53 protein-coding genes and 3 tRNA genes (1 of these 56 cut by a window edge) are annotated in these 57,172 nt (G+C 59.5%); 17 read left to right on the top strand and 39 right to left on the bottom strand.

Features of this window, described 5'->3' with window-relative positions; translation table 11 throughout:
* Nucleotide 1: a 1-nt sliver of an HlyC/CorC family transporter gene (locus QMZ29_RS01240; RefSeq protein WP_016929024.1), read on the top strand. It extends 1,289 nt beyond the left edge of the window; only 1 of the gene's 1,290 nt is visible here; its start codon lies beyond the left edge, outside the window; only part of the stop codon is in view: it crosses the left edge, with 1 base visible at nt 1.
* A gap of 65 nt (nt 2-66) precedes the next feature.
* Here QMZ29_RS01240 and luxS read toward each other — a convergent pair whose 3' ends face one another.
* The 9 genes from luxS to alaS all read right to left on the bottom strand — a co-directional run bounded on the left by luxS (nt 67) and on the right by alaS (nt 7,237).
* The gene (gene luxS, locus QMZ29_RS01235) at nt 67-582 is read right to left on the bottom strand and encodes an S-ribosylhomocysteine lyase (protein WP_004932513.1); all 516 of its coding nucleotides are present in this window, start codon (nt 580-582) and stop codon (nt 67-69) included.
* A 166-nt stretch (nt 583-748) separates the two neighbouring features.
* Nucleotides 749-2,311: a glutamate--cysteine ligase gene (gene gshA / locus QMZ29_RS01230; protein WP_025301637.1), complete on the bottom strand. Its 1,563-nt coding sequence runs from the start codon at nt 2,309-2,311 to the stop codon at nt 749-751.
* Nucleotides 2,312-2,393: 82 nt separating this feature from the next.
* The gene (locus tag QMZ29_RS01225; RefSeq protein ID WP_025159656.1) at nt 2,394-2,822 is read right to left on the bottom strand and encodes a YqaA family protein; all 429 of its coding nucleotides are present in this window, start codon (nt 2,820-2,822) and stop codon (nt 2,394-2,396) included.
* Complete coding sequence (yqaB, locus tag QMZ29_RS01220) at nt 2,819-3,385, bottom strand: fructose-1-phosphate/6-phosphogluconate phosphatase (protein WP_025301636.1); 567 nt, start codon at nt 3,383-3,385, stop codon at nt 2,819-2,821. The genes QMZ29_RS01225 and yqaB overlap by 4 nt, the downstream gene beginning before the upstream one ends.
* A 172-nt stretch (nt 3,386-3,557) precedes the next feature.
* Nucleotides 3,558-3,634: transfer RNA gene (locus tag QMZ29_RS01215), tRNA-Arg, on the bottom strand.
* A gap of 54 nt (nt 3,635-3,688) precedes the next feature.
* Nucleotides 3,689-3,765, bottom strand: a tRNA-Arg gene (locus QMZ29_RS01210).
* Nucleotides 3,766-3,768: 3 nt separating this feature from the next.
* Nucleotides 3,769-3,861 (bottom strand) — tRNA-Ser (locus tag QMZ29_RS01205).
* Nucleotides 3,862-4,171: 310 nt separating this feature from the next.
* Nucleotides 4,172-4,357, bottom strand: a complete 186-nt coding sequence (gene csrA / locus QMZ29_RS01200) for a carbon storage regulator CsrA (protein ID WP_004091602.1) — start codon at nt 4,355-4,357, stop codon at nt 4,172-4,174.
* A 252-nt stretch (nt 4,358-4,609) separates the two neighbouring features.
* Entirely contained in the window at nt 4,610-7,237 is a 2,628-nt protein-coding gene (gene alaS / locus QMZ29_RS01195; protein ID WP_049207215.1) for an alanine--tRNA ligase, read from the bottom strand.
* On the opposite strand from alaS, the gene QMZ29_RS01190 reads away from it, so the two are divergent.
* Nucleotides 7,187-7,330 carry a hypothetical protein gene (locus QMZ29_RS01190; RefSeq protein ID WP_162180460.1) on the top strand — a complete coding sequence of 48 codons (144 nt, stop codon included), beginning with the start codon at nt 7,187-7,189 and terminating at the stop codon, nt 7,328-7,330. The genes alaS and QMZ29_RS01190 overlap by 51 nt on opposite strands.
* Before the next feature lie 40 nt (nt 7,331-7,370).
* On the opposite strand, the gene recX is transcribed toward QMZ29_RS01190, so the two are convergent.
* From recX to pncC, 3 genes are all read right to left on the bottom strand, one after another.
* The gene (gene recX, locus QMZ29_RS01185; protein WP_049272556.1) at nt 7,371-7,883 is read right to left on the bottom strand and encodes a recombination regulator RecX; all 513 of its coding nucleotides are present in this window, start codon (nt 7,881-7,883) and stop codon (nt 7,371-7,373) included.
* A 60-nt stretch (nt 7,884-7,943) separates the two neighbouring features.
* Complete coding sequence (gene recA / locus QMZ29_RS01180) at nt 7,944-9,008, bottom strand: recombinase RecA (protein WP_004932541.1); 1,065 nt, start codon at nt 9,006-9,008, stop codon at nt 7,944-7,946.
* 111 nt (nt 9,009-9,119) lie between these two features.
* A complete protein-coding gene (pncC, locus tag QMZ29_RS01175; RefSeq protein WP_261427504.1) occupies nt 9,120-9,608 on the bottom strand; it encodes a nicotinamide-nucleotide amidase in 489 nt (162 codons plus the stop codon).
* A gap of 243 nt (nt 9,609-9,851) precedes the next feature.
* Between pncC and QMZ29_RS01170 the strand changes: the two genes are divergently transcribed.
* Nucleotides 9,852-11,231 carry an MFS transporter gene (locus tag QMZ29_RS01170; protein ID WP_043135805.1) on the top strand — a complete coding sequence of 460 codons (1,380 nt, stop codon included), beginning with the start codon at nt 9,852-9,854 and terminating at the stop codon, nt 11,229-11,231.
* A gap of 9 nt (nt 11,232-11,240) precedes the next feature.
* Here the strand turns inward: QMZ29_RS01170 and chbG are convergent, their stop codons facing one another.
* The 6 genes from chbG to QMZ29_RS01140 all read right to left on the bottom strand — a co-directional run bounded on the left by chbG (nt 11,241) and on the right by QMZ29_RS01140 (nt 17,449).
* Nucleotides 11,241-12,002: a chitin disaccharide deacetylase gene (gene chbG, locus QMZ29_RS01165; RefSeq protein ID WP_261427506.1), complete on the bottom strand. Its 762-nt coding sequence runs from the start codon at nt 12,000-12,002 to the stop codon at nt 11,241-11,243.
* A 148-nt stretch (nt 12,003-12,150) separates the two neighbouring features.
* Complete coding sequence (chbR, locus tag QMZ29_RS01160) at nt 12,151-12,999, bottom strand: transcriptional regulator ChbR (protein WP_043135810.1); 849 nt, start codon at nt 12,997-12,999, stop codon at nt 12,151-12,153.
* 15 nt (nt 13,000-13,014) lie between these two features.
* Nucleotides 13,015-14,400, bottom strand: coding sequence for a 6-phospho-beta-glucosidase GmuD (gene gmuD, locus QMZ29_RS01155; protein WP_025301629.1), 1,386 nt, complete (start codon nt 14,398-14,400; stop codon nt 13,015-13,017).
* A gap of 43 nt (nt 14,401-14,443) precedes the next feature.
* The gene (gene chbC, locus QMZ29_RS01150; RefSeq protein WP_173889507.1) at nt 14,444-15,805 is read right to left on the bottom strand and encodes a PTS N,N'-diacetylchitobiose transporter subunit IIC; all 1,362 of its coding nucleotides are present in this window, start codon (nt 15,803-15,805) and stop codon (nt 14,444-14,446) included.
* 12 nt (nt 15,806-15,817) lie between these two features.
* Nucleotides 15,818-16,135, bottom strand: a complete 318-nt coding sequence (locus tag QMZ29_RS01145) for a PTS sugar transporter subunit IIB (RefSeq protein WP_004932561.1) — start codon at nt 16,133-16,135, stop codon at nt 15,818-15,820.
* Nucleotides 16,136-16,555: 420 nt separating this feature from the next.
* A complete protein-coding gene (locus tag QMZ29_RS01140; protein ID WP_261427510.1) occupies nt 16,556-17,449 on the bottom strand; it encodes a LysR family transcriptional regulator in 894 nt (297 codons plus the stop codon).
* Nucleotides 17,450-17,555: 106 nt separating this feature from the next.
* Between QMZ29_RS01140 and QMZ29_RS01135 the strand changes: the two genes are divergently transcribed.
* The 4 genes from QMZ29_RS01135 (at nt 17,556) to mutS (ending at nt 23,230) form a co-directional block, all read left to right on the top strand.
* Entirely contained in the window at nt 17,556-18,356 is an 801-nt protein-coding gene (locus QMZ29_RS01135; RefSeq protein WP_049294839.1) for an SDR family NAD(P)-dependent oxidoreductase, read from the top strand.
* 12 nt (nt 18,357-18,368) lie between these two features.
* A complete protein-coding gene (locus QMZ29_RS01130) occupies nt 18,369-19,340 on the top strand; it encodes an aldo/keto reductase (protein WP_261427512.1) in 972 nt (323 codons plus the stop codon).
* A 30-nt stretch (nt 19,341-19,370) separates the two neighbouring features.
* Complete coding sequence (locus QMZ29_RS01125; RefSeq protein WP_261427514.1) at nt 19,371-20,363, top strand: Vgb family protein; 993 nt, start codon at nt 19,371-19,373, stop codon at nt 20,361-20,363.
* A 311-nt stretch (nt 20,364-20,674) separates the two neighbouring features.
* On the top strand, nt 20,675-23,230 hold the full coding sequence (gene mutS / locus QMZ29_RS01120; protein WP_261427516.1) for a DNA mismatch repair protein MutS: 2,556 nt from the start codon (nt 20,675-20,677) through the stop codon (nt 23,228-23,230).
* Between the two features lie 79 nt (nt 23,231-23,309).
* On the opposite strand, the gene rpoS is transcribed toward mutS, so the two are convergent.
* From rpoS to surE, 4 genes are all read right to left on the bottom strand, one after another.
* On the bottom strand, nt 23,310-24,308 hold the full coding sequence (gene rpoS, locus QMZ29_RS01115; RefSeq protein WP_004932578.1) for an RNA polymerase sigma factor RpoS: 999 nt from the start codon (nt 24,306-24,308) through the stop codon (nt 23,310-23,312).
* Nucleotides 24,309-24,362: 54 nt separating this feature from the next.
* Nucleotides 24,363-25,358, bottom strand: a complete 996-nt coding sequence (nlpD, locus tag QMZ29_RS01110; RefSeq protein WP_261427518.1) for a murein hydrolase activator NlpD — start codon at nt 25,356-25,358, stop codon at nt 24,363-24,365.
* A gap of 325 nt (nt 25,359-25,683) precedes the next feature.
* Nucleotides 25,684-26,310: a protein-L-isoaspartate(D-aspartate) O-methyltransferase gene (locus tag QMZ29_RS01105; protein ID WP_004932585.1), complete on the bottom strand. Its 627-nt coding sequence runs from the start codon at nt 26,308-26,310 to the stop codon at nt 25,684-25,686.
* On the bottom strand, nt 26,304-27,065 hold the full coding sequence (gene surE, locus QMZ29_RS01100) for a 5'/3'-nucleotidase SurE (RefSeq protein ID WP_261427520.1): 762 nt from the start codon (nt 27,063-27,065) through the stop codon (nt 26,304-26,306). The genes QMZ29_RS01105 and surE overlap by 7 nt, the downstream gene beginning before the upstream one ends.
* 438 nt (nt 27,066-27,503) lie before the next feature.
* Between surE and QMZ29_RS01095 the strand changes: the two genes are divergently transcribed.
* Nucleotides 27,504-29,237: a hypothetical protein gene (locus QMZ29_RS01095; RefSeq protein WP_261427521.1), complete on the top strand. Its 1,734-nt coding sequence runs from the start codon at nt 27,504-27,506 to the stop codon at nt 29,235-29,237.
* A gap of 70 nt (nt 29,238-29,307) precedes the next feature.
* On the opposite strand, the gene truD is transcribed toward QMZ29_RS01095, so the two are convergent.
* From truD to ftsB, 4 genes are read right to left on the bottom strand one after another with little or no spacing between them, the layout of a single operon-like run.
* A complete protein-coding gene (truD, locus tag QMZ29_RS01090; RefSeq protein WP_261427522.1) occupies nt 29,308-30,354 on the bottom strand; it encodes a tRNA pseudouridine(13) synthase TruD in 1,047 nt (348 codons plus the stop codon).
* A gap of 4 nt (nt 30,355-30,358) precedes the next feature.
* Nucleotides 30,359-30,832 (bottom strand): 2-C-methyl-D-erythritol 2,4-cyclodiphosphate synthase, encoded by a 474-nt coding sequence (gene ispF, locus QMZ29_RS01085; protein ID WP_004932594.1) that lies wholly within the window; start codon nt 30,830-30,832, stop codon nt 30,359-30,361.
* 10 nt (nt 30,833-30,842) lie between these two features.
* Nucleotides 30,843-31,550 (bottom strand): 2-C-methyl-D-erythritol 4-phosphate cytidylyltransferase, encoded by a 708-nt coding sequence (gene ispD, locus QMZ29_RS01080; RefSeq protein ID WP_049204753.1) that lies wholly within the window; start codon nt 31,548-31,550, stop codon nt 30,843-30,845.
* Between the two features lie 3 nt (nt 31,551-31,553).
* Nucleotides 31,554-31,874, bottom strand: coding sequence for a cell division protein FtsB (ftsB, locus tag QMZ29_RS01075; protein ID WP_021505314.1), 321 nt, complete (start codon nt 31,872-31,874; stop codon nt 31,554-31,556).
* 403 nt (nt 31,875-32,277) lie between these two features.
* Here ftsB and QMZ29_RS01070 point away from each other — a divergent pair, with 403 nt between their 5' ends.
* The 3 genes from QMZ29_RS01070 to QMZ29_RS01060 all read left to right on the top strand — a co-directional run bounded on the left by QMZ29_RS01070 (nt 32,278) and on the right by QMZ29_RS01060 (nt 34,588).
* Nucleotides 32,278-33,048: a basic amino acid ABC transporter substrate-binding protein gene (locus QMZ29_RS01070; RefSeq protein ID WP_025301618.1), complete on the top strand. Its 771-nt coding sequence runs from the start codon at nt 32,278-32,280 to the stop codon at nt 33,046-33,048.
* A gap of 114 nt (nt 33,049-33,162) precedes the next feature.
* Nucleotides 33,163-33,882, top strand: coding sequence for an amino acid ABC transporter permease (locus tag QMZ29_RS01065; protein WP_042706788.1), 720 nt, complete (start codon nt 33,163-33,165; stop codon nt 33,880-33,882).
* On the top strand, nt 33,866-34,588 hold the full coding sequence (locus QMZ29_RS01060; protein WP_043135839.1) for an amino acid ABC transporter ATP-binding protein: 723 nt from the start codon (nt 33,866-33,868) through the stop codon (nt 34,586-34,588). The genes QMZ29_RS01065 and QMZ29_RS01060 overlap by 17 nt, the downstream gene beginning before the upstream one ends.
* Nucleotides 34,589-34,640: 52 nt before the next feature.
* Here QMZ29_RS01060 and QMZ29_RS01055 read toward each other — a convergent pair whose 3' ends face one another.
* The 5 genes from QMZ29_RS01055 to cysG all read right to left on the bottom strand — a co-directional run bounded on the left by QMZ29_RS01055 (nt 34,641) and on the right by cysG (nt 39,480).
* Entirely contained in the window at nt 34,641-34,967 is a 327-nt protein-coding gene (locus QMZ29_RS01055) for a DUF3561 family protein (protein WP_025301616.1), read from the bottom strand.
* A gap of 84 nt (nt 34,968-35,051) precedes the next feature.
* Nucleotides 35,052-35,741, bottom strand: coding sequence for an adenylyl-sulfate kinase (gene cysC / locus QMZ29_RS01050; RefSeq protein WP_080271240.1), 690 nt, complete (start codon nt 35,739-35,741; stop codon nt 35,052-35,054).
* On the bottom strand, nt 35,680-37,107 hold the full coding sequence (gene cysN / locus QMZ29_RS01045) for a sulfate adenylyltransferase subunit CysN (RefSeq protein ID WP_261427528.1): 1,428 nt from the start codon (nt 37,105-37,107) through the stop codon (nt 35,680-35,682). Before cysN ends, cysC begins: the two co-directional genes overlap by 62 nt.
* Nucleotides 37,108-37,118: 11 nt before the next feature.
* Nucleotides 37,119-38,027: a sulfate adenylyltransferase subunit CysD gene (cysD, locus tag QMZ29_RS01040; protein ID WP_004932620.1), complete on the bottom strand. Its 909-nt coding sequence runs from the start codon at nt 38,025-38,027 to the stop codon at nt 37,119-37,121.
* A 22-nt stretch (nt 38,028-38,049) separates the two neighbouring features.
* Nucleotides 38,050-39,480 carry a siroheme synthase CysG gene (cysG, locus tag QMZ29_RS01035; protein WP_043135853.1) on the bottom strand — a complete coding sequence of 477 codons (1,431 nt, stop codon included), beginning with the start codon at nt 39,478-39,480 and terminating at the stop codon, nt 38,050-38,052.
* 261 nt (nt 39,481-39,741) lie between these two features.
* Between cysG and QMZ29_RS01030 the strand changes: the two genes are divergently transcribed.
* Nucleotides 39,742-40,812, top strand: coding sequence for an aminopeptidase (locus QMZ29_RS01030; RefSeq protein WP_025301612.1), 1,071 nt, complete (start codon nt 39,742-39,744; stop codon nt 40,810-40,812).
* A gap of 55 nt (nt 40,813-40,867) precedes the next feature.
* On the opposite strand, the gene QMZ29_RS01025 is transcribed toward QMZ29_RS01030, so the two are convergent.
* From QMZ29_RS01025 to cysJ, 3 genes are all read right to left on the bottom strand, one after another.
* Nucleotides 40,868-41,602: a phosphoadenylyl-sulfate reductase gene (locus tag QMZ29_RS01025; RefSeq protein ID WP_016929052.1), complete on the bottom strand. Its 735-nt coding sequence runs from the start codon at nt 41,600-41,602 to the stop codon at nt 40,868-40,870.
* A gap of 61 nt (nt 41,603-41,663) precedes the next feature.
* Nucleotides 41,664-43,379 (bottom strand): assimilatory sulfite reductase (NADPH) hemoprotein subunit, encoded by a 1,716-nt coding sequence (cysI, locus tag QMZ29_RS01020; protein WP_043135856.1) that lies wholly within the window; start codon nt 43,377-43,379, stop codon nt 41,664-41,666.
* A complete protein-coding gene (gene cysJ / locus QMZ29_RS01015; RefSeq protein WP_147823050.1) occupies nt 43,379-45,181 on the bottom strand; it encodes an NADPH-dependent assimilatory sulfite reductase flavoprotein subunit in 1,803 nt (600 codons plus the stop codon). The genes cysI and cysJ overlap by 1 nt, the downstream gene beginning before the upstream one ends.
* Nucleotides 45,182-45,617: 436 nt before the next feature.
* On the opposite strand from cysJ, the gene queD reads away from it, so the two are divergent.
* Entirely contained in the window at nt 45,618-45,977 is a 360-nt protein-coding gene (queD, locus tag QMZ29_RS01010; protein ID WP_025301608.1) for a 6-carboxytetrahydropterin synthase QueD, read from the top strand.
* A gap of 26 nt (nt 45,978-46,003) precedes the next feature.
* On the opposite strand, the gene QMZ29_RS01005 is transcribed toward queD, so the two are convergent.
* Both QMZ29_RS01005 and queE read right to left on the bottom strand, forming a co-directional pair.
* Nucleotides 46,004-46,513: a GNAT family N-acetyltransferase gene (locus QMZ29_RS01005; protein ID WP_197836115.1), complete on the bottom strand. Its 510-nt coding sequence runs from the start codon at nt 46,511-46,513 to the stop codon at nt 46,004-46,006.
* A 41-nt stretch (nt 46,514-46,554) separates the two neighbouring features.
* On the bottom strand, nt 46,555-47,226 hold the full coding sequence (gene queE, locus QMZ29_RS01000; protein WP_004932641.1) for a 7-carboxy-7-deazaguanine synthase QueE: 672 nt from the start codon (nt 47,224-47,226) through the stop codon (nt 46,555-46,557).
* A gap of 323 nt (nt 47,227-47,549) precedes the next feature.
* Between queE and QMZ29_RS00995 the strand changes: the two genes are divergently transcribed.
* From QMZ29_RS00995 to QMZ29_RS00980, 4 genes are all read left to right on the top strand, one after another.
* A complete protein-coding gene (locus QMZ29_RS00995; RefSeq protein ID WP_025301605.1) occupies nt 47,550-48,890 on the top strand; it encodes an MFS transporter in 1,341 nt (446 codons plus the stop codon).
* Nucleotides 48,891-49,265: 375 nt separating this feature from the next.
* Complete coding sequence (gene hutU, locus QMZ29_RS00990) at nt 49,266-50,957, top strand: urocanate hydratase (protein WP_025159649.1); 1,692 nt, start codon at nt 49,266-49,268, stop codon at nt 50,955-50,957.
* Nucleotides 50,954-52,489, top strand: coding sequence for a histidine ammonia-lyase (gene hutH / locus QMZ29_RS00985; protein WP_025301604.1), 1,536 nt, complete (start codon nt 50,954-50,956; stop codon nt 52,487-52,489). Before hutU ends, hutH begins: the two co-directional genes overlap by 4 nt.
* Nucleotides 52,490-52,591: 102 nt before the next feature.
* Nucleotides 52,592-53,986 carry an L-histidine transporter HutT gene (locus QMZ29_RS00980; RefSeq protein ID WP_025301603.1) on the top strand — a complete coding sequence of 465 codons (1,395 nt, stop codon included), beginning with the start codon at nt 52,592-52,594 and terminating at the stop codon, nt 53,984-53,986.
* Between the two features lie 37 nt (nt 53,987-54,023).
* Here the strand turns inward: QMZ29_RS00980 and QMZ29_RS00975 are convergent, their stop codons facing one another.
* Genes QMZ29_RS00975 through QMZ29_RS00965 form a run of 3 tightly spaced genes read right to left on the bottom strand, consistent with a single transcriptional unit; the run spans nt 54,024 to nt 56,842 of the window.
* A complete protein-coding gene (locus QMZ29_RS00975; protein WP_025301602.1) occupies nt 54,024-55,220 on the bottom strand; it encodes a methionine gamma-lyase in 1,197 nt (398 codons plus the stop codon).
* Between the two features lie 30 nt (nt 55,221-55,250).
* A complete protein-coding gene (locus tag QMZ29_RS00970) occupies nt 55,251-55,655 on the bottom strand; it encodes a hypothetical protein (RefSeq protein ID WP_080271238.1) in 405 nt (134 codons plus the stop codon).
* Entirely contained in the window at nt 55,652-56,842 is a 1,191-nt protein-coding gene (locus tag QMZ29_RS00965) for an NAD(P)/FAD-dependent oxidoreductase (RefSeq protein ID WP_025301600.1), read from the bottom strand. Before QMZ29_RS00965 ends, QMZ29_RS00970 begins: the two co-directional genes overlap by 4 nt.
* Nucleotides 56,843-57,172: the final 330 nt, after the last annotated feature.

The raw sequence follows: 57,172 nt of genomic DNA, 5'->3' as shown, positions 1-57,172 counted from the left end.
ACCGCCGGCCAGAACGTAAAAAAGACGCGAAATCGCGTCTTTTTTGTTTCTGCGGGAAACGTACGGTCAGATATGCAGCTCCTGCAGCTTCTCTTTCGGCAGCGCCAGCTCGTCGTTGTGGTTCACCACCACGCCGTTATCCAGAATGTGCTTGGCGATTTCCTGCGCTTCTTCCAGCGAGTGCATGTGGTAGGTACCACACTGGTACTCGTTCAGCTCAGGGATCTTGCGCTGGTCGGTCACTTTCAGCACGTCGGCCATCGCCGCTTTCCAGGCATCGGCAACGCGCTGCTCTTCCGGCACGCCGATCAGGCTCATGTAGAAACCGGTGCGGCAGCCCATTGGGGAGATGTCGATAATCTCCACGCCCTGGCCGTTCAGGTGGTCGCGCATAAAGCCGGCGAACAGGTGTTCCAGCGTGTGAATGCCGCGTTCGGGCATCACTTCCAGGTTCGGGCGGCAAAAGCGCAGATCAAACACCGTGATGGTATCGCCATGAGGCGTTTTCATGGTTTTTGCAACGCGGACAGCCGGAGCTGCCATACGGGTATGATCGACGGTAAAGCTATCCAGCAATGGCATTTCGCTACCTCCTCGTAAAAGAGCATTTATTTCGAAACTTTTTTTCCTAACCGGGAAACCTTTTCCAACCCTGCGAGTCTGAGTATGTGAAAGACGCGCATTTGTTATCATCATCCCTGTCATCAGAGATGCATATTTGGCCACATTGATGTGGCCTTTTTCTTTTTCAGCTTCCGCCGTTTTGCTTCAGGAACGCTTCAAAGCTTAGCGTATCATTGGCTTCTATGTCGCGTTGGCGCTGCCACGAGGCTTCCCGCTCTTTATCCAGCTCGGCCTCATTCAGGATTTCCAACGGTTCTTCCAGCAACGTCTGGCGATACTGCTCCGCCAGCTGCAGACCGACGCGCCCAGTGCCTTCCGCCTTCATCGCCTTCAGAATGCGCGCGGAGAAGGTCAGCTCAGGATCGTCAAATGCGGCGACCAGCTCATCACACACCTGCTGGTATTGACGGTTGCCGGCTTCGCCGTCCAACACTTCCGCGACCCGACGCAGATCGGCGAACAGCGCCTTGCCCACGTTTTCCAGCGGTTCATGGCTGGCGCCACAGCCGATGCCGATGGTCTGGCCCGGCTTGCGCCCTTCCAGAATCACCCGGTTCCAGTTCTTGCGCGTGCACAGCAGTTCATCGCTGCTCATCTCCGGCGCATCGGCCAGCGCGCACCACACCAGGAACAGATCCAGGAAACGCGCCTGCACCGCATCCACGCCGATCGGCGAGAACGGGTTGATATCCAGCGAACGCACTTCGATATATTCGATACCGCCGCGCAGCAGCGCGTCTGACGGCGTCTCGCCGCTTTTGGTCACGCGCTTCGGCCGGATCGGCGCATACAGCTCGTTTTCGATTTGCAGCACGTTACTGTTCAACTGCAGGTAGCGGTCACCCTCTTTCACGCCCAGCTTGGCGAACTCTTCGGAAGGCGTAACGATCGCCCGCTTCAGACCGGCCACATAGCTGTGCAGATCGTTGAAGGTGATGCCCAGATTACTCTGCGACTTGTTGGTGTAACCCAGGTCGCTCAGACGCAGCGAGGTGGCGTACGGCAGATAGCACATCCCCTGCTCGGTGCGTTCGAACGGCAGAGTGGTCTCGCGACCTTTGAGGAACGAAGAACAAATGGCCGGCGATGCGCCGAACAGATACGGGATCACCCAACCGAAACGGTAATAGTTGCGGATCAGGCGGAAATACCCCGCCGAGATCTGCTCTTTACCGCTTTCTGCGTCCTGCACGCCAGCCCAGGCCTGCCAAAACTCCAGCGGCAGCGAGAAGTTGTAGTGCACGCCGGAAATGGTCTGCATCAACGCGCCATAGCGATTCTTCAACCCTTCGCGGTACAGCGTCTTCATGCGGCCGATGTTCGACGAACCGAACTGCGCCAGCTCAATATCCTGCTCGGCTTCGATAAAGCACGGCATGCTGAGCGGCCACATGCGCTCATCGCCAATATTGCGCGCCACGTAGCGATGAATATCGCGCAGGAACGTCAGCAGGTGATCGATATTGTCATCAACCGGCGTAATGAACTCTAACAGCGCCTCGGCGAAATCCGTGGTGATCCAGTGGTGCGTCAATGCCGCCCCCAGCTTTTCCGGATGCCCGGTAGTCGCCAAGGTGCCGTTCGGCGTGACTCGCAGCGTTTCACGCTCGATGCCGCGACGAATGCCTTTTAATGCCTGAGGATGGGCTTCCAACCAAGAAAGCGCCTGTGATACGTCCGGGATCAAATTGACCTCCCGCTTCTAAAAACAATAACTCGTAAGCATACTGAATCCGCACCCGAGAGAATATTGAGTTATATTCACTTAGTTACTGCCACCAGGCGATGCCCTGTACCGTTATCATAGTCAAAACGATGTAACGCAGCGCCTTTCCGATACACAGAAACAGCGCGACAGAGCCCCAGGGCATGCGCAGCCAACCTGCCAACACGCACAACAAATCGCCCACCACCGGCACCCAACTGAGCAACAGCGCAGCCGGGCCGAAGCGTTGCAGCCACCCGAGCGCCGTTGCCAGCCCCCGCTGTGGTTTCAACGCCGGTAACAGGCGCCCGATAATGACATTGGTCAAGCCGCCCAGCGTGTTGCCCAGGGTCGCGGCCAGCACCAGCAATTCCGGCGAGACGCGACTCTGGGTCAGCAAGGCGACCAGAACGATTTCTGAATTTCCCGGCAGCAGCGTCGCACTGAGGAAGCTACTGCCAAATAACGATATTACGGCTAGCGTACTACTCACAGCGTGCGGACGTCTACCACAGCCATACCGGCACTTTTCGCCGCCTGAATGCCAAATTCGGCATCTTCAAACACCACGCATTTTTCCGGCGGCACGCCGATCAGTTCAGCACAGCGTAAGAAGGTATCCGGCTCCGGTTTATGGCGCTGTACGTCGTCCGCGCCGACGATCGCGTCGAAGCAGTCGAACAGGCCGAGATGACGCAGCAGCATTTCCGCCATGCGGTGCTCGCTGCCGGTACCGACCGCCATCGGACGGCGACCGTGATAGGACTTCACCACCTCGATCAGCGGCAACGGGCGCACGCTATCCAGCAGCATCGCTTCCACCGCGCGGGTTTTCTCCGCCGCCAGGTGATGGGGATCGAGGTCGGCCTGATGGCTGGCGATAATCGCCTGAGCGATGCGCCAGGTCGGCGAACCGCTCAGCGCCACCATGGCCGTTTCATCAAACGTCATGCCATAACGGGACAGCACTTCATGCCACGCTTTACGGTGCGTTGGCTCGGTGTCCAGAATCGTGCCGTCCATGTCGAAAATAAGACCCTGATAGCGGTCGTACATCGTTACTCCATGATCGTTGAGGAAAGAAAACTACTTTAGCGTAAAGCCGATGGGTTGTCGCTGACTGCGTCATAGCGGAATGTGCTGTGCCTAATCGTGCACAAAGGGGAAAGAGGGGGAGATAGATAAAGGCTGAAAAGCGAAAAACCCGCCGAGGCGGGTTTCTCTTAGATGGTGCATCCAGGAGGATTCGAACCTCCGACCGCTCGGTTCGTAGCCGAGTACTCTATCCAGCTGAGCTATGGATGCATGTCTATTTTTTTACTGCTTGCCTGCTTCGCTAACGAAACACGACAGAAAGAATGGTGCATCCAGGAGGATTCGAACCTCCGACCGCTCGGTTCGTAGCCGAGTACTCTATCCAGCTGAGCTATGGATGCAAATGGCGGTGAGGCGGGGATTCGAACCCCGGATGCAGCTTTTGACCGCATACTCCCTTAGCAGGGGAGCGCCTTCAGCCTCTCGGCCACCTCACCATACGCTTCTTTCGAATTGTGCCTAACTTGCTTTGGAGAAGCTCATCGGCACTGCGTGGCGCACATATTACTTTCTCCGACTTTTAAGTCAAACAATTTTTCCCAACTCATGCGCGTTTGCACAATTCACACCCAACATGGGCGATTTCACGGCAAAAAGGGCGTTTTATCAACAGGCAACCGCAGCGTCTGTGGCAACAAAGCAGGAAACTCACCGGGAAAATAATCACGAAAAAGAGAGGGGGGAACGAAAGAAGTGGGTAAAACGATGCAGTAGCGTCTCGTCTGGCAACGAGACGCTGCTTCGGAATCAGTAAGTCGTCTGCTGAGACTTCTCTGCCTGAATGCGCTGATAGATTTCTTCACGGTGAACCGAAACCTCTTTGGGGGCATTCACACCAATACGCACCTGGTTGCCTTTTACCCCTAGCACAGTGACCGTAACCTCATCGCCAATCATGAGGGTTTCACCAACTCGACGAGTCAGAATTAACATTCTTTGCTCCTTGAAAGATTAAAAGAGTCGGGTCTCTCAGTTTCCCCGTCATTATCCATCATATGTGGTGAAAACGTAAGCCGCGCAATCCACAATAAGTGTAAGCAGACTTGGTCCCACCTCAGATAATGGTAAGTTTAGCCGACCTGAAAAACTTTGTTCCCGCAATTGTAACTAAATTGTGTTAGCACAGTATGAAAACGCCATAATCAACAAAGTATTATGGCGTTTGTGCGTGCTATTTATTTATGTTCACAGCTTCGAGGCCACCCAGGCTTCTACGCTGTTTAACGCCGCTGGCAGGGCGTTGATATCCGTCCCCCCCGCCATCGCCATATCAGGGCGACCACCGCCCTTGCCGCCGACCTGCTGCGCCACGTTGCCGATCAACTCGCCGGCTTTCACGCGGTCAGTCAGATCCTTGGTCACGCCCGCGACCAGGCTGACTTTGTCATCAGCCGTCGTCGCCAACACGATAATGGCCGAACCCAATTGATTTTTCAGGTCATCCACCATAGTGCGCAGCATTTTGGCTTCGACATTGTCCAACTGGCTGACCAACAGCTTCACGCCGTTAACCACTTTCGCCTGACTGGACAGCGACGCGCTTTCCTGCGCCGCCTGCTGATCTTTCAGTTGCTGCAGTTCTTTTTCCAGCACGCGGGTGCGATCGAGCACCGAGCGCACTTTATCGGTCAGGTTGTTGCTATCGCCCTTCACCAACTGCGCAACGTCTTGCAACAAATCGCTTTGCTGATGCAGCGTAGCGATAGCGCCAGCGCCGGTTACCGCTTCAATACGGCGGATGCCCGCCGCGGTGCCAGACTCGCTCAGAATGCGGAACAGGCCGATATCGCCGGTGCGGCTGGCGTGGGTGCCGCCGCACAGCTCGGTGGAGAAGTCGCCCATGGTCAGCACGCGAACGTTGTCGTCGTACTTCTCACCGAACAGCGCCATCGCACCCTTCTCTTTGGCATCTTCCAACGCCATCAGCTCGGTCTGCACCGGCAGGTTACGACGCACCTGCTGGTTAACCAGATCTTCCACCGCGCGAATTTGTTCCGGCTTCATCGCTTCGAAATGCGAGAAGTCGAAGCGCAGGTATTTGTCGTTAACCAGAGAGCCTTTCTGCGCAACGTGCTCGCCCAACGTTTGGCGCAGCGCAGCGTGCAGCAGGTGGGTCGCGGAGTGGTTCAGGCGGATGCTGTTGCGGCGTTCAGTGTCGATCTGCGCGTCTACGCGATCGTTCAGCTTCAGCGAACCTTGCGCCAGCTTGCCTTGATGGCCGATAGCCTGACCGTATTTCTGGGTGTCGTTGACCACAAACTCGGCGCCTGCGGCTTTCAGCACGCCTTTATCGCCGACCTGGCCGCCGGATTCACCGTAGAACGGCGTCTCGTCCAGCACCACCACCGCCTCTTCGCCAGCGTTGATCTGATCGACCGGCTGGCCGTCGCGGAACAGCGCAATGACCATCGCCTGCTGCTCGTCGTGATCGTAGCCGCTGAACTGGCTGCTGCCGTCCACACGGATCAGGCTGTTGTAGTCGGCGCCGAAGCCGCTGGATTCGCGCGCGCGGCGGCGCTGTGCTTCCATCGCCTCTTCAAAGCCCGCTTCGTCGACTTTCAGACCGCGCTCGCGGCAGACGTCAGCGGTCAGGTCCACCGGGAAGCCGTAGGTATCGTACAGACGGAAAGCGGTTTCGCCGTCCAGGGTATCGCCCTGCAGCTTGGCCAGCTCTTCATCCAGCAGCGCCAGACCACGCTCCAGCGTACGGGCAAACTGCTCTTCTTCGGTTTTCAGCACCTGCTCCACCAGCGACTGCTGGCGTTTCAGTTCATCGGCCGCCGGGCCCATCACTTCGATCAGCGGCGCCACCAGCTTGTAGAAGAAGGTGTCTTTCGCGCCCAGCATGTTGCCATGGCGGATCGCACGACGAATGATGCGACGCAGCACGTAGCCGCGGTTTTCGTTAGACGGGATCACGCCGTCAGACACCAGGAAGGCGCAGGAACGGATGTGGTCGGCGATAACGCGCAGAGATTTATTGTCCAGATCGGTCGCACCGGTCACTTTCGCCACGGCGGCAATCAGGGTGCGGAACAGGTCGATCTCATAGTTGGAGTTCACATGCTGCAACACCGCCGCGATGCGTTCCAGGCCCATACCGGTATCCACCGAAGGTTTCGGCAGCGGCAACATGGTGCCGTCGGACTGACGGTTGAACTGCATGAAAACGATGTTCCAGATCTCGATGTAGCGATCGCCGTCTTCTTCCGGGCTGCCCGGAGGACCACCCCAAATGTGATCGCCGTGATCGTAGAAAATCTCGGTGCACGGGCCGCATGGGCCGGTATCGCCCATCTGCCAGAAGTTATCGGAAGCGAAAGGCGCGCCCTTGTTGTCGCCGATGCGGATAATGCGCTCGGCCGGTACGCCGATTTGCTTCTGCCAGATGTCGAATGCTTCGTCATCGGTTTCATACACGGTGACCCACAGTCGCTCTTTCGGCAGGTTGAACCAGTTTTCACCGGTCAGCAGTTCCCACGCGTAGCTGATCGCATCGTGCTTGAAGTAATCGCCGAAGCTGAAGTTGCCCAGCATTTCAAAGAAGGTGTGGTGACGAGCGGTATACCCGACGTTTTCCAGGTCGTTATGCTTGCCGCCTGCGCGCACGCAGCGCTGCGAGGTAGTGGCGCGGGAATAGGCGCGTTTGTCGAGCCCCAGGAAAACATCCTTAAATTGGTTCATGCCGGCATTGGTAAACAGCAATGTCGGATCATTGTTAGGCACCAGGGAGCTGCTTGCTACAACCTGATGACCCTTACTATGAAAGAAATCGAGAAACGCTTGACGGATCTCAGCGGTGCTCTTGCTCATAATTTTCCTGGAAAGGCTAGAATAACGACACGTGAGCCGGTGGCGCGTCATCCCGACGATGACAACCAGCTCACGAACAAAAAGTGGGGATAAGATAAATTTTCTTCAGAGGGAAGTAAAACCCCGTGTGCGCTCATTGCGCAAAATCACGGTAAATTGACTGAATTTCTTCCTGGAAAAAGCCGCGATAGAGCAGATAACGCTGCACTTTGGCTTTCTCTTTCCAGTCAGTTGGCAACGCATCGCCAAATTTTCGCTGCGCCACCTGTTTCGCCTGTTCACACCAGTCGATGTCGCATTCCGCCAGCGCGTCCTGTACCAGCGCTTTGTCGACGCCCTTTTGCATCAGTTCGCTGCGGATGCGCTGCGCGCCGTAACCTTTGCGGCTGCGGCTGCCAATGTAGCTGTGGGCGAAACGCTTATCGTCCAGCCAATTATGCTGATAACAGTAGGCGACAACCTGCTCGATCAGCGCAGGATCTACCGGCTCTTCAGCCACCGGCGGTGATGCCGGCGCATGTGGTCCCTTGCCGCCAAAACGGGCTTTCGCCACAAACGGCTGCGCCGCAAGTTTGCGGCGCAGTTCAGCTTCACTATGATCGCGTTGCGACAGCAGGCGCATGGCGCGGCTTAGCAAGTCATTCATCATTTGAGCCTGAATTCAGGGGATGTGCGCCACATAAACGGCGGCGCACATCTTCAGCGATTAAAACTGCTCGCTGGTTTCCGCTTCGTCATCTTCGAAGTCGTCACCGGAGGCAGCCACCAGCTCGCCGCCGCTGTGCAGCAGCAGGTCGCGCAGTTTCTTATCCAGCTCGGCGGCGATAGCCGGGTTTTCTTTCAGGAAGTTACAGGCGTTCGCCTTGCCCTGACCGATCTTCTCGCCGTTATAGCTGTACCAGGCGCCGGCTTTTTCGATCATCTTGTGCTTCACGCCCAGATCGACCAGCTCGCCACGGCTGTTGATGCCTTCGCCGTACATGATTTGGAATTCAGCCTGTTTGAACGGCGCAGCAATTTTGTTCTTCACCACTTTCACGCGGGTTTCGCTGCCCACCACTTCGTCGCCCTCTTTGATGGCGCCGATACGACGGATATCCAGGCGTACCGAAGCGTAGAACTTCAGGGCGTTACCACCGGTGGTGGTTTCCGGGTTGCCGAACATCACGCCGATCTTCATACGGATCTGGTTGATGAAGATCAGCAGGGTATTGGCATTTTTCAGGTTGCCGGCCAGCTTACGCATCGCCTGGCTCATCATGCGCGCCGCCAACCCCATGTGCGAATCGCCGATTTCACCTTCGATTTCCGCCTTCGGCGTCAACGCCGCCACGGAATCGACGATGATGACGTCAACCGCGCCGGAGCGGGTCAGCGCATCACAGATTTCCAGAGCCTGCTCGCCGGTGTCCGGCTGGGAGCACAGCAGGTTGTCGATATCAACGCCCAGCTTTTTCGCATAGATAGGATCCAGCGCATGCTCAGCATCAATGAACGCACAGGTTTTGCCTTCGCGCTGCGCAGCGGCGATCACCTGCAGCGTCAGGGTAGTTTTACCGGACGATTCCGGGCCGTAGATTTCGACGATGCGGCCCATCGGCAGGCCGCCGGCGCCCAGAGCGATATCGAGTGACAGTGAGCCGGTGGAGATGGTTTCCACGTCCATGGAGCGGTCTTCACCCAGGCGCATGATGGAGCCTTTGCCGAACTGTTTCTCAATCTGGCCCAGTGCTGCAGCTAACGCCTTTTGCTTGTTCTCATCAATAGCCATTTTTGCTCCTTCGTTTCGCAATGCCGGTGTTACCCCACACTGCCACTGAATGTATGTTGTGCAGGAAATGTCACTAATTATACTGTATGGTCATACAGTATCAAGCCTAATTTACAAAAATTCGTCGATGGCGGTTTGCAGCGCGAAAATCGTCGCCTGCTGCCGCACCGCATCGCGGTCGCCCTCGAATTGCATCTTGCGCGACAGCCCCCGGCCATCGCTGCCGGCGAAACCGAACCACACGGTGCCGACCGGCTTTTCCGCGCTGCCGCCGTCCGGGCCGGCGATGCCGCTCACCGACAGCGCCAGATCGGCCTGCGCCGCACGCAGCGCCCCTATCGCCATCTCGCGCACCACCTCTTCGCTGACCGCGCCGTGCGCCGCCAACGTCGCTTCGCTCACCCCCAGCAGGTCATGCTTTGCCGCATTGCTGTAGGTGACGAAACCGCGATCGAAATAGGCGGAGCTGCCGGCGATATCGGTAATGGCCTTGGCGATCCCCCCCCCGGTGCAGGATTCCGCACAGGTGATCCAGCGGCCCTGAGCCTTCAGTTTCTCCCCTGCCAGCACGCTGAGCTGACGCAGTTGGTTTTCACTCATAATCCCTCCCTCGCGAATTCAGGTATATGCGCCCGATAGTAGCATTTATCAAGGCGCTGCAGCGGCTGACACGTTGAAATGCGCAGCGCCTCGCAGGAGGTGCGGTTTTAAGCGCCCGGCCAAGCTGCTAGTATCAAAAGAAGCGCCCCATCGAGCGGCGGCGCACCAGCACAAGGAACATCACGGAGGCGGCACGCTGCGGCGGCGGCCTCAGGGCGCACCAGAAGAGATTAGGATGATAGCGTGAAAAAAACGTTGGGCGTATTTTTGCCGTTGTACACCACCACCCTGCTGCTGCTGTTGGGCTCGGGCCTGCTCACCACCTACGTCTCGCTGCGGCTGACCTCCATCCACGTCAGCAGCGCGTTGATCGGCGCTATCATCGCCGCCAACTACATCGGGTTGGTGATCGGCGGCAAGGTCGGCCACTTTCTCATCGCCCGCGTCGGGCATATCCGCGCCTACGTGGCCTGCGCCGGCATCATCACCGCCGCGGTGCTGGGGCACGGCCTGACGGAGTTCATTCCCGCCTGGGTCGCGCTGCGTCTGGTGATCGGGCTGTGCATGATGTGCCAGTATATGGTGCTGGAAAGCTGGCTGAACGACCAGGCGGAATCCAACCAGCGCGGCATGGTGTTCGGCTTCTATATGGCGGCGACCTATCTCGGCATGTCGCTGGGCCAGATCGTGCTGATGCTGCAAAGCAATCTGGGCATCACCACGCTGCTGGTGATCGCACTGTGTTTCGCGCTCTGTCTGGTGCCGATCGCTCTCACCACCCGCACCAATGCGCGCCACATGTCGCCGGCCCCGATGGAGCTGCGTTACTTTGTCGGCGCCATTCCCAAGGTGCTGGCCACCACGTTGGTGATCGGCATGGTGGTGGGCTCGTTTTACGGCCTGGCGCCGGTCTACGCCAGCCTGCAATCCTTAACCACTCAGCAAACCGGCCTGTTCATGGCGCTGGCTATCTTCGCCGGGTTGGTGGCGCAGTTCCCGCTCAGTTGGCTGTCGGATCGCTATAACCGCCCGTTGCTGATGCGCTTCAACGCCATTTTGCTGATCGTGGCGGCGCTGCCGCTGGCACTGCTGCCGCACATCGATTTCCCGCTGCTGCTGGCGGTGGGGTTCGTCGTCAGCATGCTGCAGTTTACGCTCTATCCGCTGGTGGTGGCATTGGCCAACGATCTGATCGAGCCGGAGCGCCGCGTCTCGCTGGCCGCCTGTCTGCTGATGGCGTTCGGCGTCGGCGCCAGCATCGGGCCGTTGGCGGTCGGCGCACTGATCGAGCCGCTTGGCGGCAATATCCTGTACGCCTTCTTCGCTCTGTGCGGCGTACTGCTGGCGGCCCTCGGCCGTACGGCGAAAGCGGAGGAACCGCAGCTGGCACAGGACGCGCCGGTGCCGCACATTGCGCTGCCAGACAGCCTCGCCAGTTCACCGCTGTCGCCGGCGCTCAATCCGACCTTCGATGAGCAGATCATTCACGACACCATGCCGCCGCCGGAAGCGGCGCCCGATGTCGAGGAGCCACAGCCCGAAGAACAGGAGGAGGAACCCTTGCCTCAGGGAGCCGATCCGCAAGAGGACACCGGCCTGAAAAAGGCGCACGCCATGCTGTAAACGGTGGTGCTACAGATCCTGGAAGGAGCCCAGCATAAAACCGCGTTCGGCGATCGCCGCTTTCAGCGTCGGCGCGGTCAACACATCCAGCTCGACGAGGCGCGGGTGGCAGTATTTGCTCTGCAGGATCGTCGCATCGAGGAACGCCGGGTGGCACATCATTTCCAATGACTCGGCGCCCTGCGCGTCGGCGCGTGCCAACCTCTGCAGGAACAAGGCTTCGGAAATCGTTTCACCGTAGAATCCCGCGTCAAACGCGTCGGTGCTGTAGGGCGTCTGCAACGCAATACCGCGCCGTTTCGCCTCTTCGCGATCGAGGCGCAGCGGCAGACCCTGTGCCTGCGCAAACGCCTCCACCAGCGGGTAAATCTGCGGCTGCATATGCACATGGTGGTGGCTGTCGATGTGCGTTGGCGCCCTGCCGAACAGCGTCACAAACCGCGTGAACTGGCGCTGCAGCTCCTCCTGAATCTCGTCCAGCTGCAGCTCGCCGGCCTCGGTGCGGTGCCACAGCCATTTGCCCAGCTCGCCATGCTCATTGACCAGCGAAGGCATGGCGCCCAGCGGCCTGCCATGGGTCAAAACGAAATGCAGCCCGATCGGCAACCCCGGATATTGCCGGCTGAGCGCTGCAGCATGCTCCGCGCCGCCGCCGTTCACCATCGCCGTGGTGGAGGAAACGACGCCATGCTGATACGCCTCGACGACGCCGTAGTTCTGTCCTTTGCTCAGGCCGAAGTCGTCGGCATTCACGATCAGTAGTTTTTCCATAATGGCTCCCGCAGGATGAATTTTCGGCAAGGAAAGGCCGACCGACCGGCGCGGCATTCCCCTTCTCGAAGGTAAAAATCGAATGATTAACCGGCCGGCGGCCTAAAGCTCATCGGCATATCGGCGTTAATACTGATCGGGAGCGGCCCTAAAGAGGGCCGTAACACTTTTTTCGGTAGTTGCCTGGGGTCACGTCGGTGAGCCGCTTGAAGTTTTTAATGAACAGACTGACGTCGCCATAGCCAGAATCAAAGGCGATATCGGAAACCGAATAGTTGGTGACCTCCAGCTGCGTCTTGGCGAAGTTGATGCGGATCTCGTTGATCACCTGCATCGGCGTCTTCTGGTAGTAGCGCCGCATCGCCCGGGTCAGATATTCCTGGGTTTTCCCCGACAGCGCCACCATGTTCGCCAACGCCCTTTCGCCGAACATCGCCTTGTCATGCATGCCGGCGAGGGTGTTCTTCAGCCACTGCGGGATATCATCGCCGCCGTCATTGTCTTCTTTATAGTGACGAATACGGCTGATCACATAGAAAGTCAGCGTTTCGAGAAATTCGGCGAAGTCATCCTCGCGAAACTGTGGCGAACTCACCACCGACTCGATGTAGGCCAAGAACTCGCTTCTCAGGCTGTAGGCTTGCGAGGCGACAAAGCAACGCGGCAGCTGCTGCAAATAGTGCTCTTCAAAGAACGCTTTGCTGACCGCCACGTTGAAGATTTTCGTCGCGCCGAACTCGTAAAAGCTCTGGTGGTAGGAGCCGATAGGGATAAAGACGAAATCCCCGCGTTCCAGCAGCACCCGCTTGCCGTTGATCTCCTGATAACATTTGCCGCTCAGCACGATGGTGAACTCGTAATAATCGTGCTGATGCAGCCCGGTGGCGCTTTCCACCTTGTTGTAGATAAACAGGTGAAAATCTTTGCAGTTAAAGAAATCCTGCTCGCGAATCAGCTTCACGTCGTTGGCACTCAGCGAAATTCGGTTATCGGACACGGCACCGGCCTCCCGTTAGTCAAACCCGTTGCGTCTGGCCGCCTCGGCAAACCAGTAGCCGCTTTTCTTGATGGTGCGGCGCTGATCTGCCCGATCCAAGCGCACCAGCCCATAACGATTCTTGTAGGCATTCAGCCAGGACCAGCAGTCGATAAAGGTCCACAGATGATAGCCCTTGCACTGCGAGCCTTCCGCCAGCGCGCGGTGCAGCCACTTCAGATGCTCGCGAATAAAGTCGATGCGGTAATCGTCCTCCACCCGCCCATCGGCGCCGATAAACGCCTCTTCGCCCTCGACGCCCATGCCGTTTTCGGAAATATAACAAGGCAGATTGCCGTAGTTCTCTTTCAGATCCATCAGGATGTCGTACAGCCCCTTCTCGTAGATCTCCCAGCCGCGGTGCGGATTGATTTTGCGGCCCGGCATTGCATAGTAACTGAACAAATCCTCCGGCGATGCGATCGGCCCCTCGGCACGACGCCCCGCTTTCGCCTGTACCCTGCGCGGCTGGTAGTAATTGACGCCGAGGATATCCACCACGCCGCCTTCGATCAGCGGCGCATCCTGCGGCTCGCAGTAGGGCATCAGCCCATGGCGCTCCAGCAAGTGCAGCAACGCCGCCGGATAACGCCCTTTGGCGACCGGGTCGAGGAAACTGCGGTTGAGCAGCAGATCGGCGTCGTGTGCGGCCTGCCGATCCTCCGGCGCGTCGGAGCGCGGATAGGTCGGGCTCAGATTCAGAATGATGCCGATGCTCCCCGGCAGCCCGCGCGCTCTGAAACGCTGCACCGCCATGGCGTGCGCCAGTACGCTGTGATACGCCACGGTGATCGCCCGTTTGAAATCCACCACGCAAGGGTAATGCAGGTCATTCAGGTAACCGGCCTCCACCGGCACGATCGGCTCATTGAAGGTGAACCAGTGGGTGATCCGATCGCCAAACAGACCGAAGCAGATGTCGGCATAACGCGCATAGGCTTCGACAACTGCCCGGTTTTCCCAGCCGCCGCGCTGCTGCATGCACAGCGGCATATCGAAGTGATAGAGATTGATAAACGGGGTGATGCCCTGCGCCAGCAGCTCGTCGATCATCGCGTTATAGAAGGCCACCGCCTGCGGGTTCACCTCGCCGTCGCCGTCCGGGATCAGCCGCGACCACGAAATCGAGGTTCTGAAGGTATTGTGGCCCAGCGTTTTGAGCAGCCCGATATCGGTACGGAAATGGTCGTAAAAGGTCGAGGCCTCGGCCGGCCCCACCCGATCGTGAAAGCGCTCGGGCGCGATCTCGTACCAATAATCGAAGATATTGCGGCTCTTGCCGTCCCGCGCTGCCGCACCTTCAGACTGCGGCGCGGAGGTGGCGCTGCCCCACCAGAACCCGTCGGCAAATTGATATTCCATACTCGTGTCCCTCGCGGGGCGGCCGCGCCGCCCCGTTCCACAGTTAGAATTTCAGCGCCTTGGCGATGTCTTCTTCGCTTTCCGTCGCCGCGTCGATCTGGCTCTGCGCCTTGTTGGAGATCGCCACGAACGGCAGATAAATCACGGTGGCGACCGCCAGGTTGAACAGGCTCAGCAACATGGCCATGATGCTGCCGTTGGTGTTGAAGAATGCCCCCAGGCCGACCGGCATGGTCCAGGGCGCAATGTTGGTGATCGGCGGGATCAACCCGGAGTAATAAGCCAGCGAGGTGATAATGGTCAGTACCGGCTGCACCAGGATGAACGGAATGAACATCACCGGGTTCATGATCACCGGCAGGCCGAACAGAATCGGTTCGTTGATCTGGAAGATGCCGGACGGCGTCGCCAGCTTGGCGACCTGGCGGTAATCTTCGCGGCGCGAGGCGATGAAGATGGCGATAATCAGACCCAGCGTCGAACCTGTGCCGCCGAGGTAAATATAAGAGTCGACGAACGGTTTCGCCCACATATGGAACTCTTTGCCGGCGGCCACCGCCGCTTCGACCGAACCGTATTTGTTGTACAGCTCCACGTTTTCCAGCGCGAACGGCGTCATGATGCCGCTGTCCAGCGCCGCCAGCGCCATGGAACCGTGTACTCCAAAGAACCACAACAGCGAAGAGAACAGCACGTACACCCAGCCCACCACGCTGCCCATCTTGGCCAGCGGCGCCGAAATGCCGTCCATGATGATCTGGTGGAAGTTGGTGCCCCAGTGCGCCAGCGCGAACGCCACCAGCCCCATGATGGAGAGGATGATGAAACCGGGGATCAGCGCTGAGAAGGAGCGCGACACCGAAGCCGGCACGCTGTCAGGCAGGCTGATCACCCAGTTGCGCCGCACGATGAAAGCAAACATCTCAGCCACCGCCAGCCCGATCACCATACCGGAAATGATGTTGGCGCCGCCCAGCCAATTGGCGCCCACCGCATAGGCCTCGCCGACGTTGAACGGCGTGACGGTCATGAAGGCCGCCACCGCCAGCAGCGCCGAGGCCAGTGGATCGACCTTGCGCTCTTCGGCCAACGCCATGCTGATAAAGAACGGCGTCATCAGGGACATGATCCCTAGCGTACCGTTATAAACGCTGCCACCAATGCTCTTCAGGCTATTCAGCGTCTCGATGGTGGAGGCGTCCACCCTTACGCCCAATGAATAGAAAAACGATCCCTCGCCGAAGCTCAGGAACACGTTGTTGATCAACACGAACATCGCCCCGGTCAAGGTCAGCGGCATCAGGCGGATAAAGCCGTTCTTGATGGCGTTGACATGGGGCTGCTTACCGATTTTTACGGCGAAAGGCAGGATAACCTTCTCGAGCGAGGCAATGAGGGTATTCACGGCGGCCTCCTGTTATTGATTGGCTTTCTTGATGGCGGCCACCGCGGCCTTCAGTACGCCCAGCCCATCGACCTTGCCGTACAACAGCGGATCGATGACTTCAACAGGTTTATTGGGCAGCTGTTTCTGCACTTCCGGCAGGGTGTAGGCGATCTGCGGCCCCAGCAGGATCAGATCCGCTTCAACGCCTTTCTCCGCGGCCAGCGCTTCCGGATAGGCGGCGATGATCACCGGCACTTCATATTTTTCGGCCTGCGCCTTCATTTTTGATACCAACAGGGAAGTGGACATACCGGCAGAACAAAACAGATAGATTTTTTTCTTTTCCATACCAAGCACCTCAGATAATCAAAAAAACCCGGTGTTATTTGTATGCCAGATGCAATCACGATTGCTTCACGCACATTCCTTATGAAAATTTCCGTCACGTTGCCCTGGTTACAGACAGTATACGGAGCATGAAAAACGGATCGGTAAGCCAAGAGGAGACAGAACCGTCTCTCATTGACCTGATGGATTGACCCTCTTCACATTTTGCACAAAAAAATAGTGTGACCGGGCTCTCAAATAACCGATAAAAACTCAGAATATTCGTAATAAATAATCAAATGACAATTATAAACAGCAAGTTATGAACTCGATGAGAATTTAAGAGGTTATTTGCGCCTGAACAAACGGCGAGGGAGTAAAAATAGTTCAAGCTTGATTCGGCTGCTGCCATCCGAACGCGACGGCAGCAGGCGAAGAGGATTACATGGGCAGACGCAGCAACTCGATCACCGTGGCCAGCGCCACGGAATGGTTCCTGCGGTTGGGGTAATAGAGGTAAAAACCGGGAAACGGCGCGCACCAGTCGGCCAGCACCCGCCGCAGCCGCCCGCTCGCCAGGTATTCTTCCACCTCCTGCTCGATGGCAAAAGCGATGCCGACGTTCGCCAGCGCCGCCTGCACCATCATCCTGCCGTCATCGAGTATCAACGGGCTGTTAACCGCCACAGAAAATCGCTGCTCCCCCTGCTGAAAAGCCCATTTGTAGCGCTCGCCTGAAAAGGCTTTGCGCCAACCGATGCAACGGTGCTGCAGTAAATCCCGCGGATGCGTCGGCTCGCCGTGCCGCTGAAAATAGTCCGGCGTGGCGACGATGGCGAAACGCAGATCCGGTGTCAGGCGCACCGCGCGCATATCGTTATGCAGGTCCTCACCGAGCCGGATGCCGGCGTCAAAGCCTTGCTCGACGATGTTGGCGAACCCCTCGTCCGCCACCACTTCCAGCGTAATGCCGGGGTATTCGCTGGCCAACCGCCCCAGATGCGGCACGATGGCGAGATCGATCGCAGAACGCGGCGCGTTGATGCGCACCAGGCCGCGCGGCCCTTCGCGAAACGCATTCAGGCTCTCGAGCGCGGCGTCGATGTCGGTAAAAGCCGGCACCAGCTGCGCCAGCAGATGCTCTCCGGCCTCCGTCGGCGAGACGTTGCGGGTGGTGCGGTTCAGCAGGCGAATGCCCACCTGCGCCTCCAGTTCGCGCAGGGTGTGGGTCAGCGTCGGCGGCGTCACGCCCAATCGGGCGGCGGCGCGGCGGAAGCTGCGTTCACTGGCGATAGCCACGAAGGCCGCCAGGCCGGACAGTTCGGGTTTCTTCATGCTATTGATATAAATTATCTAATAGTGAGATGAGTTTTTAGCGGATAGTTATCCGTCATCTAACAACATAGCATTGCGATCGAACCCATTACCAGGTATCGATGCGATGATTAATGCTACAGCTCCAACCCATGAAACGCCGCGCCGTCTGGCAGACAAAGTCGTACTGGTGAGCGGCGGCGGTACCGGTATCGGCCGCGCTGCGGCGCTGGCCTATGCCCGCGAGGGCGCCAAAGTCGCACTGGTCGGCCGGCGCGCGGCGGAGATCGAAGCCACGGCGCGCGATATCGCGCTGGCCGGCGGTGACGCCCTGCCCATCGTGGCCGACGTCTCCCTGGAAGACGATATCCGTAGGCTGCTCGCCGCAGTGACCGCCCACTACGGCCGGCTCGACGTCGCTTTCAACAACGCCGGCATCATCGGCAACTTCGCCCCCATCACCGAACAGAGCAGCGAGGATTTTGACCGCGTGATCGCCATTAACCTCAGAGGCGTCTGGCTGGCGATGAAATACGAGATTGAAACCTTCCTAGCTCAGCACTCGGGCGGCGTGATCATCAACACCTCCTCCTGGCTGACCCACGGCGCGCTGGCCGGCTCATCCAGCTACTCCGCCAGCAAAGGGGCGCTCGATGCGATGATCCGCGCGGTGGCGCTCGAATACAGCGGCCAGGGCATCCGCGTCAACAACATCAACCCCGGCATCATCGACACGCCGATGGCGCGCGGCAGCGTGGCCGACAGCGCGGCGTTCGCGCCCTTTATAGCCCATACGCCCGCCGGCCGCCTGGGCGAATCGGAAGACATCGGCGATGTGGCGCTGTGGTTGGCGACGGACGAGGCCCGCTTCATCACCGGCCAAAGCCTGCTGGTGGACGGCGGTTACACCATCGCCGGCATGCGCTGAGGAGACGATGCCATGAACTACGTTCGGCTTGGCGACAGCGGCCTGAAAGTGTCTCGTCTCTGCCTGGGCTGCATGACCTATGGCGATCCGGCCTGGCGCCCCTGGGTGCTGAAGGAAGATGAAGCGCGCCCCTTTATCCGCGAAACGCTGGAAGCGGGCATCAATTTTTTCGATACCGCCAACATTTACTCCGGCGGAGAAAGCGAGCGCATTCTCGGCCGCGCCCTGAAGGCGTTCGCCCGCCGCGAAGACGTGGTGATCGCCACCAAGGCCTACTTTCCGATGGACGCGCAGCCGAACAGCCGAGGGCTGTCGCGCAAGCACCTGCTGCAGAGCGTCGACGCCTCTTTGCAGCGGCTGGGGACGGATTACCTCGATCTGTTTGTGCTGCACCGCTTCGACACCGAAACGCCGATCGAAGAAACCGCCGACACCCTCGATGGCCTGGTGCGGGCGGGCAAGATCCGCTATCTCGGTGCCTCCTCGCTGCACGCCTGGCGCCTGATGAAAATGCTGGCCTTTCAACGTCAGCACCGCCTGGCGCCGTTTATTTCGCTGCAGAGCCAATACAACCTGGTGACGCGTGAAGATGAAGAGGAGCTGATCCCGCTGTGTCTGGAGGAGGGGCTCAGCCTGACGCCCTGGTCGCCGCTGGCCCGCGGCGTGCTGGCCGGCTCCGGCAACGCCGGCACGCTGCGCGCCGCCACCGACGAACAGGCGCCCCGTTGGTACGGCGGCAGAAACGAAGTGGAACGCACCGTCGCGGCGGTCGCGGAGGTGGCGGCCACACGCGGCGTTCCACCGGCGCAGATCGCGCTGGCCTGGCTGCTGGCCAAACCCGGCGTGGCGTCGCCGCTGGTGGGCATGTCCAAGCCGCACCATCTGCAGGATGCGCTGGCAGCGCTCACCCTCAGGCTATCGCCGGAAGACCTCGCCGCGCTGGAGGCGCCAATGGCACAGGCTGCCCGCCCCGATCGCTGGTAGCCCCTTTTCCGTCATTCCAGGAGAGAAGACATGTCATATGCGCTTACCGCGCGAGCAGCGTTGTTCACCCTCGCCGCCGCACTCCCCCTGACCACTCCGGCGCAGGCCGCCGCCAATACCCACTGCGCCGAAAGCAGCATGACGCTGCCGCCCGGCGCGCTTTACCCCAACGGCATCGCCCGCGCGGCGGACGGCACGCTGTATGTCGGCCTGATCACCAGCGGCAACGTGCTGCGCAAGCGGCCGGGTAAAGCGTGGGAAACCTTTTTCCCTGGCGCTGACACGGTGTTCGCCTCAAACGCGCTGCGGCTGGACGAACGGCGCGGGTTGCTGTGGGGCAATTCGCCGGACTTCCTTTCCGGCGGCAAAACGCGGGCCAACCGCATCTATGCGCTGAACGTCGCGGATGGCACCCTCAACCGCAGCCTGGCACTGCCGACGGGGGAAATGGGCAACGATATCGTGCTCGGCGCAGACGGCACGGTGTACGTAACGGAAACCCGCGGCGGCGGCATCCTGCGCCTGCGGCCGGGCGAAGCGGCATTCAGTACGCTGTTTCAGGATGCGCGATTGGCGGCCCCCAGCGAGCTGGGCGCCGCCGGGATCGTGCTGTTCGACGATCGGCTGATGGCTGTCGCCAATTTCGGCACCGGTAAGCTTTATACCCTCAGCTATAACGATCCGCAGCCGCAGCTGACGGAAATGCAGCTGCCGCGCCTGATTGAAAACCCGGACGGAATGGGATTGGCGCCGGACGGTGCGCTGATCGTGCTGGAAAACGGGATCCAGAGCGGCCAAGGGCGGATCCTGCGGATCCCGTCACCCAAGGCGGCAGGGATGCACCAACTTGAGGTCTTGCGCGAAGGCATGGAGTCGCCGGTTAACCTGACTATCACCCCACAAGGCTGCGCCTTCGTCAGCGAGTCGCGCATCCGCCACCGTCTGCTGCCCGGCCATGAAACCGAAGTGCCCGACAGTTTCCGCCTCTATCAACTGCCCCTGCCTCTCACCGCCGCGCAATAAAGTCGCCCCCCCACTGCGGGCGGCGACACTTGCGTTGTTGCCCGCAGGCGAACAACAATCTCGCTGCGTTACAAACCGGCCTTGCGCAGCGCTTCCCATTTTTATCTGTGACAGCCGATTGCCCGCTAGGCTAGTATAAGCGTCTGTGCAAACCTCGGGTTTGAGCGCGCCGTTTGGCGTTTTGATGATTTGATTTGCGCCGCTCGCCAAACGCTAAAGGGGGGCGGCGCCTGCTGAAACAATGTGATAGCGAATGACGACAATGAAAATCACAGTTCCCTTTACATTCAATGGATTGGAAAAATAATCGCATGAATAGCACCGATAAACTCGATTCGCACACGCCGATGATGCAGCAGTACCTGCGCCTCAAGGCCCAGCATCCTGAAATCCTGCTGTTCTACCGCATGGGCGACTTCTACGAGCTGTTTTACGATGACGCCAAGCGCGCTTCCCAACTGCTGGATATCTCGCTGACCAAACGCGGCGCTTCGGCGGGTGAACCGATCCCGATGGCCGGCGTGCCGCACCACGCGGTGGAGAACTACCTGGCCAAGCTGGTGCAGCTCGGCGAGTCCGTCGCCATCTGCGAACAGATCGGCGATCCGGCCACCAGCAAAGGGCCGGTCGAGCGCAAAGTGGTGCGTATCGTCACCCCCGGTACCATCACCGACGAAGCGCTGCTGCAAGAACGCCAGGACAACCTGCTGGCGGCGATCTGGCAGGATGCGCGCGGCTTCGGTTATGCCACGCTGGACGTCAGCTCCGGCCGCTTCCGCGTCGCCGAGCCGCAAGATCTGGAAACCATGGCCGCCGAGCTGCAGCGCACCAATCCGGCCGAGCTGCTCTACCCGGAAACCTTCGAACACATGGCGCTGATCGAACAGCGCCACGGCCTGCGCCGCCGTCCGCTGTGGGAATTCGAACTGGAGACCGCACGCCAACAGCTCAACCTGCAGTTCGGCACCCGCGATCTGACCGGCTTCGGCGTCGAGCAGGCGCACCAGGCGCTGCGCGCCGCCGGCTGTCTGCTGCAGTACGTCAAAGATACCCAGCGTACTTCGCTGCCGCATATTCGCGGCATCACTATGGAGCGCCAGCAGGACGGCATCATCATGGACGCCGCGACCCGCCGCAACCTGGAACTGACGCAGAGCCTGTCCGGCGGCAGCGACAACACGCTGGCGGCGATCCTCGATCGCACGGTCACGCCGATGGGCAGCCGCATGCTGAAACGCTGGCTGCACATGCCGACCCGCGATATCAAGGTTCTCACCGCCCGCCAACAGGCGATCGGCGCATTGCAGGAGCTGTTCGCCGATCTGCAGCCTTCGCTGCGCCAGGTGGGCGATCAGGAGCGAATTTTGGCGCGCCTGGCGCTGCGTACCGCGCGTCCGCGCGATCTGGCGCGCATGCGTCATGCTTTCCAGCAACTGCCGGACATCCGCGCGCTGCTGCAAGACGTGGACACCCCGCACGTGCAGCAGTTGCTGTCGCAGGTGGGCCAGTTCGACGAGCTGCGCGAGCTGCTGGAGCGCGCGGTGATTGAATCGCCGCCGGTATTGGTGCGCGACGGCGGCGTGATCGCCCCCGGTTACAACAGCGAGCTGGACGAGTGGCGCGCACTGGCCGATGGCGCCAGCGACTACCTCGACCGGCTGGAGATCCGCGAGCGTGAAAAGCTGGGGCTGGATACGCTCAAGGTCGGTTTTAACGGCGTACATGGCTACTACATTCAGGTGAGCCGCGGCCAAAGCCATCTGGTGCCGATCCACTATGTGCGCCGCCAGACGTTGAAAAACGCCGAGCGCTACATCATCCCGGAATTGAAAGAGTACGAAGACAAAGTGCTCACCTCCAAGGGCAAGGCGTTGGCGATCGAGAAAAGCCTGTACGACGAACTGTTCGATCTGCTGCTGCCGCACCTGGCGGAGCTGCAGCAGAGCGCCGCCGCACTGGCCGAGCTGGACGTGCTGGCCAACCTGGCCGAGCGCGCCGATACCCTGAACTACGCTTGCCCGACCATGAGTGAGCAGCCGGGGATCCGCATTACCGAAGGCCGCCACCCGGTGGTGGAGCAGGTGCTGAGCGAACCGTTTATCTCCAACCCGCTCACCCTGTCGCCGCAGCGCCGCATGCTGATCATTACCGGCCCGAACATGGGCGGTAAAAGCACCTATATGCGGCAAACGGCGCTGATCGTGCTGATGGCGCACATCGGCAGTTACGTGCCGGCCACCAAGGCCACCATCGGCCCGGTGGATCGCATCTTCACCCGCGTCGGCGCGGCGGACGATCTGGCTTCCGGCCGCTCCACCTTCATGGTGGAGATGACCGAAACCGCCAACATCCTGCACAACGCCACCGAGCACAGCCTGGTGTTGATGGATGAAATCGGCCGCGGTACCTCCACCTACGACGGCCTGTCGCTGGCCTGGGCCTGCGCCGAGAACCTGGCTAACCGCATCAAGGCGATGACACTGTTCGCCACCCACTACTTCGAACTGACGACCCTACCGGAGAAAATGGAGGGCGTGGTCAACGTGCATCTGGACGCGCTCGAACATGGCGACACCATCGCTTTTATGCACAGCGTACAGGACGGGGCTGCCAGCAAAAGCTATGGCCTGGCGGTCGCCGCGCTTGCTGGCGTGCCGCGCGACGTCATCAAGCGCGCCCGCCAGAAGCTGCGCGAGCTGGAGTCTATCTCCAGCCACACCGCGTCGGGCAGCGTCGATGCCACCCAGATGACGCTGCTGCAGGAAGAGGCCTCGCCGGCGGTTGAAGCCCTGGAAGCGCTGGATCCGGATTCCCTGTCGCCGCGCCAGGCGCTGGAATGGATCTACCGGCTGAAAAATATGGTGTAGTCAGGCGCCAAACGCAGGCATAAAAAAACGGTGAGCATAATGCTCACCGTTTTTATTTGATGCGGTTCAACAACCGGCGTTATTCGCGGAACAGCGCCTCAATGCTCAGGCCCTGCATCTGCAGAATCTCACGCAGACGGCGCAGACCTTCAACCTGAATCTGACGGACGCGCTCGCGCGTCAGGCCAATCTCCCGGCCTACGTCTTCCAGCGTCGCCGCTTCATAGCCCAGCAGGCCGAAACGACGCGCCAACACTTCACGTTGTTTGGCGTTCAGTTCGAACAACCATTTGACGATGCTTTGTTTCATATCGTCATCTTGCGTGGTGTCTTCAGGCCCGTTGTCCTTCTCGTCGGCCAGAATGTCCAGCAGCGCTTTCTCCGAATCCCCGCCCAGCGGCGTATCCACCGAAGTGATGCGCTCATTCAGGCGCAGCATGCGGCTGACGTCATCCACCGGCTTGTCGAGTTGCTCGGCAATCTCTTCAGCGCTCGGTTCATGATCCAGTTTATGGGAAAGCTCACGCGCGGTGCGCAGATAGACATTCAGTTCTTTGACGATATGGATAGGCAAACGAATAGTACGGGTTTGGTTCATGATCGCCCGTTCAATCGTCTGACGGATCCACCAGGTTGCATAAGTGGAGAAGCGGAAACCGCGTTCCGGGTCGAATTTTTCCACTGCGCGAATCAAACCGAGGTTACCTTCTTCGATCAGATCCAGCAGCGCCAGACCACGGTTGCTGTAGCGGCGGGCGATTTTCACCACCAGCCGCAGGTTGCTTTCAATCATGCGACGGCGGGACGGCACGTCACCGCGCAGAGCACGCCGCGCAAAATAGACTTCTTCCTCTGCGGTCAGCAGAGGTGAATAACCGATCTCACCCAGATAGAGCTGCGTCGCATCCAATACGCGTTGCGTAACGCCTTGAGACAACAGCTCTTCTTCCGCTAAATCGTTCTCGCTGGTCTCTTCTTCTACCAGCGCTTTTTCATCAAACGACTCGGCCTCAGCTCCATTCTCGTCGAAATCCGCATCATCATGTAACTCGTTAACTTTCAGCGTATTTTGGCTCATATGCTGCTCCTACCCGTGATACCGCGAGCAGAATCTCAGCGTATTCTGCCCAATCTATCGCTGCGGAAGATAACGCAGCGGGTTTACGGATTTCCCCTTGTAACGAATTTCAAAATGCAAACGTACTGAACTGGTACCGGTGCTACCCATGGTGGCTATTTTTTGACCCGCCTTCACTTCTTGTTGTTCCCGGACCAGCATTGTGTCGTTATGAGCGTAGGCGCTCAGGTAATCATCATTATGTTTGATGATGATTAGATTACCGTAACCCCGTAAAGCGTTGCCTGCATACACTACGCGACCATCGGCGGTAGCGAAGATAGACTGCCCACGAGAACCGGCGATATCGACACCTTTATTCCCACCTTCTGATGAGGAAAAGTTATCAATAACCTTACCGTCAGTCGGCCATCTCCAGGTACTGACCGGAGCGCTGTTGCTGACGGTGCTGCTCACGGGTGGAGCGGCTTCCGGCGCGGTAACAGGCGCAGTCGCGGTCCCAACCGCTGCGGCACCTGCTGCAGGTAACATCTTACCTACATTCTGTTTACCCGAGTTTTCAGAATACGCGTTAGTTGATTGAGAATCAACCGTTGCCGTCTGGATCTGGGCGCTGGAAGGTGGCTTCGGAACGCCGCCTTTGGTCGCGTCTGTCGTCGCCAACATGCCGCCGCCGCCGTTGGCAGAACCATTACCAAGCTGAATGGTTTGACCAACATTCAGGCTGTATGGCTCGGGAATATTGTTGCGCTGAGCCAGGTCGCGGAAATCATTGCCGGTGATCCAGGCGATGTAAAACAGCGTGTCGCCGCGCTTGACCGTATAAGTTTCACCGCCGCTGTAGCTCCCTTTTGGGATGGCGTTATAACTACGATTATAGACAATGCGGCCCTCTGGGCTGGCCTGCTGCACTCCGCCATTATTATTGCCGGATGGAACGGCGCCGCCGCCCACACTGCTGATAGGGGCCGACGTCGAGGCCGTATTCGTACAACCCGCCAACCACAAACTTACCATCGTACACACCGCTACCCGGCGTAACGTAATCATTGGGCTTCCCGTGCTCATGCTTCCCCCATGACAGCAATATCAGTGATATATCCAAAATACCCTTTACATCGTAGCCGAGCTTTTGCCACTTCCCAGTTTCTGCGATGTAAAGGCGCCGCCGGCCGATCCCTGAACGCCAGGTCATCTCCCGCCGGAGCATCAAAACGCGCGCCAATGCTAACCACATTGGCGTCGCCGCACCATAAGACAACTACGTAGAAAGGCCAATTCTAGTGAAAATTAGCCTGATTGGAACGAGAAAACCTTATCCGCACGTGATGAAAGTGCAACAGATTTTGCAGACGGTCGAAAAATCAGACAATCGCTAGGCCAATTCGCCTTTCACCAGCGGCACAAAGCGCACCGCTTCTACCGCATCGACCACGAAATCGTTGCCATGACGCTGAATGCGTTTGAGGGTTTGGGCCTGCTCGCCCACCGGCAACACCAAAATGCCGCCGTCGTCCAGCTGCTCCACCAGCGCCTGCGGGATCTCCGGCGGCGCGGCAGTGACGATGATCGCATCGAATGGACCGCGCGACGCCCAGCCCTGCCAGCCGTCGCCGTGGCGAGTGGAAACATTATGAAGATCGAGCTGCTTCAGGCGGCGCTTGGCCTGCCACTGCAGCCCCTTGATGCGCTCGACGGAACAAACGTGTTGCACCAGATGCGCCAGGATGGCGGTTTGATAACCGGAACCGGTGCCGATCTCCAGCACTCTTGAGGTGGGCTTCAGATTCAGCAGCTCGGTCATCCGCGCCACCATATAAGGCTGAGAAATGGTCTGGCCAGAGCCGATCGGTAATGCAGTGTTTTCGTAGGCTTTGTGATCCAGCGCTTCGTCGACAAAACGCTCGCGCGGCACCGCCTCGATCGCTCTCAGCAGCTTTTCGTCCCGGATCCCTTGCTGACGCAGCTGCGTCAGCAATGTTTGCATACGCTTGTTCACCATTCCCCGCTAACCTCTGCCTTGGTTAACCATGTTGTCACGACTTCCTGCGCCGCGTAGGCGGTCAAATCCACCTGTAGCGGCGTGATCGCCACATTGCCTTGTTCCACCGCCGCAAAGTCGGTATCCGGCCCGACATCAAATTTATCACCAGGCGGCCCGATCCAGTAGAGATTTTGTCCACGCGGATCCTGCTGGCAGAAGACCTTATCGGCAGGATGACGGCTGCCACAGCGAGTGACGCGCAGGCCTTTGATCTCCGCCAGCGGCAAATCCGGCACGTTGATATTCAGGATTTTTCCGGTGCGTAACGGTTCACGCTGCAGCGCACGCAGGATGCGGCAGGTAATGGCCGCTGCGGTTGCGTAGTGTTGGTGACCGTTCAGAGACACCGCCAGCGCGGGCAGCCCCAGGTGCCGGCCCTCCATCGCCGCCGCGACGGTGCCGGAATAGATGACGTCATCGCCTAAATTCGGTCCGGCGTTAATGCCGGAGACGACGATATCCGGCGCCGGGCGCATCAATGCGTTGACGCCAAGATAAACGCAGTCGGTCGGCGTCCCCTGCAGCACCGCGATATCGCCGTTGGCCAGCGTCTGCGTGCGCAGCGGCGACTCCAGCGTCAGGGCGTTGGAAGAACCGCTGCGGTTACGATCCGGCGCCACGACCTGCACCTCGGCGAACTCCCGCAGCGCCGCCGCCAGCACCTGAATACCCGGGGCGCTGACGCCGTCATCGTTACTCAGCAATATCCGCATTGTAGACTCAACCCCTTGTTGTCATGACAAGCAAACTTAAAACCGCACTCTTGTTATCCGGTTATTGTCCGGCTGCGGGTTCATTGGATCACCCTGGTTCACTTTGTCCCGAATTATAACCGAACTTGATTGTGTTACTAGCGCGTCAAACTCATGTCAGCGCCCTCCGAACTCACCGTAGAAACGGCGAGCGCAGCACAGCGGCGGTAAACCGTGCCTGCACAGCATGCGCCGCCGTTCTCACCAACACGGCATACGGAACGCCCAGTCATGCACAAAAACGCCCATGGAAATAAATTCAATTTAAATAATAACCAATCCAAATAAAACACAAAGCACTTTCTCAGCATACATGTCGCTTTCCATCTATATTTTACAGGTTCCTAAGCCACAGTACCTTAAATATTTAACCCCATTATTCACAAAGGGAAAACCATTATGACTCATTTATCAATGACTGATTATCCGGTTGAACTGACACCGGAAACAGAAAAACTGTCGTTCACCAACATCAACAATACCAATGTAATCATCTCTCCAACATCAGACTTAACGATTTCCAAAGCACAGATAAAGATAGGCAGCGGTTTTAATATGCTAAGTTGGGCAGGAAACTCGTCCCTCGGTGGGCCAAACATTGTCAGCGCTAATTTTCGCGCCAATGGCAGCGCTGAATATGGCACAAATAATACGACGATCCTTTCCGCCAACTTCATCACCAAAGATATCCTGATTTCGACCGCCGCCAATGGCGCGAAATCCGCGGTCATCAACAGCAACATCGGCAACTTCGATCAATTTAGCCATATCGATCTCGCCGGCTATGTCGGCACCGGCAGCATATACCTCGATGGGCACCCCGTAGCGACCGAGGGAGCCCACACTTTTGACGCTGGCGTTATCTTCGGCAAGGCCATCATCAACAACAACGCTTATGCTAATGTCAGCAACATCGAGCAATCTCCCTACTTCCCCAGTGCGCCGCTTACTTTTGCCCTTAGCGGATTTGCTGATAACGTCCATTTAATTAACGCTAACGCCTCTTACTCCGCCGGGCAATATATCCCCACTACCATTCGTATATTTGATGACGCAACGGCTGCCAGTAAATTACATGTCGAGCTGGCGAAAGCTCAGGGAAGCAATGTCACGACCGATTTAAATATTGATATCGGCAAAGAGTTCAATCCTTATACCGACACGCCTCCCGCCTACAGCAACCAGAAAATCAACGGCGGTACCTTCGCCGTCACCAGTCATTACACGAATAGTCTGGTGAAGGAAATATTAAATATCACCTCCAACCTTACCCATTCTGAATTAACGTTATCCGGCGGAAGCAATCACATCACGGATATCAGCCTCAACGGTTTCGCACTGGGTGGTGCGAATAATTATGTACTGAAGCTCAATGTCAAAGCGGGCTTTACCGATTCGCTGGCCCACATCTACGTGGGCGAGTTGAGCAACCCTAACGGCAATCTCGCGCCAATCAGCGTGGACATTCACAGTGAAATCGGCGGGACCGGCGGCGGTGACTTTTATAACACACTGACCAGCCTGCAAAACAGCGGGCAGTTCAGCACAGTTATCAATACGCTGGTCGGCAAGCAATTGGTGGTAGAAGGCGCTTCGCAAGACGACCGTTTCAGCGTGATCGGCAACACGACCATCACCGGACATGGCTCGGGTGTGCATGGCGACACGATCAATTTCGCTCAAAGCTCCATTTCCAGCCAGGTCAAAATCACTGATTATAATGCGGCCAACGACCGGATCAATGCAGGCGACGCCGCACAGCAATGGACGTTCTCAGCGGCCGGCGGCAAATCGTTGGTTACCTATGGCGACTACGGTAATGCGAGCAATTTGAATACCTTATTCTCCACGTTGGGTGGCGGTGCCGACGCACAATCCCTATTCAGCGCCGCGCTTAGTAAAGCCACCGGCGGCGCCAGCGAACATGCGCTGGCGGAAGTCGGAGCCATAAAGCTGGGCAATGCGCTGTATATCATCATCGACAGCAATGGCAACCACGGCTTTGACAGTCAGGATATCGTCTTCTCGTTAGGTAACCGCGATCTGCAACAAACGGTGGCGGACATGCATTACAATTCACCGTCGATCGAGCTGAGTGGTATGGCCGCACCGCAGTTGGATGCACTGGCATAAAAATGCAAAAGCCCCGGCTTGGCCGGCCGGGGCTTTTGGGGATTGTCAAAGCCTAAACGGGTATTCTCCGTTACGCACTGATATCCGCATCACCATCATCGGGAAGCATAATTTCACGCACTACGCTGGTGGCGAAGCTGCCTGCTGGCAGCCAGAAGCGCAGTTCCACGGTAACGTCATCCCACCAGTTCCACTGCAAATTTTGCGGCTGCAACAGCAGGGCCCGACGAGCGGGTTCGACACGCTCGCGCTTTAAAAGCGTAAGCAATTCCGGTTGTTCCGCCAAGCATTGTTGTTCAAAAGCCAAGGCTTTGCCGGCGGTGCCTGGCTCACCGTCGCCCGGCAACGCCGCGGTGACAACCAACTCGCCGGCATCCAGCCGTTGCTGCAACGTCTCCAGCTCATCGGCCTTGGCGACGAACCAGCTGCCGCGGCCGCTCAACTGCAGGGCGTCCCCCTCCAGCACGGTGCGCTGCAGGCCGTCGGTCAGGCGCCGGCCGACTATCAGATTGAACAGCGCGCTGCGGCTGGCGGAAAGGTAGAAGCTGCGTTTGCTGCGCTCTTTGACGCGGATTTCGTCGTTTGCCCAGCGACGCGCCATCACCAGATTGTTGCCGCCGCGGCCGAAGCGCTGGCTGCCGAAATAGTTTGGCACGCCCTGCGCGGCGATAGCCTGCAGACGGTTTTCCACGTCCTGACGATCGGAAATGTGGCGCAGCACCAGCGTAAAGTGGTTACCCTTCAGGTTGCCGATGCGCATTTTGCGCAGGTGGCGGGCGAACGAGAGCACCTCGCAGCCTTCCAGCGCAAACTGTGAGAAATCCGGCGTGTCCTTGCCCGGCATATGCAGGCAGAACCACTGTTCGGTCACCGCGTGGCGATCCTTCAAGCCGGCATAGCTGACGGAACGGGCGTGAATACCGGCGAAGCGCGCCAGATAGTCGGCCACGAACTGGGTATTGCAGCCGTTTTTACGGATGTTCACCAGCACATGCTCGCCTTCGCCGTCCGGCGCAAAGCCCAGGTCTTCCACCACCACGAAGTCTTCCGGATTGGCTTTCAACACCCCGGTGCTCTGCGGCCGGCCATGCAGCCAGGTCAGTTTCGCCATATCCATGCGGTTATTCCTTGATCAGCAAGGCGACCGCTTCGCAGGCGATGCCCTCGCCGCGCCCGGTGAAGCCGAGCTGCTCGGTGGTCGTGGCCTTCACGTTGACGTCATCCATATGGCACTGCAGATCTTCCGCCAGGAAGACGCGCATCTGCGGGATGTGCGGCGCCATTTTCGGCGCCTGAGCGATAATCGTGATATCGAGGTTACCGAGGCGGTATCCTTTGGCACGGATACGTTTCCAGGCTTCGCGCAGCAGCTCGCGGCTGTCCGCGCCCTTGAAAGCCGGATCGGTATCGGGGAACAGCTTGCCGATATCGCCCAGCGCCGCAGCGCCCAGCAAGGCGTCGGTCGCGGCGTGCAGCGCAACGTCGCCGTCGGAATGGGCCAGCAAACCTTTGTCGTAAGGGATGCGAACGCCACCGATCACCAACGGGCCTTCGCCGCCGAATTTATGTACGTCAAAACCGTGACCGATACGCATGGTGCGCTCCTTAATTGTCTAACTGAGTCAAATAGAACGCCGCCAGCGCCAAATCCTCCGGCCGCGTTACTTTAATGTTGTCCGCCCTGCCGGCGATCAGCTGCGGATGATAACCGCAATACTCCAGCGCCGAGGCTTCGTCGGTGACGTTAGCGCCTTCATCCAGCGCGCGCTGCAGGCACTGCTTGAGCAGCGGCAGCGGAAACAGCTGCGGCGTCAGCGCATGCCACAGATCCTGCCGTTCGACGGTGTGGGCGATGGTGTCGCGGCCAGGTTCGGCGCGTTTCATGGTGTCACGCACCGGCGCGGCAAGAATGCCGCCGACCTTGCTGTGTGCGGTGATCGCCAGCAGGCGCTCGAGATCGTCGGCGTGCAGGCAGGGGCGCGCAGCGTCATGCACCAGCACCCAGTCCGCGTCGCCCGCGAGCTTCAGCCCGGCCATCACCGAATCAGCGCGCTGTTTGCCGCCCTGAGTGACGGTCACCCGCGGATCCTGGGCGATGGGCAGCCGTTCGAACTGGCGATCTTCCGGGCTAATCGCCACGATCACCCGTTCAATGCGCGGGTGGCGCAACAGGGCATGGATAGCGTGTTCGACGATGCTGTGCCGGCCGATGGTTAAATATTGCTTCGGGCATTCCGCCTGCATGCGGCTGCCGATACCGGCAGCGGGCAGGACGGCAATCACCGAGGGAAAGGTGCCTGCGGAGTGATTCATGCGTTATTTTTGTGCGTTATTTTGCGAGGAAGACGCCGCGTTGCGTCTGGATTGGTCAGGAACCAGACGATAGAAAGTCTCACCGGGCTTGATCATGCCCAGCTCATTACGCGCTCGCTCTTCGATCGCTTCCTGACCGCCGTTCAAATCATCGATTTCGGCAAACAGCTGATCGTTACGCGCTTTCAACTTGGCGTTACTGCCCTGTTGGACCGCAACGTCTTCATTGACTCGCACGTAATCGTGAATACCATTTTTGCCCAGCCACAGTGAATACTGTAACCAACCGAGCAATGCCAGCAATAGCAGCGTAAGTTTTCCCATCTCCGCCCCCTGAAAAACCGACCAATCATCCCACAACTTCTCGTTGGACTCCACACTGAGAGCGGCATTTCAACGCCAAATTCAGAATACGGATGAAGGATTCCCGACTTTATCGCCTAATTCCGTGGTGAAAGCGGCAAAAAAAGCCCCTTTTGCCCGGCACGCGCGGCGCATTTTCCGATGAGACACGCACTGCCCTTTCCCCATTATGCAGCAAGAACCACTGCATCGCCGCTTGCTGACCCATTTCTTACGCCAAAGCAACGTCAAAAGTGAATATTTAACACCATAGAAAGAATAATTATCATGCAGTGGTTGCACTTTCATTCATTGGAGCTTATTTTTATGCACTCATAGTGCATAAATAATTCCAATATATAACCATTCATTATCGGGGATCGCGATGTTAAAACGTTTAGTTCTGATCGGCGCCTGCCTAGCCGCCACCTTCTCCACCGCCGCGTTAGCGGCTGAAACGACCTACGTCGTCGGCTCCGGCGGCACCTATCGGCCGTTCGAGTTTGAAAACAGCCAAAAGCAGCTGGAAGGTTTCGACATCGACATCATCAAAGCGGTGGCCAAGGCCGAAGGCTTCCAAATCAAACTGATCAATACGCCGTGGGAGGGGATCTTCGCCACGTTGAATTCCGGCGATCGCGACATCATCATTTCCGGCATCACCATCACCGACAAGCGCAAGCAAATGGTTGATTTCTCAGCGCCTTACTTCCCGGCCGAGCAGGCTATCGTGGTGCCGCAAGACTCGACGGTGGACTCCATCGCCGCGCTCAAGGCACTGAAGGTCGGCGTGGTGAACTCCAGCACCGGCGACATCGTGGTGTCCGACGTGCTGGGTAAAAACAGCACCGCTATCAAGCGCTTCGACAATACCCCGCTGATGCTGCAAGAGCTGTATGAAGACGGCATCGGCGCGGCGGTCGGCGACGTCGGCGTGGCCAAGTTCTATATCAAAACCCACCCTGAGAAAGCCTTCAAGTTGGTGCCCGACGCCAAGTTTGAGCGCCAGTATTTCGGCATCGCCGTCGCCAAAGGCAACGATGAGCTACGCAACAAAATCAACGCCGGCCTGAAGAAAATCGTCGCCGACGGCACCTACGCCAAGATCTACCAAACCTGGTTCGACAGCAACGTACCGACGCTGCCGGCGGAATAATGCCCTGCCGCCGGCGCCCGCATGGGCGTCGGCGCGCCACCGTTTCAGCCTACCAAGAAGGAATACCCCTTGAACTTCCGCTGGGAGATCATCCAGGAATACGCGCCGCTGTTTATGGAAGGCGCCTGGATGACCATCAAATGCACCATTATCTGCGTGCTGCTGGGCACCACCTGGGGCTTGATCCTCGGGCTGGGCCGCTTGGCGCAGGCGCCGCACGGCATCTGGAAACCCATCCTGCATTACGGCGTTCAGTGGCCGGTACGCATCTACATCAGCGCCTTTCGCGGCACGCCGCTGTTCGTGCAGATCATGGTGGTGCACTTTGCATTGGTGCCACTGTTCATCAATCCGCGCGACGGCCTGTTGGTCACCAGCGGCCTGATGAGCGTCGATTTCGCCCGTGCTCTGCGCGCCGACTACGGTGCCTTTCTTTCCTGCGTGGTGGCGATCACGCTCAACGCCGGCGCCTATGTGTCGGAGATCTTCCGCGCCGGGATCCAATCGATCGATCGCGGCCAGATGGAGGCTTCGCGTTCGCTGGGCATGAGCTACGGCAAGACCATGCGACAGGTTATCTTGCCGCAGGCCTTCCGCCGCATGCTGCCGCCGCTGGGCAACAACGCCATCGCGATCGTCAAGGATTCGTCGCTGGCCTCCGCCATCGGCCTGGCGGATCTGGCCTATGCCGCCCGTACCGTCTCCGGCGCCTACGCCACTTACTGGGAGCCCTATCTGACCATTTCGCTGGTCTATTGGGTCATCACCTTCCTGCTCTCGCTGCTGGTGCAACACATGGAAAAGAGGTTCGGTAAAAGTGATTCGCGTACATAACCTGCAAAAACAGTTCGGCGAGAGCCACGTGCTGCGCGGCATTTCCTGTCAGATCGCCGCCAATGAAGTGGTGTGCGTCATCGGCCCTTCCGGCTCAGGGAAGAGCACCTTCCTGCGCTGCATCAACGCGCTGGAAACGCTCTCCGGCGGCGAGATCGAGGTGAATGGCTTCGCCGTCCACGATCAGAAAACCGACCTGAACAAAATGCGTGAAAGCGTGGGCATGGTATTTCAGCGCTTCAACCTGTTCCCGCACATGACGGTGTTGGAAAACATCATCATGGCACCGGTAAGCGTGAAGAAACTGCCTCGCGCCGAAGCCATTACGCAAGCTGAACAGCTGCTGCGCAAGGTCGGCCTGCTCGACAAGATTGACGCCTACCCCAACAGCCTGTCCGGCGGCCAGCAGCAGCGGGTGGCGATCGCCCGCGCGCTGGCGATGGAGCCGAAGATCATGCTGTTCGACGAACCGACCTCCGCGCTCGATCCGGAGCTGGTGGGCGAAGTATTGGCAGTGATGAAATCGCTGGCCCACGAGGGCATGACCATGGTGGTGGTAACGCATGAGATGGGCTTTGCCCGCGAGGTGGCCGACCGGGTGCTGTTTATCGATCAGGGGATCATTCAGGAGGAAGGCGCACCGCAGCAGATCTTCAGCCATCCGACTAATCCGCGCACTCAGGCATTTCTAAGCAAAGTTTTGTAACCTTCGGCACCGCTTTGCAATCCTTCGGGCGCCGGCATCGGCGCCCGCTCCCTCACCACCCGGTCAGGAAGCTGAACACCAGCCAAAACAGGCACAGCACAATGGTGCCGGTCAACAGCAGCGTCAAGATCAGACGACCGCGCAGCAGCATGCTGAGGGTGATGCCGATCAACACCGACAGCGGCATCAGCGCCAGGAAGAATGGCCAAGTATAAAGCAGGAAAAACAGCGTGTTGGAACCGTAAACCAGAAACGGCAACGCGAACGCCAGCCAGTAGAAAACAAAGCCGCTGACGCCGCCCAGGAAAGAATAAGAAGGCTCCTCTCTCTCCTGTTTTGATTGCTTGGCGTCGATCAAGATAGGCGTGACATTTTGCATAGTGATCCCTGGTTATTCGGCTCGCTCTGCGGCGGCTTAGAGTAAAAAGCGCATGGCGAAAAACGCCACACGCTTTTTTTGAATTCAGGGTTTGATAATAGCCTGACCACGCAACACGTCTAACAATTGCGCAATCAAATTTGTTACCAATTGTTGGCCATCAAGGTGGATTTCCGGCTGCTGCGGCGCCTCGTAAACCGCGTCGATACCGGTGAAATTGCGCAGCTCGCCGGCGCGCGCTTTCTTATACAATCCCTTCGGATCGCGCGCCTCGCAGATCGCCAACGGCGTATCGACAAACACCTCGATAAAGCGATCGTCACCGAGCATCTCGCGCACCATCTGCCGTTCGGCGCGGTGCGGCGAAATGAACGCGGTCAGCACCACCAGCCCAGCGTCCACCATCAGCTTGGCCACTTCCCCCACCCGGCGAATGTTCTCGCGCCGATCCTCGTCGGAGAAGCCGAGATCGCGGCACAGGCCATGGCGCACGTTATCGCCGTCAAGCAGGTAGGTGCTGACGCCGAGCCCATGCAGCGCCTGCTCCAGCGCGCCGGCGACGGTGGATTTGCCCGAGCCGGACAGCCCGGTAAACCACAGCACCGCGCCGCGATGGCCGTTGCGCGCTTCGCGATCCGCGCGCGTCACCGCGTGCGGATGCCAAACCACGTTCTCGTCGTCCGGCCCGGTCGCCCTCAGTTCAACGGCCACCTTATCGGCCACCGAGCAGATCGCGCGCGCCCCAGTGCGGGAAGTGCTTGCGCACCAGCGCATTCAGCTCCAGCTCGAAGGCGCTGAATTCGCCGCGCGCCGCCGATGCGGCCTGCAGCGTTTCACGCACCAGACCGGCGCCAACCGTGACGTTGCTCATGCGATCGATAAAGATCAGCCCGCCGGTGTCGTGATTGCTCTGATAGCTGTCCAGCATCAGCGGCTCGTCGAAGGTCAGTTCCACCAATCCGATGCCGTTGAGCGGCAACGTGTCGGCCGGATGCTGCGCCAGCGTATTGATCTCCACCTGATGACGGATGCTCTCCACGCGTGCGCGGGTCTTTTTACCGGCGATCTTGATGTCGTAGCTCTGGCCCGGCACCAACGGCTGCTCGGCCATCCATACTACGTCCACCAGCGCGCTCTGCGCCGCCTGCAGACTTTCGCCGGCGTCGACCAGCAGATCGCCCCGGCTGATGTCCACTTCATCCTTCAGCACCAGCGTAATCGCCTCGCCCGGCACCGCTTCTTGCAGATCGCCGTCGAAGGTCACGATGCGCGCCACGTTGGACTCCACACCGGAAGGCAGCACTTTGACCCGTTGCCCCACCCGCACCACGCCGGCAGACAGCGTGCCGGCATAGCCGCGAAAATCGAGGTTCGGGCGGTTGACGTACTGCACCGGGAAGCGCAGCGGCTGGTTTTCTCGCTCGCTGATCACATCAACGCTCTCCAGCACTTCCAGCAGCGTCGGGCCGCTGTACCACGGCATATGGGTGCTTTCGCTCGCCACGTTGTCGCCGTCCAGCGCCGACAGCGGCACGAATTTGATGTCCAGGTCGCCTGGCAGCTGCTGGGCGAAGGTCAGGTAATCCTGTTTGAACTGCTCGAACACCGTTTCCTGATAGTCCACCAGATCCATCTTGTTCACCGCGACCACCAGATGGCGAATGCCCAGCAGGGTCGCGATAAAGCTGTGGCGGCGAGTCTGATCCAGCACCCCTTTGCGAGCGTCGATCAGCAGGATCGCTAGATCGCAGGTAGAGGCACCGGTGGCCATGTTGCGGGTGTACTGCTCATGCCCCGGGGTATCGGCGATGATAAACTTGCGTTTTTCGGTCGAGAAGTAGCGATAGGCCACGTCGATGGTGATGCCTTGTTCGCGCTCGGCCTGCAGGCCGTCCACCAGCAGCGCCAGATCGAGCTTCTCGCCCTGGGTGCCGATGCGTTTGCTGTCGCTGTGCAGCGTCGACAGCTGATCCTCGTAGATCTGGCGGGTATCGTGCAGCAGGCGGCCGATCAGGGTGCTTTTGCCGTCGTCGACGCTGCCGCAGGTCAGAAAGCGCAGCAGGCTCTTGTGCTGCTGCGCGTGCAGATAGGACTCGACGCCGCCCTGGTCAGCGATTTGTTGTGCAATTGCGTTGTTCATCCGGCGGCTCCTTAGAAATACCCTTGACGCTTTTTCAGCTCCATCGAGCCGGACTGATCGCGATCGATCATCCGCCCCTGGCGTTCACTGGTGGTGGAGACCAGCATTTCTTCGATGATCTCCGGCAGGGTTTGCGCCTGCGAGTCCACCGCGCCGGTCAGCGGCCAGCACCCCAGGGTGCGGAAACGCACCATGCGCTGGCTGATCACTTCGCCCGGCTGCAGATCGATGCGATCGTCGTCCACCATCATCAGCATGCCGTCGCGCTCCACCACCGGGCGTGGTTTCGCCAGGTACAGCGGCACGATGTCGATCTTTTCCAGGAAGATGTACTGCCAGATATCCAGCTCGGTCCAGTTCGACAGCGGGAAGACGCGGATGCTCTCCCCTTTGTTGATCTGGCCGTTGTAGTTGTGCCACAGCTCCGGCCGCTGGTTTTTCGGATCCCAGCGGTGGAAGCGATCGCGGAACGAATAGATGCGCTCTTTGGCGCGCGATTTCTCCTCGTCGCGCCGCGCACCGCCGAAGGCGGCGTCGAAACCGTACTTGTTCAGCGCCTGCTTCAGGCCCTCGGTCTTCATGATGTCGGTATGCTTGGCGCTGCCGTGCACGAACGGGTTAATGCCCATCGCCACCCCTTCCGGGTTTTTATGCACCAGCAGCTCGAAGCCGTACTCCTTCGCGGTGCGATCGCGGAATTCGTACATTTCGCGGAATTTCCAGCCGGTATCGACGTGCAGCAGCGGGAACGGCAGCGTGCCGGGGAAGAACGCCTTGCGCGCCAGATGCAGCATCACGGAAGAGTCTTTGCCGATGGAATACAGCATCACCGGGTTGGCGAATTCAGCGGCGACTTCACGGATGATATGGATACTCTCCGCCTCCAATTGCCGCAAATGAGTGAGTCGTTTTTCGTCCATAACAGGTCCTTAAAAGCCTTGCCTATGCCAAATTCACGACGGCCGGGCGCGCTGCCCCTTCCGTCTGCGATTGATGCCCGAACCAGGCGATTTGATGGTGCAGTTCCACCACTTCGCCGATCACCAACAGCGCCGGCAGCGGCGCCTGTTGGGCCAGGTGTTCCAGTTGTTCCAGCGTGCCGATCTGCACCTGCTGATCGGCGCGCGTGCCGCGGCTGATCACCGCCACCGGCGTCGCGGCAGCGCGACCGTGGGCGATCAGCCGCTGGCTAATGTCCGCCGCCTTCATCGTGCCCATGTAGATAGCCAACGTCTGCCGCGCCCGAGCCAGATCGGCCCAGTCCAGGCCATCGCCGTCGGGGCGGCAGTGGCCGGTGATAAAGGTCACGCTCTGCGCGTGGTCGCGGTGCGTCAGCGGAATGCCGGCGTAGGCGGTCGCCCCCGCGGCGGCCGTGACGCCCGGCACCACCTGGAAAGGAATGCCGGCGGCGGCGGCCACCTGCAGCTCTTCGCCGCCGCGGCCAAAGATGAACGGATCGCCACCCTTGAGGCGCACCACGCGTTTGCCCTGCTGCGCCAGTTCCACCAGCAGCCGATTGGTCTCCTCCTGGATCACCGAGTGCGCGCCGGCGCGCTTGCCCACGCAGATGCGTTCGGCGTCACGGCGCACCAGATCGAGGATTTCGCCGCTGACCAGATGGTCATACAGCACCACGTCCGCCTGCTGCATCACCTGCAGCCCGCGCAGGGTCAACAGCCCCACGTCGCCCGGCCCGGCGCCCACCAACGCTATCTCGCCCTGGGCGCCCTCATCGCCTGCGGCGAAGCGGTGTAAATCCTGCTCCAGCTGGCGTTCCGCCTGCGCCGTCTGGCCGTTGGCCACCAGCGTGGCGAAACGGCCACCGAAGGTTTTTTCCCAGAAACGGCGGCGTTCGCCGATCGAAGCCAACCGCTGTTTGACCTGGCCGCGCCAGCGGCCCGCCACCTGCGCCATCTGCCCCAAACTGGCGGGTAGCAACGCCTCCAGCTTTTCGCGCAGCAACCGCGCCAGCACCGGCGCCTGGCCGCTGGACGATACGGCCACCACCAGCGGCGAGCGATCGATGATCGACGGGAAGATGAACGAACAACGCGGCTGATCGTCCACCACGTTGGCCAGCACCCGGCGTTTATCCGCCTCGGCGAACACCGCGGCGTTCAACGCGTTGTCGTCCGTGGCGGCGATCGCCAGAAACACGTCGTCCAGCTGCTGCGGATCAAAGCTTTTCCCCAGCCAGAGCACCTGCCCTTGCTGACGTTGTTGTTCCAGTTCCGGTGAGAGCGACTGCGCAACTATCCGTATTTCAGCCCCGGCGCGCTGAAGCAGATCGACTTTGCGCGCCGCCACGTCACCACCGCCAACGACCAGTACCGGACGTTGTTTCAGGTCGGCGAATATTGGTAGATAGTCCACAACAGCCTTTTCATATAACAGAAAGATAGTGTGACTATACGGGCTGAGATTTAGCCTCTGAAATGACGAAAAGGAATGATTAGTTCCTTTATGGAATATAGGCCGCAACGCCGAAGGCAAACGGTGATACTCACGACAGCAGTTTGCACGTTGGCGCGAAAATTAAGAGACAGGGAAATTGTGTAATGCCGCCCGGCGTCTCATACTGGGTGCCGAAGAAAAATGATCGGCAGCGCCGATAGCAAAGAAGGATTTTTCGGTATGTTTTCCCGTTTTTACCTGAAGACCAGCCTGCTGGCCCTCGCACTCGGCGGCGTCTTCAGCGTGTGTGCCGCACAGCCCGTAAAAGACGCGCCAATGGGCCGTTTCGCCGCCGAACAGACCCGCCACATTGCCACTTACTTCCCCGGCCGCATGGCGGGCAGCCCGGCCGAATTGCTCACCGCCGACTACCTGAAGCAGCAATTCAGCAAGATGGGTTACCAAAGCGATATTCGCAGCGTCAATACGCGCTATCTCTACACCAGCAAAGATGGCAAGAAGAACTGGAACAACGTCACCGCCAGCTCGGTGATCGCCGCCCGCAACGGCGACAGCCCGAAACAAATCGTGGTCGTCGCCCACTTCGACACCTATACGCCGCAGAGCGACGAGGATCTGGATAACAACCTCGGTGGCTTGACGCTGCAGGGTGTCGACGACAACGCCTCCGGCATCGGCGTAATGCTGGAACTGGCGGAACGCCTGAAGAACATCCCCACCGCCTACGGCCTGCGCTTCGTCGCCACCAGCGCCGAAGAGCTCGGTTCGCTGGGGGCGCAGAACTACCTGCAGCGAATGAGTGCGGAAGAGAAAAGCAACACCGTGCTGGTGATCAATCTCGACAGCCTGATCACTGGCGATCGGCTGTACTTCAACGCCGGGCGCAACACGCCGCCGCAGATGGCGAAGCGCTCCCGCGATCGCGCGCTGGATATCGCCCATCGCTACGGCATCGCCGCCGCCACCAATCCAGGCAGCGCACAGCATCCGCAGGGCACCGGCTGCTGCTCCGATCAAGAGGTGTTCGATGCCGCAGGCATCCCGGTATTGTCGGTAGAGGCCACCAACTGGTCGTTGGGGGAGAAGGACGGCTATCAGCAGCGCGCCGTCAGCCCGCACTTCCCGCAGGGCATCACCTGGCACCGCCCGCAATACGACAACCTGCAGTATCTGGATCGCTATCTGCCGGGGCGGATCGACAAACGCAGCCGCGACAGCGTGCAGATCCTGCTGCCGCTGATCAAAGAGTTGGCGCAGGCGCACCCGCCGAAAGCACAAAAGAAAAAGTAGCCTACAAAAAAACAGGGCCCAGCATTGCTGAGCCCTGTCGGGTGATTCGCCTCTTTTAGCCTTCGTGCAGACCGCACTCGCGCTTCAGGCCGAAGAAACGCGTCTCTTCCTCACTCATGCCCGGCTCCCATTTCTGGGTGGTGTGGGTATCGCCTACCGACAGGTAGCCCTGTTCCCACAGCGGGTGATAACTCAGCCCGTGTTCGGTCAGATACTGGTAAATCTTGCGGTTGTCCCAGTCAATGATCGGCAGGATCTTGAACACCCCACGCTGCACCGCCAGCACCGGCAGATTGGCGCGGCTACCGGACTGCTCGCGCCGCAGACCGGCGAACCAGCTCTGCGCCCCCAGCGTCTCCAGCGCGCGGTTCATCGGCTCAACCTTGTTGATCTGGTTGTACTTTTCAATCCCTTCCACGCCCTGTTCCCACAGCTTGCCATAGCGCGCCTCTTGCCAGGCGGGAGACTGTTCGGCGCGGAACACCTGCAGATTCAGCTTCAGCTGGTCGGTCAGTTGATCGATAAAGCGATAGGTTTCCGGGAACAGGTAACCGGTGTCGGTCAGGATCACCGGGATATCCGGCCGGATGCGCGTCACCAGGTGCAGACATACCGCCGCCTGAATGCCGAAACTGGACGAGAGTACGAACTCGCCGGGCAGATGCTCCAGCGCCCATGCAACGCGCTGTTCGGCGCTGAGGGTCTCCAGTTGGCCGTTGACTACCGCCAATGCCAGCGCCTGCCCGGATTTGGGCAACGCGTTCAGCGCCGCCAGATCGAATTCAGCCATGTTGTCTCTCCTGATGCTTGAAATTACCTGCGCGGCCCCTCTGCCCAGAGGCCGCCCGGCCTCACTCCCAGAAATCTCGCGCCGGATCCAGCACCGGTTTGACGATGCCCGCACGCACGGTGAAGTCGCCGAAGCCTTCGCCGCCGTTGCGCTCCTCCGCCCAGCGCCCCACCAACAGGTCGATCTCGTTCAGGATCTCGTCTTCGTTGATGTTCTCGCGGTACATGCGCGGAATGCGCGTGCCTTCGCGGTTGCCGCCCAAATGCAGGTTATAACGGCCGACCGCCTTGCCCACCAGCCCCAGCTCCGCCAGCAGCGCGCGGCCGCAGCCGTTCGGGCAGCCGGTAATGCGCAGCACGATATGCTCGTCGCCCACCCCGTGCCGATGCATGATCCCCTCCACCTTGGTGACGAACTGCGGCAGGAAGCGCTCGGCCTCCGCCATCGCCAGCGGACAGGTCGGGAACGACACGCAGGCCATCGAATTCTTGCGTTGCTCGCTGATCTCGTCGTCGATCAGGCCATGATCGCGCGCTAGGGCTTCGATCTTCGCCTTCTCGCTTTCCGGCACGCCGGCGATGATCACGTTTTGGTTCGCCGTCAGACGGAAGTCACCTTTATGGATCTTGGCGATCTCCGCCATGCCGGTCTTCAGCGGGCGCCCCGGATAGTCCAGCAGGCGGCCGTTCTCGATAAACAGCGTCAGGTGCCATTGATCGTCGATGCCCTTCACCCAACCGATGCGATCGCCGCGGCCGGTGAATTCATACGGCCGGATCGGCGCGAAGGTAATGCCGGCGCGCTTTTCCACTTCGGCGCGGAAAACATCTACCCCGACGCGCTCCAGCGTGTATTTGGTCTTGGCGTTCTTGCGATCGGTGCGGTTGCCCCAGTCGCGCTGCGTGGTCACCACCGCTTCCGCTACCGCCAGCGTATGTTCGAGCGGAATGTAGCCGAACTCGCTGGCCTGGCGCGCGTAGGTTTTCTTGTTGCCGTGTTCGATGGACAGCCCGCCGCCCACCAGCAGGTTGAAGCCTACCAGCTTGCCGTTTTCGGCGATCGCCACAAAGTTCATGTCGTTGGCGTGCAGATCGACGTCGTTCTGTGGCGGGATCACCACCGTGGTTTTAAATTTGCGCGGCAGGTAGGTCGGCCCCAGAATCGGTTCTTCGTCGGTGGTGGCCACCTTTTCCTGATCCAGCCACACCTCGGCGTAGGCGCGGGTGCGCGGCAGCAGGTGTTCGGAGATCTTCTTCGCCCACTCGTAGGCTTCCTGATGCAGCTCGGACTCCACCGGGTTGGAGGTGCACAGCACGTTGCGGTTCACGTCGTTGGCGGTCGCCAGCGCGTCCAGCCCCAGGCGGTTCAGCAGCTGGTGCACCGGTTTGACATTGCCTTTCAGGATGCCGTGAAACTGGAACGTCTGGCGGTTGGTGATGCGAATGCTGCCGTACAGCGTGCTCTCCTGCGCGAACTTGTCGATGCCCAGCCACTGCTGTGGGCTGATGACGCCGCCCGGCAGGCGGCAGCGCAGCATCATGGCGTGGCGCGGCTCCAGCTTCTGCTCGGCGCGTTCGGCACGAATGTCACGGTCATCCTGCTGGTACATGCCGTGAAAACGGATCAGCAGGAAGTTGTCGCCGTTGAAGCCGCCGGTCAGGCCGTCGTTCAAATCTTCGGCGATGGTGCCACGCAGGAAGTTGCTTTCCTTCTTCATGCGCTCCGCATCGGCCAGTTTGCCTTCGACTACCAAAGGCCCGGGGTGTTTATCACTCATCAGTAAACATCTCGCTGATAACGGCGCTCAAGGCGCAGCTCACTTAAAAATTCATCCGCCTGCTCGGTATCCATGCCACCGTGCTCGGCCACCAGTTCCAGTAATGTGTTTTCCACGTCTTTCGCCATGCGATTGGCATCGCCGCAGACGTAAATGTGCGCGCCTTCCTGAATCCAGCGCCACACTTCTGCGCCCTGTTCGCGCAGTTTGTCTTGTACGTATATTTTATGTTGCTGGTCACGGGACCAGGCCAGATCGATGCGGGTCAGCAGGCCGTCTTTCACGTAGCGCTGCCATTCGACCTGGTACAGGAAATCTTCGGTAAAGTGCGGGTTGCCGAAGAACAGCCAGTTCTTGCCGCCGGCGCCGTCGGCGTCGCGCTGCTGCATAAAGGCACGGAACGGCGCGATGCCGGTGCCCGGGCCGATCATGATCACCGGCGCTTCCGGATTGGCCGGCAGGCGGAAGTTGTCGTTGTGCTCGATAAACACACGCACGTCACCGTCTTCGTCCAGGCGATCCGCCAGGAAGCCGGAGGCGCCGCCGCTGCGGGCGCGCCCGTCGATGTCGTAACGCACCACGCCCACGGTGATGTGCACTTCGCTTTCGTTCTCCGCCTGCGAAGAGGCGATGGAATACAGGCGCGGCGTCAACGGGCGCAGCAGGCCAACCAGCTGTTCGGCGCTCAGATCCGCCGGCGCCTGCCGCACCATATCGACGATCGGCGTATTGTGCGCGTACTGCTGCAGCGCAGCCTTATCCGCCAACAGGCCGATCAGCGTTTCGTCGCGCGACAGCGCGGCGTATTTATCGACGATCGGCGTGGTGTTCTGCGTCAGCTCAAAATGGCTGCGCAGCGCCTGCGCCAGCGGCAGGGTCTGCCCTTCCACCTCGACCGGCTCGTCGCCTTTCAGCCACAACAGCTGCACCAGTTCGTCCACCAGCGCCGGATCGTTGTCGAACCATACGCCGAGCGCATCGCCCGGCTGATAGCGCAGGCCGGAGTCGCCCAGATCGATCTCGATATGGCGCACGTCTTTATCCGACGCGCGGCCGGTAATTTTCTGCTTAACCGCCAGTTGGGCGGTGAGCGGTTGTTCCTTGCTGTACGGGCTGCTGTCGATCAGGTCAACCGCGCCGCTGGCCAACACGCCCGGCGCAGCGCTTTCCGCTGGCGCACGGGCCTTCAGCACCGATACCACCTGTTTGCGCCAGGCGGCGGCCAGCTCCTGGTACTCCACGTCGGCATCCACGCGCTCCACCAGGCGCTCGGCACCCAACTCGGCCAGCTTGCCGTCGAAATCTTTACCAGACTGACAGAAATTCTCATAAGAGGTGTCGCCCAGCCCGAACACCGCAAACGCGGTGTCATTGAGCTTCGGCGCCTTCTTCGAGAACAGGAATTTATGCAGCGCCACCGCTTCTTCCGCCGGTTCGCCTTCCCCTTGCGTGGAGGCGACGATCACCAACAGGCGCTCTTGCGCTATCTGTTTGAACTTGTAGTCGCCGGCGCTGACCAACGTGGCGCTCAGATTGGCGGCCAACAGATCGTCGCGCAACTGCTCCGCCAGGCGGCGCGCATTGCCGGTCTGCGAAGCGGAAATGATGGTGATGGCGGCCGCAGCCGCAGGGGCGGCAGGCGCAATGGCCACGGCTCCGGGCTGTTGATTGACCATGCCCCAAAAATAACCGGACAGCCACGCCAGCTGCGTCGGCGAATAGTCGCCGATCGTCGCCTGTAAGCGCGCCAGCTGTTCGGGCGTCAGCGGGAGCAAAGATGTTGGAGGAGCCTGAGTCGTCATTGCTGTACTTATTTCCTATACTTAGCGCCTTTCCTGCCAGGCGCGCGCCAGTGCCAGTCGCTGTCTCTTCGCTGCGTCGGGTGTGCGGAAAAGATCAGGAGAGTTTGTAAGGTTACCGAGCAGAATAGCAACGATTAAATAAGGGATAGCAATAAATCATAACCAAAATGACTAAGCTGTTTTTCTGGTAAGGGATAACGCTTAAACCGTTAAACAAAGTTTTTTATCCAGATGAAAATAAAGCACTTTTTTTCATCATTTTTTCACCGTTCAACATTTCGGCTCATAACCCCAGCCGATAGGTGCCGCAGACACCAAACAAAAAAAGTGTTAACCGGGTGCGTTTGCCGTGGCGGTAGACCATAACGGTATAAATGGCAAGCAGGCGCGCTTTCCGGTACTATGCGGCGGTTTTTGAGTCAATGAGGCCGTAATAATGGCAACCACGCTGTTTAAAGATTTTCAGTTTGAAGCCGCACACCGTTTGCCGCATGTACCGGAGGGCCACAAATGCGGCCGTCTGCATGGGCATTCGTTTATGGTGCGTCTGGAAGTGACCGGTGACGTGGATCCCCACACCGGTTGGGTGATGGATTTCGCCGAGCTCAAGGCTGTGTTTTCCCCGATCTGGGAGCGGCTGGATCACCATTATCTGAACGATATTCCAGGATTGGAAAATCCCACCAGCGAAGTGCTCGCCGCCTGGATTTGGCAGCAGCTCAAGCCCCAGTTACCGGAACTGACTGCGGTGATGGTGAAAGAGACCTGTACGGCGGGATGCGTATATAAAGGTTGATGCCGTGAGGGTATGTGCAGATACCCTCACACTACCTCGCCTTGCAGATCCAGGCGCCGCGCCACCCAGGGCCTTTCCGACAGGCTCAGCACCATTCCCCCGCGATAGACAAACGTTTTGCTCTCGCCATCCTCAATGAACGCCGTCTCGTTTTCCATCGCCCGATAGCCGGCGCCGGTATAGTACTTTTCGCTTACCGCAAACAGTATGGAATACGCGATCCCTTTACTGCGCAAATAGTCATGCGCCTTCACCAGCATGTTTGCGGCCACGCCGCGGCGCCGATGCGTGTGTGCCACGGCCACCAGCCTGATGATGCCGATCACCTCGGCCTCACCGTCAATCAACACCGGCCGCTTATGCACCGCCAATTGGCCGACGATCGCCTCGCCTTCCGTGGCGGTCACCAGGCAAGCCGGCACCTGCTGCAGATAAAATCCGTCGGTTATCTCGGGGAAAGCGTCGGACAACAGCGAGCGAATCGAACGCAATTCCGCTTCCGTCACCGCCTCGAATGCGCGCGATAAAATCTTCACCGACAACTCCTGTCTCGTTCGAACGCTTCCGGCCAATAAACTCAGGCGATATTCAGATATTTGTGGGTCTGCATCGACAGCCGCCAGTTGCGCGCAATGCAGGTTTCGATGCACAGGCGGGTCGCCTCTTCTTTCTGGCTGATCGGTTGCAGCGCGATAATGCGCGCCTTATCGTCCTGCAGCGTCGCCAGCAGCGCATCCAGCGCCTCGATGTCGCGCTCGCGCGCCACCGGATGCTTCACCTCGTCAGCGCGCCGCAGCGCCTGATCCAGCACCTTCATGCCGCCGCGCATATTCACCTTGGGCGAAACCGTCACCCAGGTGTTGGCGGAGCAGCGAATTTCGTGGGTGCCGCTGGTCTCAATCTGGCAACGGTAGCCGTGCTGTTCGAACAGCTCGGTCAGCGGCGCCAGATCGTAAATGCAGGGTTCGCCGCCGGTGATCACCACATGACGCGCGGTGTAGCCTTGTTGGCGCATCACCGCCAACAGCTGCTCGGCGCTGGCATTGCCCCAGGCGTCGCTCTCTTCTGTTTTGACCAGGATCCGTTGCAGGTCGACTTCCCGATGGGCTTCCTTTTCCCAGGTATGTTTGGTGTCGCACCAGCTGCACCCTACCGGGCAGCCCTGCAGGCGGATGAAAATGGCCGGCACGCCGGTGAAAAAGCCTTCGCCCTGCAAGGTTTGGAACATCTCGTTGATCGGGTACTGCATCGGTTTCTCAATCTGGAAAAGTAAAAAGCGATTATCGCAGATTCCGGCCCGGCGACCAAACGGCCAAAATTGTATTAAATTTTATCCTCCGCGCCGCCATCAGCATATCTCACCGCCAATGGCGTTCATTTAATTTGTTAACCGGTCTTTGGCCTTTCATCGGCGGTGCAACCTGCTCCACAGAAAACAACACGCAGTTAACAAATAAGATAATTATATTTGACATAAAGCGCTGACGCGCAGATGTATATACAAGCAAACACAAGCCGAGCGCCAGTTTCGGCCACGTTCCATCACGACTACATCTGCGTTTAGAGGGTGCCATGACTCATTCCACCAGCGAGTTAAACATTCAACAGGCCATCGACGACAGCAAGTTTTCGCTGTTTCACTGGACCCTGATCATTCTCGGATTCCTGATCCTCGCCATCGACGGTTTCGATACCGCCGCCATGGGCTATATCGCCCCCTCGGTCGCCAAAGACTGGGGCATCGTCAAACAGGATCTGGGGCCGGTGCTGAGCGCCGCGCTGCTGGGGCTGTCGCTCGGCGCGCTGATCGCCGGGCCGATCTCCGACCGCATCGGCCGCAAGCGCGTGCTGGTGTTTTCCTGCCTGTTCTTCGGCCTGTCGAGTTTGGCCACCGCCTACGCCGGTTCGCTCAACAGCCTGACGCTGTGGCGCTTCCTCACCGGCCTCGGGCTGGGGGCGGCGATGCCCAACGCCATTACCTTGATCTCCGAATACGCGCCGCAGCGCTGCCGTTCGCTGGCGATCAACACCATGTACTGCGGCTTTCCGCTGGGCGCGGCCGGCGGCGGCGCCATTTCATCGTGGCTGATCCCGAGCTACGGCTGGCACAGTGTGCTGCTGCTCGGCGCCATTGCGCCGCTGGTATTGACGGTTCTGCTGATCCTGCTGCTGCCGGAGTCGGTTAAATATATGGTTAACCGCGGCCAGGATGCGGCGAAGATCAAGCGCATCGCGCAGCGCTTCGTTAGCCGGAGCCTCGACGGCGTGACGCGTTTTTACCTGTACGAAGAGAAGCTGGCGCAGACCAAAACCAGCGTCGGCCTGCTGTTCAGCCGCCCCTATCTGCTCGGCACGCTGATGCTGTGGCTGACCTACTTTATGGGGTTGGTGATCTACTACGTGTTGCTGAGCTGGATGCCGATCCTGATGCAGGGATTGGGTTACCAGTTGGAACAATCGGCGATGCTCACCTCGCTGTTCACCTTCGGCGGCACGCTGGGCATTCTGGTGGCCGGCTGGCTGATGGATCGCTGGAATGCGCATAAAGTGGTCTCGAGCGGCTTTGTCGTCACCGCCCTGCTGATCGTGGCGATGGCCACCGAAGATAAACAGATCGTGCTGCTGGGCGCCTTCATCTTCCTGATGGGCGTCACCATGAACGGCGCGCAGTCCGGGCTGCAAACGCTGGCGGCGACCTTCTACCCGACCCACAGCCGCGCCACCGGCATCGCCTGGATGCAGGGCATCGGCCGCTTCGGCGGCGTCGCCGGCACCATGATGGGCGCCCAACTGCTGGCGATGCAGTGGGAAGTGCAGAGCATCCTGATGTTCCTGTGCGTGCCGGCGCTGATCGCCGCCATCGCCACGGTGTGCAAGATGAGCCGCAAACCGACGCTGCAGCCGGCCGCCTGACCCTTGCTAGCCCGCCCACGGCGGGCTTTCTTCCTTCGGTGATAGGGCTTGTTTATCCTGCGCCGTCAACTGTAACCAGACTGTAAAAATATTGTGACTAGCCGCCCAAAAATGAGTCAATTTTAATTCATTTTTGCCGAACAGCTCACTTTTCTCCGGCTTTCCGTACCTGGGACCGGCGATAAAAACTCGCATATCAAACTGATATAAAAAGAAAATAACTTTTTCTTATGCCACTTTTCAGCGGCAACTGGTCAGTGTTGCATATGCTTGTACATACAAGTATATGTTAATAAGCCCTACGCATTGTTATGCCGTGGTACTCATCCCCACCGCGGCATGGAATCTGCACCGATACTGTTTGAGGAAACTGCTGTGACTACAAATAACAAAGTTCGCAATGTCGATGTACGCGCGCCACGCGGCACACAATTAAACGCAAAAAGCTGGCTGACCGAAGCGCCGTTACGCATGCTGATGAACAACCTCGATCCTGAAGTTGCGGAGAACCCACACGAGCTGGTGGTGTACGGCGGCATCGGCCGCGCCGCGCGCGACTGGGATTGCTACGACAAGATCGTCGAAACCCTGAAAACGCTGGAAGAAGACGAAACCCTGCTGGTGCAGTCCGGCAAACCGGTCGGCGTATTCAAAACCCACAGCAACGCGCCGCGCGTGCTGATCGCCAACTCCAACCTGGTGCCGCACTGGGCAACCTGGGAACACTTCAACGAACTGGACGCCAAAGGCCTGGCGATGTACGGCCAGATGACTGCCGGCAGCTGGATCTACATCGGCAGCCAGGGCATCGTTCAGGGCACCTATGAAACCTTCGTTGAAGCGGGCCGCCAGCACTACGACGGCAGCCTGCAGGGGCGCTGGGTGCTGACCGCCGGTCTGGGCGGCATGGGCGGCGCGCAGCCGCTGGCCGCGACGCTGGCGGGCGCCTGCTCGCTGAACATCGAATGTCAGCAGAGCCGCATCGATTTCCGTCTGAAAACCCGCTACGTCGATGAGCAGGCCAAAGATCTGGACGACGCGCTGGCCCGCATCAAGAAATACACCTCAGAAGGCAAAGCCATCTCCATCGCTCTGTGCGGCAACGCGGCGGAAATCCTGCCTGAGCTGGTGCGCCGCGGCGTGCGCCCGGACATGGTCACCGACCAGACCAGCGCCCACGATCCGCTGAACGGCTACCTGCCGAAGGGCTGGAGCTGGGAAGAGTATCGCCAGCGCGCGCAAACCGAGCCGGCCAAAGTGGTCGCCGCCGCCAAGCAGTCGATGGCCGATCACGTCAAAGCCATGCTGGCGTTCCAGCAGATGGGCGTGCCAACCTTCGACTACGGCAACAACATTCGCCAGATGGCGAAAGAAACCGGCGTCGACAACGCCTTCGACTTCCCGGGCTTCGTGCCGGCCTACATCCGTCCGCTGTTCTGCCGCGGTATCGGGCCGTTCCGCTGGGCGGCGCTGTCCGGCGATCCGCAGGACATCTACAAAACCGACGCCATGGTGAAAGAGCTGATCCCGGATGACGAACACCTGCACCGCTGGCTGGACATGGCGCGCGAGCGCATCAGCTTCCAGGGCCTGCCGGCGCGCATCTGCTGGGTTGGCCTCGGCCAGCGCGCCAAGCTGGGCCTGGCGTTCAACGAGATGGTACGCCGCGGCGAACTGTCCGCCCCGATCGTCATCGGCCGCGACCACCTGGATTCCGGCTCCGTTTCCAGCCCGAACCGTGAAACCGAAGCGATGAAAGACGGTTCCGATGCGGTTTCCGACTGGCCGCTGCTGAACGCCCTGCTGAACACCGCCAGCGGCGCCACCTGGGTTTCCCTGCACCACGGCGGCGGCGTCGGCATGGGCTTCTCCCAACACTCCGGCATGGTGATCGTCTGCGACGGCACCGACGAGGCCGCCGAGCGCATCGCCCGCGTCTTGCACAATGACCCGGCTACCGGGGTCATGCGTCACGCCGACGCCGGTTACGATATCGCTATCGACTGCGCCCGCGAGCAAGGCCTGAACCTGCCGATGGTTGCCGCGACCCAAGGAGAAAAAGCATGAAAGCGCTGACTATTCGCCCGGGCAAACTGACGCTGGCCCAGCTACGCGACGTGTATCAACATCCGGTGACGCTGACGCTGGACGACAACGCCTACGGCCCTATCCAACAGAGCGTGGCCTGCGTGGAACGCATCGTTGAAGAAAACCGCACCACTTACGGCATCAACACCGGGTTTGGCCTACTGGCTTCGACCCGCATCGCCCGCGACGATTTGGAAAACCTGCAGCGTTCGATCGTGCTGTCACACGCCGCCGGCGTGGGCGAGCCGACCGACGACAACCTGGTGCGCCTGATCATGGTGCTGAAGATCAACAGCCTGTCGCGCGGCTTCTCCGGCATTCGTCTGGAAGTCATTCAGGCGCTGATCGCGCTGGTCAACGCCGAAGTTTATCCGCATATTCCGCTGAAAGGCTCAGTCGGCGCCTCCGGCGACCTGGCGCCGCTGGCGCACATGAGCCTGGTGTTGCTGGGCGAAGGCCAGGCGCGCCATCAGGGCCAATGGCTGCCGGCGACCGAAGCGCTGGCCAAAGCCGGCCTGAAACCGCTGACGCTGGCGGCGAAAGAGGGCCTGGCGCTGCTGAACGGCACCCAAGTCTCCGCCGCCTTCGCGCTGCGCGGCCTGTTCGATGCCGAAGATCTGTTCGCCGCTGCGACCGTGGCGGGCAGTCTGACGGTGGAAGCGGCGCTGGGCTCTCGCAGCCCGTTCGATGCGCGTATCCACGAGGTGCGCGGCCAGCGCGGCCAGATCGACGCCGCCCTCGCCTATCGCCACCTGCTCGGCGCGCGCAGCGAAGTCTCCGACTCGCACCGCAACTGTGAAAAAGTGCAGGATCCTTACTCCCTGCGCTGCCAGCCACAGGTGATGGGCGCCTGCCTGACGCAGATCCGCCAGGCCGCCGAGGTGCTGGAAATCGAAGCCAACGCCGTCTCCGATAACCCGCTGGTGTTCGCCGAACAGGGCGACGTACTGTCCGGCGGCAACTTCCACGCCGAACCGGTAGCGATGGCCGCCGATAACCTGGCGCTGGCGTTTGCCGAAATCGGTTCGCTGTCCGAACGCCGCATCTCGCTGATGATGGACAAACACATGTCGCAACTGCCGCCGTTCCTGGTGGAAAACGGCGGCGTGAACTCCGGCTTCATGATCGCCCAGGTCACCGCCGCGGCGCTGGCCAGCGAAAACAAAGCGCTGGCGCATCCGTCAAGCGTCGACAGCATCCCGACCTCCGCCAACCAGGAAGACCACGTCTCCATGGCGCCGGCCGCCGGTCGCCGCCTGTGGAGCATGGCGGATAACGTGCGCGGCATTCTGGCGGTCGAATGGCTGGCCGCCTGCCAAGGCCTGGATTTCCGCAACGGCCTGAAGACCTCGGAAGGTCTGGAGCAGGCGCGCCGTCTGCTGCGCGAGCATGTCAGTTTCTACGACAAGGATCGTTTCTTCGCCCCCGACATTGAAGCCGCCAGCCAACTTTTGGCGGCCGGTCACCTGACATCGCTGCTGCCTGCGGCGCTGCTGCCTAGCCAGGCATAATCATCACACACTGAATCACGCAGTTTGTTCTGCCCCGCCGGGTGCATTCCACCCGGCGCGGGCAGCGCGTGCCTGTTCGGCAAACACTTAACGGGAAACAACATGCGTAACGAAACGACACAACTCAGACGCGGACTAAACGCGCGGCATATCCGTTTCATGGCTCTCGGCTCGGCGATCGGCACCGGCCTGTTCTATGGCTCCGCCGGCGCCATCCAGCTGGCCGGCCCGGCCGTGCTGCTGGCCTACCTGGTGGGCGGCGCGGCGGTGTTCATGGTGATGCGCGCGCTGGGTGAAATGGCGGTACACCAGCCGGTTTCCGGCTCGTTCGGCCACTACGCCAGCCACTACCTCGGCCCGCTGGCCGGGTTCCTCACCGGCTGGACCTACACCTTTGAAATGGTGATCGTCGCCCTGGCGGACGTCACCGCCTTCGGCATCTATATGGGGCTGTGGTTCCCGGACGTCGCTCAGTGGGTTTGGGTGCTCAGCATCATCCTGTTTATTGGCGCGCTCAACCTGTGCAGCGTCAAGGTCTTCGGCGAGCTGGAGTTCTGGCTGTCGCTGGTCAAGGTCGCCGCCATCGTGGCGATGATCGTCGGCGGTGCGGCGGTGATGCTGTTCGGTTTCGGGCAAACCCAACACGCCACCGGTATCAGCAACCTGTGGCAACACGGCGGCTTTATGCCTAACGGCTTCGGCGGCGTGGTCGCGTCATTAGCGGTGGTGATGTTCGCCTTCGGCGGCATCGAGATCATCGGCATTACCGCCAGCGAGGCGAAAGACCCCGCCAAAGTGCTGCCGAAGGCGATCAACGCCGTGCCGGTGCGCATCCTGCTGTTTTACGTGCTGACGCTGACGGTGCTGATGGCGATCTATCCGTGGAACAGTATCGGCCAGAACGGCAGCCCGTTCGTCGAGATTTTCAGCAACCTTGGCATCAGTTCCGCCGCCAACGTGCTGAACGTGGTGGTGATCACCGCGGCCATTTCGGCCATCAATAGCGACATCTTCGGCGCCGGCCGCATGATGTACGGCATGGCGCAGGACGGCCAGGCGCCGCGCAGCTTCACCAAACTGACCGCCAGCGGCGTGCCGTGGATGACGGTGCTGGTGATGTCAGTCGCCCTGCTGCTGGCGGTGGTGCTCAACTACCTGATCCCGGAGAAGGTCTTCATGATCATCGCCTCGATCGCCACCTTCGCCACCGTCTGGGTGTGGCTGATGATCCTGCTGTCGCAGATCGTCATGCGCCGCACGCTGTCGCCGGAAGAAACTCGTCAGTTGAGCTTCCCGGTGCCGTGGTGGCCGGTGGCGCCGGCATTGGCGACCGCCTTTATGGCGTTCGTCATCGGCCTGCTCGGCTACTTCGAAGAGAGCCGCATCGCGCTGTACGTCGGGCTGGTGTGGATCGCTTTACTCACCGTGGCTTACTGGCTGTGGGTGCGCAAAAAAGGCGGCGGCTCGCCGGTGACCGCGGCGACGCAACAGATGTAACGCCCGCTGTTGATAAAACCCGCTGCGGCGGGTTTTTTTATTGCGCTTGCGCCAGCGCCTGCAGGATATCGGCCTGCAGATCGTCAAACGCCTCCAGCCCGGCGGACAGCCGCACCAGCCCCTCGCTGATGTGGTGCCGTTTCCGCTCTTCCGGCGTGTAGGCCGAGTGCGTCATGCTGGCCGGGTGTTGCGCCAGGCTTTCGCAATCGCCCAGGCTGACCGCGCGCAAAATGAGCTGCAGCGCATTGAGGAAGCGAATGCCTGCACGCATGCCGCCCCGCAGTTCAAACGCCAGCATGCCGCCGGGGCGCGCCATTTGCCGCTGCGCCAACGCATGCTGCGGGAAGTTCGCCAGGCCGGGGTAATACACCCGCTCGACCGCCGGATGCTCCGCCAACATCTCTGCCAGGCGCTGCGCGTTATCGCAATGACGTTCCATGCGCAGCGGCAAGGTTTTCATCCCACGCAGCACCAGCGCGGCATCCTGCGCCGACAGTACCGCCCCGTTCATGTCCTTTAACCCCTCCAGACGGATCGCCTCGGCCAACGCCTGACGCGTCACCGCTATCCCGGCCAAGAGATCGCCGTGCCCGCCGAGGTACTTGGTCGCCGAGTGCACCACGATATCGGCACCTAACGCCAAGGGCCGCTGTAGATAGGGCGTGCAGTAGGTATTGTCCACCAGCAGCAGCGCCTGATGCCGATGGGCGATCTCCGCTACGGCGGCGATATCGACCAAGCGCATATTGGGATTGGCCGGGGTTTCGCAATACACCAGTCGGGTATGCGGACCCATGGCCGACGCTAGCCGCTCCGGCCGGGTCAGGTCAACGTGGGTTATCTTGACGCCGAAGCGTGCCAAGCCATGATGAAAGTAGCTGAAGGTACAGCCATAGACGGTTTCATCGACAATCAGCTCATCGCCCGGTCTGAGCAGCGTCCAGCAACACGCGGTGATCGCCCCCATACCGGAAGCGAACGCCACCGCCGCCTCCCCCTCCTCCAGGTTGGCGATGCGTTGCTCGAGCAGGGTTAACGTCGGATTGGCGATGCGCGAATAAAAGTACCCCGGCTCGGTGCCGGCAAAGCAGGCACCGCCGTATTCCGCGGTGGGAAAAGCAAACGTAGAGCTCATAAACACCGGCGGAGACAGTGCCCCCTGATACCGCTGCGGATCGTAGCCGTAATGAATAGCCCGGGTGGCAAAGTCGTGGCCAACTGCTGTAGCGGACATAACACAACTCCTTACCTGAGTGGGTGAAGCTTAATTCGTTGATTCATCCGAAAGGGCCGGCGGCAATGCGCTGTCTCGCGTGCGCTGGCCGATGATTTGTAAAGTACGCAGCAGCAGCGTCAACCCCAGCAGGGTATCCGGCTGCTTCAGCAAGGCGTACAGCGCGCGAAAACTGGCCGGCGGAGGATTCAATTGCAGCTCGCTGTGCGCCATCTGCAACGCAGTCCCCCCCTCCCAACCGACCGTAACCAGCCCTTCAAACACGCCGGCCAGTTTCTCCACCAGCGCGTTGTCGGCGATATCCACCACGTCCGACAACAGCGACAACAGATCGACCACGTTATCCAACCGCCCGCCCGCCAGCAGCGGCTGCAATTTCTCGAGCAACGCCGCCAATGATTGCAGGTCCGCCGCATGCACCGTGCTTTCCGTCATATCAGCCCCCTTACCGTGGCCCAGTAAAGGCCGCGGTTAAACCCATTACGCAGCATGCCGCCTACCTTGGTGGCGGGCGTCGGCAGTACGTCATGCCGGTAGTCGTAGACCAGCGGCATGCCGGCATTCAGCCCCATTTGCGCGACCGCCTGCACCTTGCCATCGTAATGGCTCACGGGCTGGCCCAGCCGCATTTCCGCCACGATGTTGTCGGCAATGACCGGCGCCTGATTATGGCAAGAGCCGCCGGCCTTGCTGACCGGCAAATCCACGGTATCGCCGATCACATATACGCCCTGCTGGCCGTAGACCTGCAGCGTTTGATGATCGGTTGGCAGCCAGCCTTCGCCGTTTTGACTCTCGCTCAACCCGGTATTGCGCACCGCCTCGACTGCGCGAATCGGCGGCGTTGCCATCAGAATGTCGAACGGCTGTTCTTCCCCTTCGGCGGAATAGGCGATGTTACGCTGGGCGTCTACTCGGCTGAGGGTAAACCCACGCTGGTGGCGAATGTCGCGCGCGGCAAAAATGGCGGGCAGCGCTTCGCCGGTCGGCCGCTGCAAAAACAGGCAGTTGCGCAGCAGTTGGGAAATGGTCGGGTAGGTGTACACAATCTCTACCGCCTTGCGCACGCCGCGCCGCCGCAGGTAGTCGTCCAGCATCAAGGTGGTTTCGATCGGCGCAATGCCGCACTGATGGGGCACGTTGGGCGTTTCGGGGAAGGACACGGTGATGAAAATTCGGCCTTTTTCGATCGTCGCCAGCTTATGCGCCAGCCGCCTGGCGGCCTGATACTGATAAAAATGATCGCCCGCCTGCGCCAATCCTTCGATGCGTTCTGGCCAAGGGACACAGCCGGTAGCAAAGACCAGAAAGTCATAGGAATAAATTTTACCGCTTTGCGTAGCTATACTTCGCTGTTTTAAATCGAAAGATTGCGCTTTATCAACAATAAACTGTATTTCAGGCCGCAATAAACTCCGCTGTGAACGCGTGAGCTCTTGCTTGAAAAAAGCATTGAACGCCACATACATAAACGCCGGCTTGTAATAATGCAGCGGCGAATCCGATATCATTAATAACTCGACTTTATTATTAATAATCTCTTGGTGTAATTTTGCGGCCAATAAATTGGCCAGGATGGTGCCGCCGGTTCCACCGCCGATAATGATGATTCGCTGTCGCATCAAGCCCCCGCTCAACCGGCCAGCAAGCCGGCAGTATTAAGGTATGGTGATGATGAAGTTCTACGGCAGAACGGCGAGAAATAAACTGCCTTATTGGCAGTCTAGTAACGAATAGTTATAAAGCAAATAAAATGGGAATATAAAAACGGGAAAGAGAGATATCGGAATAAATTTACCCCGTTAAAAACTACCGTTTTTAATAAATAACTACTGGTTAATATATCGGTTATATGACTAGTCCTGATATAGGTTGACACTTTTCAACTGGATAACGCCCGATGAACCTCATCGGGCGTTTTGTATTTCAGCGACAAGTGCGGCCGCCGCGTG

This window comes from Serratia sp. PF-27, assembly GCF_030053255.1.
GTDB lineage: Bacteria > Pseudomonadota > Gammaproteobacteria > Enterobacterales > Enterobacteriaceae > Serratia > Serratia bockelmannii.
This window is presented reverse-complemented; position numbering and strand designations above follow the sequence as displayed.

Excerpts from the sequence above, each read along its gene's own strand:
- QMZ29_RS01105 (WP_004932585.1), bottom strand. The coding sequence starts at position 26,310 with ATGGTGAACAAGCGTATGCAAACATTGCTGACGCAGCTGCGTCAGCAA.
- queE (WP_004932641.1), bottom strand. The coding sequence starts at position 47,226 with ATGCAGTACCCGATCAACGAGATGTTCCAAACCTTGCAGGGCGAAGGC.
- alaS (WP_049207215.1), bottom strand. The coding sequence starts at position 7,237 with ATGAGCAAGAGCACCGCTGAGATCCGTCAAGCGTTTCTCGATTTCTTT.
- mutS (WP_261427516.1), top strand. The coding sequence starts at position 20,675 with ATGAATAGCACCGATAAACTCGATTCGCACACGCCGATGATGCAGCAG.
- QMZ29_RS01025 (WP_016929052.1), bottom strand. The coding sequence starts at position 41,602 with ATGGCTGAATTCGATCTGGCGGCGCTGAACGCGTTGCCCAAATCCGGG.
- QMZ29_RS01145 (WP_004932561.1), bottom strand. The coding sequence starts at position 16,135 with ATGGAAAAGAAAAAAATCTATCTGTTTTGTTCTGCCGGTATGTCCACT.
- QMZ29_RS00995 (WP_025301605.1), top strand. The coding sequence starts at position 47,550 with ATGACTCATTCCACCAGCGAGTTAAACATTCAACAGGCCATCGACGAC.
- surE (WP_261427520.1), bottom strand. The coding sequence starts at position 27,065 with ATGCGGATATTGCTGAGTAACGATGACGGCGTCAGCGCCCCGGGTATT.
- QMZ29_RS01065 (WP_042706788.1), top strand. The coding sequence starts at position 33,163 with ATGGAAGGCGCCTGGATGACCATCAAATGCACCATTATCTGCGTGCTG.
- chbG (WP_261427506.1), bottom strand. The coding sequence starts at position 12,002 with ATGGAAAAACTACTGATCGTGAATGCCGACGACTTCGGCCTGAGCAAA.
- ispD (WP_049204753.1), bottom strand. The coding sequence starts at position 31,550 with ATGAATCACTCCGCAGGCACCTTTCCCTCGGTGATTGCCGTCCTGCCC.
- recX (WP_049272556.1), bottom strand. The coding sequence starts at position 7,883 with ATGAATGACTTGCTAAGCCGCGCCATGCGCCTGCTGTCGCAACGCGAT.
- cysJ (WP_147823050.1), bottom strand. The coding sequence starts at position 45,181 with ATGACGACTCAGGCTCCTCCAACATCTTTGCTCCCGCTGACGCCCGAA.
- cysN (WP_261427528.1), bottom strand. The coding sequence starts at position 37,107 with ATGAACAACGCAATTGCACAACAAATCGCTGACCAGGGCGGCGTCGAG.
- csrA (WP_004091602.1), bottom strand. The coding sequence starts at position 4,357 with ATGTTAATTCTGACTCGTCGAGTTGGTGAAACCCTCATGATTGGCGAT.
- QMZ29_RS00980 (WP_025301603.1), top strand. The coding sequence starts at position 52,592 with ATGCGTAACGAAACGACACAACTCAGACGCGGACTAAACGCGCGGCAT.
- QMZ29_RS01140 (WP_261427510.1), bottom strand. The coding sequence starts at position 17,449 with ATGAAGAAACCCGAACTGTCCGGCCTGGCGGCCTTCGTGGCTATCGCC.
- luxS (WP_004932513.1), bottom strand. The coding sequence starts at position 582 with ATGCCATTGCTGGATAGCTTTACCGTCGATCATACCCGTATGGCAGCT.
- cysC (WP_080271240.1), bottom strand. The coding sequence starts at position 35,741 with ATGCGCTGGTGCGCAAGCACTTCCCGCACTGGGGCGCGCGCGATCTGC.
- QMZ29_RS01135 (WP_049294839.1), top strand. The coding sequence starts at position 17,556 with ATGATTAATGCTACAGCTCCAACCCATGAAACGCCGCGCCGTCTGGCA.
- QMZ29_RS00975 (WP_025301602.1), bottom strand. The coding sequence starts at position 55,220 with ATGTCCGCTACAGCAGTTGGCCACGACTTTGCCACCCGGGCTATTCAT.
- cysI (WP_043135856.1), bottom strand. The coding sequence starts at position 43,379 with ATGAGTGATAAACACCCCGGGCCTTTGGTAGTCGAAGGCAAACTGGCC.
- truD (WP_261427522.1), bottom strand. The coding sequence starts at position 30,354 with ATGGATATGGCGAAACTGACCTGGCTGCATGGCCGGCCGCAGAGCACC.
- gmuD (WP_025301629.1), bottom strand. The coding sequence starts at position 14,400 with ATGGAATATCAATTTGCCGACGGGTTCTGGTGGGGCAGCGCCACCTCC.
- QMZ29_RS01030 (WP_025301612.1), top strand. The coding sequence starts at position 39,742 with ATGTTTTCCCGTTTTTACCTGAAGACCAGCCTGCTGGCCCTCGCACTC.
- pncC (WP_261427504.1), bottom strand. The coding sequence starts at position 9,608 with ATGAGTGAAAACCAACTGCGTCAGCTCAGCGTGCTGGCAGGGGAGAAA.
- ispF (WP_004932594.1), bottom strand. The coding sequence starts at position 30,832 with ATGCGTATCGGTCACGGTTTTGACGTACATAAATTCGGCGGCGAAGGC.
- QMZ29_RS01095 (WP_261427521.1), top strand. The coding sequence starts at position 27,504 with ATGACTCATTTATCAATGACTGATTATCCGGTTGAACTGACACCGGAA.
- QMZ29_RS01190 (WP_162180460.1), top strand. The coding sequence starts at position 7,187 with ATGAAAGAAATCGAGAAACGCTTGACGGATCTCAGCGGTGCTCTTGCT.
- QMZ29_RS00965 (WP_025301600.1), bottom strand. The coding sequence starts at position 56,842 with ATGCGACAGCGAATCATCATTATCGGCGGTGGAACCGGCGGCACCATC.
- QMZ29_RS01130 (WP_261427512.1), top strand. The coding sequence starts at position 18,369 with ATGAACTACGTTCGGCTTGGCGACAGCGGCCTGAAAGTGTCTCGTCTC.
- yqaB (WP_025301636.1), bottom strand. The coding sequence starts at position 3,385 with ATGTACGACCGCTATCAGGGTCTTATTTTCGACATGGACGGCACGATT.
- QMZ29_RS01125 (WP_261427514.1), top strand. The coding sequence starts at position 19,371 with ATGTCATATGCGCTTACCGCGCGAGCAGCGTTGTTCACCCTCGCCGCC.
- rpoS (WP_004932578.1), bottom strand. The coding sequence starts at position 24,308 with ATGAGCCAAAATACGCTGAAAGTTAACGAGTTACATGATGATGCGGAT.
- ftsB (WP_021505314.1), bottom strand. The coding sequence starts at position 31,874 with ATGGGAAAACTTACGCTGCTATTGCTGGCATTGCTCGGTTGGTTACAG.
- queD (WP_025301608.1), top strand. The coding sequence starts at position 45,618 with ATGGCAACCACGCTGTTTAAAGATTTTCAGTTTGAAGCCGCACACCGT.
- hutH (WP_025301604.1), top strand. The coding sequence starts at position 50,954 with ATGAAAGCGCTGACTATTCGCCCGGGCAAACTGACGCTGGCCCAGCTA.
- cysD (WP_004932620.1), bottom strand. The coding sequence starts at position 38,027 with ATGGACGAAAAACGACTCACTCATTTGCGGCAATTGGAGGCGGAGAGT.
- QMZ29_RS01055 (WP_025301616.1), bottom strand. The coding sequence starts at position 34,967 with ATGCAAAATGTCACGCCTATCTTGATCGACGCCAAGCAATCAAAACAG.
- QMZ29_RS00970 (WP_080271238.1), bottom strand. The coding sequence starts at position 55,655 with ATGACGGAAAGCACGGTGCATGCGGCGGACCTGCAATCATTGGCGGCG.
- recA (WP_004932541.1), bottom strand. The coding sequence starts at position 9,008 with ATGGCTATTGATGAGAACAAGCAAAAGGCGTTAGCTGCAGCACTGGGC.
- QMZ29_RS01070 (WP_025301618.1), top strand. The coding sequence starts at position 32,278 with ATGTTAAAACGTTTAGTTCTGATCGGCGCCTGCCTAGCCGCCACCTTC.
- nlpD (WP_261427518.1), bottom strand. The coding sequence starts at position 25,358 with ATGATTACGTTACGCCGGGTAGCGGTGTGTACGATGGTAAGTTTGTGG.